At 39.6% G+C, this 57671-nt stretch carries 56 protein-coding genes and 1 tRNA gene (1 of these 57 cut by a window edge); 35 read left to right on the top strand and 22 right to left on the bottom strand.

Going from position 1 to position 57671, the window contains the following annotated elements:
* Nucleotides 1-1871 precede the first annotated feature (1871 nt).
* Nucleotides 1872-2306, top strand: coding sequence for a hypothetical protein (locus tag ACQY77_RS14270; protein WP_421941486.1), 435 nt, complete (start codon nucleotides 1872-1874; stop codon nucleotides 2304-2306).
* Nucleotides 2307-2344: 38 nt separating this feature from the next.
* Here the strand turns inward: ACQY77_RS14270 and ACQY77_RS14275 are convergent, their stop codons facing one another.
* The 3 genes from ACQY77_RS14275 to ACQY77_RS14285 all read right to left on the bottom strand — a co-directional run bounded on the left by ACQY77_RS14275 (nucleotide 2345) and on the right by ACQY77_RS14285 (nucleotide 4076).
* On the bottom strand, nucleotides 2345-2542 hold the full coding sequence (locus ACQY77_RS14275) for a hypothetical protein (protein WP_421941485.1): 198 nt from the start codon (nucleotides 2540-2542) through the stop codon (nucleotides 2345-2347).
* Nucleotides 2543-2916: 374 nt separating this feature from the next.
* A complete protein-coding gene (locus tag ACQY77_RS14280; protein WP_421941484.1) occupies nucleotides 2917-3366 on the bottom strand; it encodes an SRPBCC family protein in 450 nt (149 codons plus the stop codon).
* Nucleotides 3367-3521: 155 nt separating this feature from the next.
* Nucleotides 3522-4076: a dihydrofolate reductase family protein gene (locus tag ACQY77_RS14285; protein ID WP_421941483.1), complete on the bottom strand. Its 555-nt coding sequence runs from the start codon at nucleotides 4074-4076 to the stop codon at nucleotides 3522-3524.
* 159 nt (nucleotides 4077-4235) lie between these two features.
* Here ACQY77_RS14285 and ACQY77_RS14290 point away from each other — a divergent pair, with 159 nt between their 5' ends.
* Both ACQY77_RS14290 and ACQY77_RS14295 read left to right on the top strand, forming a co-directional pair.
* Nucleotides 4236-4430 (top strand): hypothetical protein, encoded by a 195-nt coding sequence (locus tag ACQY77_RS14290; RefSeq protein WP_421941482.1) that lies wholly within the window; start codon nucleotides 4236-4238, stop codon nucleotides 4428-4430.
* A 42-nt stretch (nucleotides 4431-4472) separates the two neighbouring features.
* Nucleotides 4473-4667 carry a hypothetical protein gene (locus tag ACQY77_RS14295; protein WP_421941481.1) on the top strand — a complete coding sequence of 65 codons (195 nt, stop codon included), beginning with the start codon at nucleotides 4473-4475 and terminating at the stop codon, nucleotides 4665-4667.
* Nucleotides 4668-4696: 29 nt separating this feature from the next.
* Here ACQY77_RS14295 and ACQY77_RS14300 read toward each other — a convergent pair whose 3' ends face one another.
* Nucleotides 4697-5887 (bottom strand): winged helix-turn-helix domain-containing protein, encoded by a 1191-nt coding sequence (locus ACQY77_RS14300; protein WP_421941480.1) that lies wholly within the window; start codon nucleotides 5885-5887, stop codon nucleotides 4697-4699.
* A gap of 314 nt (nucleotides 5888-6201) precedes the next feature.
* On the opposite strand from ACQY77_RS14300, the gene ACQY77_RS14305 reads away from it, so the two are divergent.
* Nucleotides 6202-6840 (top strand): DUF6266 family protein, encoded by a 639-nt coding sequence (locus ACQY77_RS14305; RefSeq protein WP_421941479.1) that lies wholly within the window; start codon nucleotides 6202-6204, stop codon nucleotides 6838-6840.
* Nucleotides 6841-7125: 285 nt separating this feature from the next.
* Here ACQY77_RS14305 and ACQY77_RS14310 read toward each other — a convergent pair.
* The 3 genes from ACQY77_RS14310 to ACQY77_RS14320 form a co-directional block, all read right to left on the bottom strand.
* Nucleotides 7126-7210 (bottom strand) — tRNA-Ser (locus ACQY77_RS14310).
* Between the two features lie 89 nt (nucleotides 7211-7299).
* Entirely contained in the window at nucleotides 7300-8730 is a 1431-nt protein-coding gene (gene pyk / locus ACQY77_RS14315) for a pyruvate kinase (RefSeq protein WP_421941478.1), read from the bottom strand.
* 150 nt (nucleotides 8731-8880) lie between these two features.
* Nucleotides 8881-9300: an IPExxxVDY family protein gene (locus ACQY77_RS14320; RefSeq protein WP_421941477.1), complete on the bottom strand. Its 420-nt coding sequence runs from the start codon at nucleotides 9298-9300 to the stop codon at nucleotides 8881-8883.
* Nucleotides 9301-9458: 158 nt separating this feature from the next.
* Here ACQY77_RS14320 and ACQY77_RS14325 point away from each other — a divergent pair, with 158 nt between their 5' ends.
* The 3 genes from ACQY77_RS14325 to rnc all read left to right on the top strand — a co-directional run bounded on the left by ACQY77_RS14325 (nucleotide 9459) and on the right by rnc (nucleotide 11792).
* A complete protein-coding gene (locus ACQY77_RS14325) occupies nucleotides 9459-9695 on the top strand; it encodes an acyl carrier protein (RefSeq protein WP_008508386.1) in 237 nt (78 codons plus the stop codon).
* Between the two features lie 22 nt (nucleotides 9696-9717).
* Nucleotides 9718-10971, top strand: a complete 1254-nt coding sequence (gene fabF, locus ACQY77_RS14330) for a beta-ketoacyl-ACP synthase II (RefSeq protein WP_421941476.1) — start codon at nucleotides 9718-9720, stop codon at nucleotides 10969-10971.
* A 92-nt stretch (nucleotides 10972-11063) separates the two neighbouring features.
* Nucleotides 11064-11792 carry a ribonuclease III gene (gene rnc, locus ACQY77_RS14335; protein ID WP_421941475.1) on the top strand — a complete coding sequence of 243 codons (729 nt, stop codon included), beginning with the start codon at nucleotides 11064-11066 and terminating at the stop codon, nucleotides 11790-11792.
* Between the two features lie 353 nt (nucleotides 11793-12145).
* Here the strand turns inward: rnc and ACQY77_RS14340 are convergent, their stop codons facing one another.
* A complete protein-coding gene (locus ACQY77_RS14340) occupies nucleotides 12146-12859 on the bottom strand; it encodes a hypothetical protein (protein ID WP_421941474.1) in 714 nt (237 codons plus the stop codon).
* A gap of 71 nt (nucleotides 12860-12930) precedes the next feature.
* Here ACQY77_RS14340 and ACQY77_RS14345 point away from each other — a divergent pair, with 71 nt between their 5' ends.
* From ACQY77_RS14345 to nadD, 5 genes are all read left to right on the top strand, one after another.
* Nucleotides 12931-13686, top strand: coding sequence for a lysophospholipid acyltransferase family protein (locus ACQY77_RS14345; RefSeq protein ID WP_421941473.1), 756 nt, complete (start codon nucleotides 12931-12933; stop codon nucleotides 13684-13686).
* Between the two features lie 44 nt (nucleotides 13687-13730).
* Entirely contained in the window at nucleotides 13731-14594 is an 864-nt protein-coding gene (locus tag ACQY77_RS14350) for a YicC/YloC family endoribonuclease (protein ID WP_421942379.1), read from the top strand.
* A gap of 8 nt (nucleotides 14595-14602) precedes the next feature.
* On the top strand, nucleotides 14603-15172 hold the full coding sequence (gmk, locus tag ACQY77_RS14355; RefSeq protein ID WP_421941472.1) for a guanylate kinase: 570 nt from the start codon (nucleotides 14603-14605) through the stop codon (nucleotides 15170-15172).
* A 76-nt stretch (nucleotides 15173-15248) separates the two neighbouring features.
* Complete coding sequence (locus tag ACQY77_RS14360; RefSeq protein ID WP_421941471.1) at nucleotides 15249-15617, top strand: four helix bundle protein; 369 nt, start codon at nucleotides 15249-15251, stop codon at nucleotides 15615-15617.
* 28 nt (nucleotides 15618-15645) lie between these two features.
* On the top strand, nucleotides 15646-16239 hold the full coding sequence (nadD, locus tag ACQY77_RS14365; protein ID WP_421941470.1) for a nicotinate (nicotinamide) nucleotide adenylyltransferase: 594 nt from the start codon (nucleotides 15646-15648) through the stop codon (nucleotides 16237-16239).
* Between the two features lie 38 nt (nucleotides 16240-16277).
* On the opposite strand, the gene ACQY77_RS14370 is transcribed toward nadD, so the two are convergent.
* Nucleotides 16278-16850, bottom strand: a complete 573-nt coding sequence (locus ACQY77_RS14370) for a GNAT family N-acetyltransferase (protein ID WP_421941469.1) — start codon at nucleotides 16848-16850, stop codon at nucleotides 16278-16280.
* A 3-nt stretch (nucleotides 16851-16853) separates the two neighbouring features.
* Complete coding sequence (locus ACQY77_RS14375) at nucleotides 16854-17555, bottom strand: SAM-dependent methyltransferase (RefSeq protein WP_421941468.1); 702 nt, start codon at nucleotides 17553-17555, stop codon at nucleotides 16854-16856.
* Nucleotides 17556-17837: 282 nt separating this feature from the next.
* Between ACQY77_RS14375 and ACQY77_RS14380 the strand changes: the two genes are divergently transcribed.
* Complete coding sequence (locus ACQY77_RS14380) at nucleotides 17838-19388, top strand: DUF6600 domain-containing protein (RefSeq protein ID WP_421941467.1); 1551 nt, start codon at nucleotides 17838-17840, stop codon at nucleotides 19386-19388.
* 36 nt (nucleotides 19389-19424) lie between these two features.
* On the opposite strand, the gene ACQY77_RS14385 is transcribed toward ACQY77_RS14380, so the two are convergent.
* Nucleotides 19425-20054: an HAD family hydrolase gene (locus ACQY77_RS14385; protein WP_421941466.1), complete on the bottom strand. Its 630-nt coding sequence runs from the start codon at nucleotides 20052-20054 to the stop codon at nucleotides 19425-19427.
* 151 nt (nucleotides 20055-20205) lie between these two features.
* Here ACQY77_RS14385 and ACQY77_RS14390 point away from each other — a divergent pair, with 151 nt between their 5' ends.
* The 4 genes from ACQY77_RS14390 (at nucleotide 20206) to ACQY77_RS14405 (ending at nucleotide 23834) form a co-directional block, all read left to right on the top strand.
* Nucleotides 20206-20433 carry a YtxH domain-containing protein gene (locus tag ACQY77_RS14390; RefSeq protein ID WP_421941465.1) on the top strand — a complete coding sequence of 76 codons (228 nt, stop codon included), beginning with the start codon at nucleotides 20206-20208 and terminating at the stop codon, nucleotides 20431-20433.
* A 61-nt stretch (nucleotides 20434-20494) separates the two neighbouring features.
* Entirely contained in the window at nucleotides 20495-21895 is a 1401-nt protein-coding gene (locus ACQY77_RS14395) for an MBL fold metallo-hydrolase RNA specificity domain-containing protein (RefSeq protein ID WP_421941464.1), read from the top strand.
* A gap of 181 nt (nucleotides 21896-22076) precedes the next feature.
* Nucleotides 22077-22763, top strand: a complete 687-nt coding sequence (locus ACQY77_RS14400; RefSeq protein WP_421941463.1) for a class I SAM-dependent methyltransferase — start codon at nucleotides 22077-22079, stop codon at nucleotides 22761-22763.
* 69 nt (nucleotides 22764-22832) lie between these two features.
* A complete protein-coding gene (locus ACQY77_RS14405) occupies nucleotides 22833-23834 on the top strand; it encodes an LLM class flavin-dependent oxidoreductase (protein WP_421941462.1) in 1002 nt (333 codons plus the stop codon).
* An 8-nt stretch (nucleotides 23835-23842) separates the two neighbouring features.
* Here ACQY77_RS14405 and ACQY77_RS14410 read toward each other — a convergent pair whose 3' ends face one another.
* The 5 genes from ACQY77_RS14410 to ACQY77_RS14430 form a co-directional block, all read right to left on the bottom strand.
* A complete protein-coding gene (locus tag ACQY77_RS14410; protein WP_421941461.1) occupies nucleotides 23843-24979 on the bottom strand; it encodes a M28 family metallopeptidase in 1137 nt (378 codons plus the stop codon).
* Nucleotides 24980-25139: 160 nt separating this feature from the next.
* Nucleotides 25140-26057, bottom strand: coding sequence for a DUF6607 family protein (locus ACQY77_RS14415; RefSeq protein ID WP_421941460.1), 918 nt, complete (start codon nucleotides 26055-26057; stop codon nucleotides 25140-25142).
* 24 nt (nucleotides 26058-26081) lie between these two features.
* The gene (locus tag ACQY77_RS14420; RefSeq protein WP_421941459.1) at nucleotides 26082-27284 is read right to left on the bottom strand and encodes a PepSY-associated TM helix domain-containing protein; all 1203 of its coding nucleotides are present in this window, start codon (nucleotides 27282-27284) and stop codon (nucleotides 26082-26084) included.
* A gap of 76 nt (nucleotides 27285-27360) precedes the next feature.
* A complete protein-coding gene (locus ACQY77_RS14425) occupies nucleotides 27361-28071 on the bottom strand; it encodes a DUF4198 domain-containing protein (protein WP_421941458.1) in 711 nt (236 codons plus the stop codon).
* Between the two features lie 69 nt (nucleotides 28072-28140).
* Entirely contained in the window at nucleotides 28141-30528 is a 2388-nt protein-coding gene (locus ACQY77_RS14430; RefSeq protein ID WP_421941457.1) for a TonB-dependent siderophore receptor, read from the bottom strand.
* A 181-nt stretch (nucleotides 30529-30709) separates the two neighbouring features.
* Between ACQY77_RS14430 and ACQY77_RS14435 the strand changes: the two genes are divergently transcribed.
* A complete protein-coding gene (locus tag ACQY77_RS14435; protein WP_421941456.1) occupies nucleotides 30710-31912 on the top strand; it encodes an NAD(P)/FAD-dependent oxidoreductase in 1203 nt (400 codons plus the stop codon).
* Here the strand turns inward: ACQY77_RS14435 and ACQY77_RS14440 are convergent, their stop codons facing one another.
* Complete coding sequence (locus ACQY77_RS14440; protein WP_421941455.1) at nucleotides 31913-32608, bottom strand: DUF4397 domain-containing protein; 696 nt, start codon at nucleotides 32606-32608, stop codon at nucleotides 31913-31915.
* Between the two features lie 686 nt (nucleotides 32609-33294).
* Between ACQY77_RS14440 and ACQY77_RS14445 the strand changes: the two genes are divergently transcribed.
* The 14 genes from ACQY77_RS14445 (at nucleotide 33295) to ACQY77_RS14510 (ending at nucleotide 45599) form a co-directional block, all read left to right on the top strand.
* Entirely contained in the window at nucleotides 33295-33996 is a 702-nt protein-coding gene (locus tag ACQY77_RS14445; protein ID WP_421941454.1) for a GNAT family N-acetyltransferase, read from the top strand.
* Between the two features lies 1 nt (nucleotide 33997).
* Entirely contained in the window at nucleotides 33998-35191 is a 1194-nt protein-coding gene (gene argG / locus ACQY77_RS14450; RefSeq protein ID WP_421941453.1) for an argininosuccinate synthase, read from the top strand.
* 131 nt (nucleotides 35192-35322) lie between these two features.
* The gene (argC, locus tag ACQY77_RS14455) at nucleotides 35323-36306 is read left to right on the top strand and encodes an N-acetyl-gamma-glutamyl-phosphate reductase (protein WP_421941452.1); all 984 of its coding nucleotides are present in this window, start codon (nucleotides 35323-35325) and stop codon (nucleotides 36304-36306) included.
* Between the two features lie 32 nt (nucleotides 36307-36338).
* Nucleotides 36339-36716: a four helix bundle protein gene (locus tag ACQY77_RS14460; RefSeq protein WP_421941451.1), complete on the top strand. Its 378-nt coding sequence runs from the start codon at nucleotides 36339-36341 to the stop codon at nucleotides 36714-36716.
* A 28-nt stretch (nucleotides 36717-36744) separates the two neighbouring features.
* Nucleotides 36745-37875: an aspartate aminotransferase family protein gene (locus tag ACQY77_RS14465; protein WP_421941450.1), complete on the top strand. Its 1131-nt coding sequence runs from the start codon at nucleotides 36745-36747 to the stop codon at nucleotides 37873-37875.
* A 145-nt stretch (nucleotides 37876-38020) separates the two neighbouring features.
* On the top strand, nucleotides 38021-38992 hold the full coding sequence (locus ACQY77_RS14470) for an acetylornithine carbamoyltransferase (protein ID WP_421941449.1): 972 nt from the start codon (nucleotides 38021-38023) through the stop codon (nucleotides 38990-38992).
* 94 nt (nucleotides 38993-39086) lie between these two features.
* Nucleotides 39087-39875, top strand: a complete 789-nt coding sequence (gene argB, locus ACQY77_RS14475; protein WP_421942378.1) for an acetylglutamate kinase — start codon at nucleotides 39087-39089, stop codon at nucleotides 39873-39875.
* A 211-nt stretch (nucleotides 39876-40086) separates the two neighbouring features.
* Nucleotides 40087-40899: a pyrroline-5-carboxylate reductase gene (gene proC / locus ACQY77_RS14480; RefSeq protein ID WP_421941448.1), complete on the top strand. Its 813-nt coding sequence runs from the start codon at nucleotides 40087-40089 to the stop codon at nucleotides 40897-40899.
* A 101-nt stretch (nucleotides 40900-41000) separates the two neighbouring features.
* Nucleotides 41001-42068 carry a M20 family metallo-hydrolase gene (locus ACQY77_RS14485; RefSeq protein ID WP_421941447.1) on the top strand — a complete coding sequence of 356 codons (1068 nt, stop codon included), beginning with the start codon at nucleotides 41001-41003 and terminating at the stop codon, nucleotides 42066-42068.
* A gap of 24 nt (nucleotides 42069-42092) precedes the next feature.
* A complete protein-coding gene (locus ACQY77_RS14490) occupies nucleotides 42093-42461 on the top strand; it encodes a four helix bundle protein (protein ID WP_421941446.1) in 369 nt (122 codons plus the stop codon).
* Between the two features lie 19 nt (nucleotides 42462-42480).
* Nucleotides 42481-43812 carry an argininosuccinate lyase gene (argH, locus tag ACQY77_RS14495; RefSeq protein ID WP_421941445.1) on the top strand — a complete coding sequence of 444 codons (1332 nt, stop codon included), beginning with the start codon at nucleotides 42481-42483 and terminating at the stop codon, nucleotides 43810-43812.
* Between the two features lie 21 nt (nucleotides 43813-43833).
* A complete protein-coding gene (locus ACQY77_RS14500) occupies nucleotides 43834-44022 on the top strand; it encodes a hypothetical protein (RefSeq protein ID WP_421941444.1) in 189 nt (62 codons plus the stop codon).
* Nucleotides 44023-44052: 30 nt separating this feature from the next.
* A complete protein-coding gene (locus tag ACQY77_RS14505) occupies nucleotides 44053-44313 on the top strand; it encodes a type II toxin-antitoxin system RelE/ParE family toxin (RefSeq protein WP_421941443.1) in 261 nt (86 codons plus the stop codon).
* Nucleotides 44314-44345: 32 nt separating this feature from the next.
* Entirely contained in the window at nucleotides 44346-45599 is a 1254-nt protein-coding gene (locus ACQY77_RS14510) for a pyridoxal phosphate-dependent aminotransferase (protein ID WP_421941442.1), read from the top strand.
* A 237-nt stretch (nucleotides 45600-45836) separates the two neighbouring features.
* Here ACQY77_RS14510 and ACQY77_RS14515 read toward each other — a convergent pair whose 3' ends face one another.
* Nucleotides 45837-47417, bottom strand: coding sequence for a peptide chain release factor 3 (locus ACQY77_RS14515; protein WP_421941441.1), 1581 nt, complete (start codon nucleotides 47415-47417; stop codon nucleotides 45837-45839).
* Between the two features lie 366 nt (nucleotides 47418-47783).
* On the opposite strand from ACQY77_RS14515, the gene ACQY77_RS14520 reads away from it, so the two are divergent.
* The 3 genes from ACQY77_RS14520 (at nucleotide 47784) to ACQY77_RS14530 (ending at nucleotide 51197) form a co-directional block, all read left to right on the top strand.
* On the top strand, nucleotides 47784-50054 hold the full coding sequence (locus tag ACQY77_RS14520; RefSeq protein ID WP_421941440.1) for a helix-turn-helix domain-containing protein: 2271 nt from the start codon (nucleotides 47784-47786) through the stop codon (nucleotides 50052-50054).
* A gap of 62 nt (nucleotides 50055-50116) precedes the next feature.
* Nucleotides 50117-50494 (top strand): GxxExxY protein, encoded by a 378-nt coding sequence (locus ACQY77_RS14525; protein WP_421941439.1) that lies wholly within the window; start codon nucleotides 50117-50119, stop codon nucleotides 50492-50494.
* Nucleotides 50495-50588: 94 nt separating this feature from the next.
* The gene (locus ACQY77_RS14530) at nucleotides 50589-51197 is read left to right on the top strand and encodes a SprT-like domain-containing protein (RefSeq protein WP_421941438.1); all 609 of its coding nucleotides are present in this window, start codon (nucleotides 50589-50591) and stop codon (nucleotides 51195-51197) included.
* A gap of 190 nt (nucleotides 51198-51387) precedes the next feature.
* Here the strand turns inward: ACQY77_RS14530 and ade are convergent, their stop codons facing one another.
* The 4 genes from ade to ACQY77_RS14550 form a co-directional block, all read right to left on the bottom strand.
* Nucleotides 51388-53025 (bottom strand): adenine deaminase, encoded by a 1638-nt coding sequence (gene ade / locus ACQY77_RS14535; protein ID WP_421941437.1) that lies wholly within the window; start codon nucleotides 53023-53025, stop codon nucleotides 51388-51390.
* 100 nt (nucleotides 53026-53125) lie between these two features.
* On the bottom strand, nucleotides 53126-55105 hold the full coding sequence (locus ACQY77_RS14540; RefSeq protein WP_421941436.1) for an alpha-ketoacid dehydrogenase subunit alpha/beta: 1980 nt from the start codon (nucleotides 55103-55105) through the stop codon (nucleotides 53126-53128).
* Nucleotides 55106-55132: 27 nt separating this feature from the next.
* Nucleotides 55133-56521 (bottom strand): LutB/LldF family L-lactate oxidation iron-sulfur protein, encoded by a 1389-nt coding sequence (locus ACQY77_RS14545; protein WP_421941435.1) that lies wholly within the window; start codon nucleotides 56519-56521, stop codon nucleotides 55133-55135.
* A gap of 90 nt (nucleotides 56522-56611) precedes the next feature.
* On the bottom strand, nucleotides 56612-57671 hold the 3' portion of the coding sequence (locus tag ACQY77_RS14550; RefSeq protein ID WP_421941434.1) for a M28 family peptidase. 575 nt of this gene lie beyond the right edge of the window; the window shows 1060 of its 1635 coding nt (coding positions 576-1635); its start codon lies off the right edge, out of view — the gene reads right to left on this strand; its stop codon occupies nucleotides 56612-56614.

The raw sequence follows: 57671 nt of genomic DNA on the forward strand, positions 1-57671 counted from the left end.
CGAACATGTATCTGCGTAGCTATCGTAATTTAGCTCCCCTCCTTTTTTCAAGGAGGGGGTGTGGAAGCCTGTGTGGTGGCGGGGGTGGTAAAACATTGTAGAATCCCATGAGCATTTGAACCATATAAGTCATGTAAGAACATATAAGCTAAACTTACTCAGTTCTTAACGCAATAGCTTTACCACCATGCCTTGCCACCCCGCTAGGCCACCGCACTGTTTCCCCGTTCTACTCGGATCGGCCTAATAAAGTTTTCGGCAGGCACTGCCCCAGCCATAGCACACACTTTAATAGAAAAGTTTTAAGCCGACGTTTTATTAATAGTTGTTTATTGTTTTTTAGTTGTATTAATGAGCTCGCGAAGGGCTCGGTTTGCTTCTTTTGACGCCAACCTGCGCAGCAAGCTTGAAGGCAGATGAAAACATAAACACTACTGAAAAAAGAAGATAAGCCCGTCCGGCCAGGACAAAGAGATTCATTTTCTTCCTCACCGCCGGAAAGGCTCTTTCTTTTGGCTTGGCCCAAAAGAAACAAAACCGAGCCTTAGCGAGCTCATGAATGCCATTGAAAACAATAAGCACTAATGAATAACATCAAGGCTTGCATCCTTTCTTGGCCAGGAGCATCCGAATGCCATTAGCGGTAATAAGATGCCTTGCCTCCACACAAACCTACCCACGCTGCTTATTCCCTTGGGCAGTAAGTAAACGTTTGAAACTACAAGCATTCTAATGTCCTATCCGGCGAAATGCTGCGAGGCCGGAAGCGTACTTGGGAAAAGGCAGTTAATTATTTAAGGTCGCTAGCGAAACGCATAACCTTGCAAATCCATCATTCTTGCATAAAGAAAGCTTATTACGATCGCTTTGGTCACCATGCTTTGCCACCCAGCTAGGCCTTCCCACTGTTTCCCCGTTCTACTCCGATCGGCCTAATAAAGTTTTCGGCAGGCACTGTCTAAGCCTACTTACTGACTTTAGAAGAAAAGTTTTAAGCCGATGTTTTTGTTTCTTTTGACACCAAAAGAAAGACGCCCGTCCGGCCAGGACAAAAAGATTCCTTTTCTTCTTCGCCTTATACCATAAATTGGTTGTTATAGCGCGGGTTTAACCACCCCCAGCCCCTCCTTGAAAAAAGGAGGGGAGCAGGATTCTGGGGGAAAAGTCAGATTTATATTAAATATTAGCCACAGAAAATGCTTCAAAAAGGTTGGGGCGGTCGTAACTCCCCTCCTTTTTTTAAGGAGGGGGTGTGGAAGCCCGTGTGGTGGCGGGGGTGGTAAACATTGTAGAATCCCATGAGCATTTGAACCATATAAGGCATTCAAGAACATATAAGTTCAAATACTTAGTTCTTAACGCAATAGCTTTACCACCCTGCTTTGCCGCCCAGCTAGGCCTCCGCATTGCTTCTCCGTTCTACTCGGATCGACCTAATAAAGTTTTCGGGTTGCACTGCCTTAGCCTTCCTAGTAACTTTAATAGAAAAACGGCGTAGCCCTCATGAATACCATCAAGGACAATGAACACTAATGAATAATTTTAAGCCGACACTTTATTAATAGTTGTTTAGTGTTTTTTAGTTGTATTAATGAGCTCGCGAAGGGCTCGGTTTGCTTCTTTTGACGCCAACCTGCGCAGCAAGCATAGGCCGATGAAAACATAAACACTACTGAAAAAAGAAAGACATCCGTCCGGCCAGGACAAAAAGATTCCTATCCATCCTCAAGGAGTGGGTTACTACTATACACTTACCTCGCTTAAATTAGTGAGATAAAAAGAGGTTCGTTAACCCGGTGATAAATAAATATATCCAGGAAAATACTCGATTTAGTTTGGCTGCATGTATTTTTGCAGTTTGTTAATTTAAAATGATGAGATTTATTATAGCCTGCTTTTTTATGTTACTGGCAACAGGAGTATATGCCCAGCATGATCCCAGTGAACAGATTGAATCTGATGAATGGAGTATTATCGGTAATATTAAAACCAAATACGTAAAAGGTACAGGAACCATTGTAACTTTTCCTGAAACAGTAAAAAAGTTTGATAATCGCCCATTCAGGCTGGAAGGATATATGATTCCCATTAAAGTTGGGCAGAAGCAGACGCGTTTTATGCTGGCCTCTCTACCCATTAACCAATGCTTCTATTGCGGGCAAAATGGTGTACCCATGATGGTAATGGTAGAAATGGCTGAGCCAATTACCTATAGCAAAGATCCGGTAGCGGTGAAAGGCATTCTCAAATTAAGCTCGGCACCTAATGCCGATCCAGTGGTATTAAAAATGGCTAAAAAAGGCTAGGTTGGAATTTTTTTGCTGGATTTCTGCTGTTTTTCCGCTCACACCGTGGGATAATATTTAGCAACAGAATAGATTTTACCACTTTTCATAAAGATGGTCCAAAGCTTACCAATAGCAGCGCTTATGGGTTCAATGTAGGCAATAATTTCTAATTTGCCAGAATGGGTGGTTAGTGCTGTTCCTTGTTTTAAATTTTCGAGATTTACAGAACTGAAATCGATATCGCTATAAGTCATAAATTGTACTGGGATCGGAATATTAACTGCATCCGGAGATGCGCTTTCAACAAGCTACAAAAGAAGTCAATTTGCACTTAAACTACACAGCCACATATGCCAAATGACTTTTCACTGATCAAAATTCCTTAAAATCTAATCTGGTTTTAATATTTGCTTCTGCCATTTAGAAATGATTAATAAAGAAGTTGTATCATTAACACCAATTGTCATCCTGAGCATGTCGAACGACCCTGATCAAGCACCATTAGTGCGTTTCGAAAACTTGTACCGATTTTGAATCAGAAGGCAGAACCTAACAAATTTAATTCGAAATTACATTTATGATACAACCCCTTCCTTTTATTGTTAAACGTTCATAACAGAATCAATTACTATCCTTCCGGTATTTCAGGCTCTACCAGTTTGATCAGTTTTTCCAATGATTCCTGCCAGCCCAGGTAACACATTTCAGCCGGTATAACCGCCGGGATGTTTTCCTGAAAAATCTCCAATTCAGTACCTACCGAAGTTTTTTTAAACCGGATGGTATTAACGATGGTTCCCGGCAGGTTGGGATCATCAAATTTGTCGGTGAATTTCAGTAATTCATTTGGTTTTACCTCAAGATACTCTCCCCCGAAATAGTTACTGTTTCCGGTGGTGAAATTTTGGAAAGACATTCTGAAAGTACCACCAACCTTTACATCCATTTGATGTACGGTGCCCAGAAAGCCGTAAGGAGGCATCCAGGAAGCAATCGCTACAGGCTCAATAAATGCACGGTATACTTTTTCAGGCGAGGCCTTAATTACGCGGTGTAATGAAACATTATTGTCTGACATAACATAGATTTTTAGTGTTCCTACTCATCTGGCTTTTCGGTTCCGCCTGTTTTTTATTGGTTACTACTCCATTTTTGCTTTAACAAATTTGGGCGTAAAAAAGCAATATAAGCGGGTGCAAAAGCGACTTTATTGGGGGTAACTTGCGATATCCCTTAAGACCTTTCATATTGTAAGGCCACGCAGCCATTGGATAATATCTTTGATGCAATGCGTTTTAGTCCCAGGTTTTCCGGCAAATTCATTTCGGTAAATAAACGCCGCCCCTGGCCAACAATCAGTGGATGAACAACCATGTGGAATTCGTCAATCAGGCCCCACTCGATCAGCTTGGAAGGTAGCGCTATTCCACCCGTAGAAATCGCCTTGCCAGGCTGTTGTTTGAGCTTCAGGATCTCTTCTTTCAGGTTTTGGTTAATGATTGTAGTATGTTCATCGTTAACCGTATGCAAAGTTTTGGAAACCAATACGCGTTTCAGATTCGAAAAAACTTTAGCAAAGGCATTTCCGGCTTCATTCATAGACTGGTTTTGAGCAACCTCCGGCCAGAAAGGCACCATCAGTTCATAGGTTTTTCGTCCGTAAATAACCAGGTCGACACCTTCCAGCAATTCACGAAAATAATCCTCAATGTGATCTCCGCCACTAAATTTAGTATGATCACAACAACCATCTAAACTCATGTTAATACCATAAATTAACTTCCTCATAGTATAAGGTTTATGCTTATAAAATTAGCAAGATTTTTGAAAACCGATCCACTAATTCTTCCTTTAAAAAACATTATAACCCAGTGCTAAAAGGCAAGTGTTGGATATTCCCCTTCCAAATCATTATTTTTATTTAAATCAATCTGGGAAGAAAAAAACATGGCCAGCTTAAATCTCATTTCGCGAAGACTCTTGCAGCTGTCTGAAATTTTAGATCGCAACGATGTAATCTTCATAGAAGACATAAGAAACGAGTTTAGAGCAGATCCAGAGCAGTTTATTGTTGGCGAGACACTGTCAATTACGAATGGAAGCCAGTTATCGGAAAAAACCTATACCGCAACTGGTTACTAAAATTAGGACCAAAGGGTTTGATTATGACATTAAATTTAGTTAATGGACGTTAGTAAGAAGCTCAATAAAATTGACCGATTCAAAAGATTTGGATTTCCACCCATCTTTATCAAGCCCGTTGATAAAGATGATTATATGTCGCGCTTTGAATCTGAGGAAAGAGAAGCTGGCCACATGCTCGACTTCATGTGTGACCGTCTTCTTGAGCGTCTGAAAGTAAAACAGAAATCATTATAGAATGTGTGCTAATTAAATAGTTTTTAGATTTAAAACCCCTTTTTTATACGCTTCAGGTATTCCGGTTGGTTGGTTCTTTCAAAAATGATGTCGTTACATTGATTAAAATGCGTAAAATCTTTTAAAGCCCGGATATATTTTTCTATGGCTTCGCTGTTTAATTCAACAGCCTCAAAGTGAATATTGTGTACAATCAGGCTTCGTTTTTTACGGTCTGCTTTAGTATCCATTCTGGCGATGAAGGTGTCTCCGAACAACACAGGGAGTGAAAAGTAACCATATTTACGAAGTGGAGCTGGTACAAAACACTCTAGTTGGTAATCAAAATCAAAGAAGTCCTTTAGTCGCTGCCTGAATACAGTTAAAATGTCAAATGGCGACAGGATAAACAGTTCGTTGGTTAAAGTGACAGCTGTTTGCTGATTCGCGAGCATATATTGAGGTTTAATTTTCAAACCTTCTATGCTTACATTTATCACCTCGCCCGCATCTATCATTTTAGTCAGTTCTGCTTTAACAAGGTTTCCCTTTACACGCCGGGCTCTCCATAACATTTCCTTTAATCCGGCAATCCCCAATGCACCCAGTGTCCTGTGAATAATATAGCGGGCAAATTCTTCCGGATTTGGCAGGCTGGTATCAATATCCGACGGCATGAGATTTATTGGCAGGTCGTATATTTTTTTGAAGGTTTTGGTCCTGTTGATCATCAGCTCGCCATTCAGGTAAAGTTTTTCCAGTGCTACCTTTGCGGGCCGCCAGTCCCACCAGCCGGTGCTGGCTTCCTGCCGGTCGTTTTCAAAATCAGTTACGCTCAATGGTCCCTCACGTTCTATCCGGTCAAGCACTTCTTTCATTGTTCTGCTGATCTGTAGACTTAAGGTTTTTTGATTTGACTCAAAACTTTGTTTCACCGGCAAGGTGTAGCGCAGATCGGCCATAGGCATATAGCCCGAGTCTGAAAAAAAATACTCGAATACAGCCAGGTCTTCACACAGATCTGTTAAATAAGCAGTTTGGTAATCAGGTATGCGGCTGGCCAAAACATGGTGGTGGGCGCGTTCTACTACCGAATTGGTGTCCAGTTGTAAAAATCCGAGGTGTTCAATCAACCGTTCAACAGCATCCACGCCAGTTCCAAAAGGTGCTTTTTGGGAGAGAGCCGCCGCCTGTAGAATTATTTTCCGTGCCTGGGATTTGCTGAGGGTTAAAGCTTGCATGATTGCTAAGTTAAGATATTAGGCGTTTAGAAGCGCGTTAATAAAATGAAAAAATGAGTCTGATTAGCAGGTGCTTTGCCTTGGGCAGAAGGGCAACCTGCTTAATTTATTCCCACTTGTGGTTTACTATTGAGGATAAAACAAGAGAGGATTAAAACGGATTTTCGAGGGGGTTTAGACGGACTTTGTTCGGACTTATGACAAACAGATCCGAATAAACTGCATCCGAACCCCCAACTAATTTTCCTTCAATACTCCATTTATCATATTCTTTTTTTATCTTAGGATAAGTCATCCCATAATCGTAAAAAATTATGGCAACATTTAAAAACGGAATCAATGGTGGTTTCACAGGAAAAGTTGGTAGCGTAGTAGGCTATGAGCTAAACGGGAAATGGGTAATGAGAAGTTTACCTCATCCCAGTCGGAAAAATAAAAAAGGAACGCTTCAGCAAAAGGCTTGCAGGTCTGCTTTTTCAAACATGCAACACTTTCTTAAACCCTTAATTCCCTTCATTAGGGTAGGGTACAACCTCGAATCTAAACTGCGGATGATGACTGCCCACAATGCAGCCAAATCGTACAATATGCTCCATGCTTTGGATGACAGGGGCGATATTGATTGTACCAGGGTTTGTTTAACATTTGGAAGCCTGATGGGAGCAGAAAACCCAGTAGTGGCTAAGGATGATGCAGGCCTTCATTTCAGTTGGGATAATAATGGAGGTACCAACGGGATCAGGGAAACAGATCAGGTAATGGTGATGGCTTACGATATAAAAAACCAGCAATCTTACTTTAAATTAAGTGGCGCGAGGAGAGTTGATGGCATGGAAACAATTGAAATCCCTGTTGTTGAAAAGGGTATAGAACTGCACACCTGGATTTCATTCATCTCGGATGATAGGCAGGAGATTGCAATGAGTACTTATACAGGGGTTGTTGTGGTTTAAGAAATAGAGCAGATCCAATTAAAATGGCAAGGATTTAACATTTGCAATTTGAAGGTTGAGATATCCAAATGGCCCGAGTAATACCTCCAGAGGGCTTTGAAACCCCGTTATTTGCAGAATGAAAAGCCATCGATCTATAGGTGAAATGTGGAAAGCCATTGGAGCTTACTAATGGTGCTTAAATCACCCCAGAGATATGTCTGGTCTTTAGGAGTTGCCCTTTTTTGTCACCGTATTGCCCTAAAATAGAAAAAGGAGCCTTTACAGACTCCTTTTCAAATTCAGCGGAGAGGGCGGGATTCGAACCCGCGGTACCTTGCAGTACACACGCTTTCCAAGCGTGCTCGATCGACCACTCTGACACCTCTCCGAGCGGGTTGCAAAAATATATTTTTTATTTGGTTAACAAAAATGCCCGGGCCATAACCCAGGCATTTTTATCAATTATTTTTGTTCGGATTACTCAACAACTGTGATTTTCAACATGTTGGTTTTTCCTTTAACTTCCATTGGGATAGCTGCTGTATTGATTACAATGTCGCCTGCCTTAACTAATTTCTTGCTTTTTAAGAAATCGTTTACCTCGATAATGGTGTTATCAGTGCTCTCAAACTTATCGTAATAGAAACCTCTAACGCCCCAAAGTAAGCTAACGGTATTCAATAATTCTCTGTTGCTGGTAAAGATAAATACCAATGCCTCAGGGCGGTGGCTCGAAATTTCGAAAGCCGTATAACCACTTAAAGTCATGGATACAATACCTACTGCATTAGTTTGTTTAGCAAGGAAACAAGCCGAATCGCAAATCGCATCACTCAAAAATGATGGTGATTTTGGTTTTAAGAATTTATCTGGATTGAAAGGATAATTATTCTCTTCAATATTTTGGATAATTTTCTGCATGGTTTCAATAACAATCAGCGGGAATTCACCTACCGAAGTTTCACCGCTAAGCATCACAGCATCAGCACCATCTAATACAGAGTTGGCTACGTCATTTACCTCAGCACGGGTTGGGCGAGGGGTAGTAATCATGCTTTCTAACATTTGGGTAGCGATAATTACTGGTTTTGAAGCCGCTCTACATTTTTGAACGATCATTTTTTGTAACAATGGAACTTCTTCCATCGGACACTCAACACCCAAGTCTCCACGGGCAACCATTACACCATCAGTAACTGCAATAATCTCATCGATATTGGCAATAGCCTCTGGTTTCTCAATTTTAGCAATCACGCGGGCAGTTTTACCACGTTCTGCAATAATTTTTTTAAGCTCGATGATATCTTCAGCTTTACGCACGAAAGATAAACCGATCCATTCTACGTCATTTTTTAAAACAAATTCTAAATTTTCACGGTCCTCAGCAGTTAATGAAGGGATTGAAACTTTAGTATTGGGAAGGTTAACACCTTTTCTTGAGGTTAAAATACCTCCGTGAACCACTTCGCAAACTACCTCATCTTTTAAGTTGGTAGATAAAACTTTCATCTGAAGCTTTCCATCATCTAAAAGAATGATTTCTCCGGCCTGAACATCCTGAGGGAAGTTTTGGTAGGTGATATAAATGCGCTCTTCGTTACCGATGCACTCGTTGGTGGTAATAATTGTTTTGCTTCCGTTAATCAGGTTGATGCCACCTTCTTTAACAAGTCCGATACGGATTTTAGGCCCTTGTAAATCGGCAAGGATCCCAACATTATAATCGTATTTTTTATTAAGATCGCGAATGGTATCTAAAACCGCCTGGTGATCTGCTTGTGAACCATGTGAAAAATTTAACCGGCAAACATCTAAACCTGCGTTAAACATACTGTATAATACATCAGGTTTTGCCGATGCTGGCCCAAGTGTGGCAACAATTTTGGTTCTGGAATGAAAAGGTTTCATTTAATAATTGATTTTTAGCAATGTAGTTTATTCGTCGCTAATTCACTATCTAAAGTAATTAAACTACATCAATTTTTATATATTTTGTTCTTCTGTTCGTTGTTTATAACCCTCAAATATAGTGTAATTAATACACCAAGTATATAATTTTTATATTACCAAATTTTCCCTGCTCTTCAATTTGGTAGGTTCTATCCTTGCAGCTACCTGTATATCAGGTAGTTTGTTTAGTCCGGCAATTAAATAATTAAGGTCTTCTTTGTCAATAAATTCTCTGATAATAATGAAAAAATCCACGTTAGACATTTCAGGAATCAGGAGGCCATCGCTACTTCTGTTGCTAATTAAATAATATTCTACCTCACCTTGCTCTACAAAAAAATAATATTTAGAGAAAGACCAGGCCGGTTCATCAATATTAAAAAATATTTCATGATCCTCTACTTTCTCAAACTCTGTATTTAATCTCGTATTAATTTTGTGGCACAATACATAGTCTTTTAAGGGCGCTGTGATCGCAATTAATATAAAATCAAGGTCTAAGGTTAATTTTAGGTAAGTTTTATTCAAGGCAAAATAAATTTTAAACAGAACGAAATTAAAAAACTAATTCTATATTCGTTGTGTTATTATGATGCCAAAAATACGTGTCGAAATAAAAACATTTGAAAATTGTAAGAATTTATTTTTCTTTGCACAGAATTATTTAACCATTAAATTATAAAATTATGTCTGATATTGCTTCAAGAGTAAAGGCTATTATCGTAGAAAAACTAGGTGTTGATGAAAGCGAAGTTACACCAGAGGCTTCATTCACCAACGATTTGGGTGCAGATTCTTTAGATACCGTAGAATTAATTATGGAATTTGAAAAAGAATTTAATGTAGCCATTCCTGATGATCAGGCTGAAACCATCGGTACAGTTGGTCAAGCAATCGCTTATTTGGAAAAAAACGTTAAATAGAAAGTACGCTTTTTCAGTATAAATGGAATTAAAAAGAGTAGTAGTAACAGGTTTGGGTGCGCTCACTCCTATAGGCAATAATGTTCCTGATTTTTGGGAAGGGTTGACTAACGGAGTGAGCGGCGCCGCTCCTATTAAAGGTTTTGACACTGAAAAGTTCAAGACCAAATTCGCTTGTGAGGTAAAAAACTTTAATCCAGAAGACTTTTTGGAGAAAAAAGAAGCCCGTAAGCTTGATCCGTTTGTACAATATGCTCTTGTAGCTACAGAGGAGGCGGTAAAGGATGGTGGATTTGATTTTACAAATCTGGATACCAACCGTATCGGCGTAATCTGGGGTGCAGGCATAGGTGGATTGAAAACTTTTTTAGATGAAATTTCCAATTTCGCTAAAGGAGATGGTACGCCAAGATACAATCCATTTTTTATTCCTAAAATGATTATTGATATCGCTCCCGGGCATATCTCGATCAAATACGGCTTACGTGGGCCAAATTTTGCAACTGTTTCGGCATGTGCTTCTTCAACCAATGCCATGATTGATGCATTCAACTATATCCGCTTGGGTATGGCTGATGTGATCATCAGTGGTGGTTCTGAAGCGATCATCAATGAAGCAGGTATGGGTGGTTTTAATGCCATGCATGCATTATCTACACGTAACGACGATCCAACCACAGCTTCACGTCCGTTTGATAAAGACCGTGATGGATTTGTTGCTGGTGAAGGCGCCGGAACAATTATTTTAGAAGAACTTGAACACGCTAAAGCAAGGGGAGCAAAAATTTATGCTGAACTTGTAGGCGGGGGGATGAGCGCAGATGCCAATCACATCACAGCTCCACACCCTGAGGGTTTAGGTGCTAAAATGGTTATGTCTAACGCTTTAAGAGATGCAGGTTTAACTACTGCCGATATCGATTATATCAATGTTCATGGTACCTCTACACCATTGGGTGATATTAGTGAAACCAAAGCCATTGCAGATTTATTCGGTGAGGATGCTTATAAACTGAACATCAGCTCAACAAAATCTATGACAGGCCACTTATTAGGGGCAGCTGGAGCAATTGAGGCAATTGCCGCAATTCTTTCTGTACAAAATGATATTGTTCCTCCAACAATCAATCACTTTACAGATGATCCTGCATTTGATCCAAAATTGAATTTTACGTTCAACAAAGCTCAAAAACGTACAGTTAGGGCAGCGTTAAGCAATACTTTCGGTTTCGGAGGGCACAACGCTTCGGTAATTTTCAAAAAATACGAAGATTAATTTCAGTGCTTGCTTTATAATTTTGTATGCTGACTAAAAATAGATAACTTAGTTAAATATGCTCATTAGCCGCTAATTGTGTTATTTATTTAATGCCGATATTTAGATTATATAAACTTTATATTTCTCCTGAAAAGGAGTTTGTAAAAAAGCTGAAAAACATTTTGGGCTTTGTTCCGGGCAATGTTGCGCTTTATAAAATGGCGTTCAGGCATCGCTCAGTAGCTAAAGTCTTAAAAAATGGTAGTCGCAGTAGCAATGAAAGACTCGAATTTTTAGGTGATGCGGTATTAGGCTCTGTTATTGCAGAGTTACTTTTTAAACACTATCCCTATAAGGAAGAGGGTTTTTTAACCGAAATGCGCTCTAAAATTGTAAACCGGGCAAACCTGAATCAACTGGCAAAGAAAATCGGTTTTGATAAAATGATTCAGTTTGATCAAAGATCGGTAAGCGTTCAAACCAAACATAATTCTATGTTGGGCGATGCTTTTGAGGCCATTGTAGGTGCCATCTATCTGGATAAGGGTTACAACTTTACCAAAGAGTTTTTACTGCGCAGAATTGTTAAGCCACACATTGATATTCATACCCTCGAACTTACCGAAACCAATTTCAAAAGTAAACTGATTGAATGGTGCCAGCGCCATGGTAAAGATGTGATGTTTGAATTGGTGCAGAACGATGAGGGAGAAAGTGCCAAGCTGTTTACCATCAGTGCAATTGTAGATGGCGAAAAACATGGAACAGGTCGCGATTACAACAAGAAAAACGCAGAGAAACTGGCAGCAGAGAAAGCTTGTGAAGCATTGAGCATCTAGAGTTTGTTGTTTAATTGCTCAACTGGTTAATTGTTGAGTTGTTTAGCTGTCGACTACAAAGCGCTTAGCTGGGTTATGCGCCCAGAACTCCCTACTCCAAGCTCCAAATCAAAACTCCCCGCTGATTGTTTAACTGTTTAATTGCTGAATGGTTTAGCTGTCGACTATCAAGGCGCTTAGCTGGGTTATGCGCCCAGAACTCCCCACTCTAAACTCCCTACTCCAAACTCCCCACTGATTGTTTAATCGGTTAATTGTTGAGTTGTTTAGCTGTCGACTACAAGGCGCTTAGCTGGGTTATGCGCCCAGAACTCCCTACTCCAAACTCCCTACTCTAAACTCAAAACTCCCCACTACTTCCCCTTTCCCAGTGTATCTGTAAATTTCTTCGAAGATTCTTTGATGTATTTAATGTAATCGTAGCTGCTCCAGTATTGTGCCTTATCGTACTCGGGTCTGCAGTTGAGCATGTAAGTCTCCAGGTCTTTGCCCCTTAAATCGGTATTGTTCTGGATAATTGTTCCGTTAAAATACTGATCAATCTGGCTTTGCTTGATTTCATTATCGGCATATCGGCCAAATCGCCTTGCATTTTTAGGATCTTTGCCCAAGAGGTTGTACAAGGCATTTAAAGGTTGGAAAAAGGCAGAAAGGAATTTGGTTTTACCGCCGTTGTAAACCCCTTTGTTTTTGAATTCCTGTTTAATTTCAGCCAGATCCTGCTGTTTGGTATTGCCTCTGATGGTCACTTCGTCGAGGGTGGTTGTTGCTCTGATGAGGTATATAATTAAATCCTGCTCGCCTTTTACTACCACCTGCTGGTCGATTAAATTTCTTTTGGCTATATAAAGCGTATCGCCAACTTTAGCTCTCAGCTGAAACATACCCATGTCATTACTGCCAACACCGATTTTGCTGCGCATATTGGTGATTTCTGCTAAGGCCACTCTAATGTTCGAACCTCGCTCAATCACTACGCCTTTAACAATAAAATCCTGACTCCAGGCCGCAGAACTCAAACAAATTAAGGCAATAAAAATGCAGGAAAATAGGTTGAGGGCTTTCATCAGTTGTAAGATATTTTTTGTAAAATTAACAATTGTTAACGGTGTATGTTGTTAAAAAAACGTTAATACAGATGAGAAAGTTTGTTGGGTTAATTTATTTGTTGTATTCGGCCATCATATTTTTCGTGTTGATGATACTGGTATGCCCTTTTATTATTTTAAGTACAGCCTTATTTAAGGAGAAGACTGGGAGGAGAACAGCCTTCTTTTTTCTTAAATTTTGGGCCTGGGGCTTTAGTTTATCCACTTTCTTATGGTTTAGCAGCAGGGGTAGAAAGGGTATTGATACCAGTAAAGCCTATATTTATGTAGGCAACCACCGCTCTTTTTTAGATGCCGTTGCCATCGTCATCTGTATTCCACAGGCTTTTAGACCCTTAGGCAAGATTGAGATGCTAAAAATTCCGGTTTTTGGCTGGATTTATAAACGCTTGGTGGTGATGATTGATAGAAGCAGCAGGGAAAGCAGAGACCAGTCGGTAGTAGCGCTAAGAAAAGATTTATCTGAAGGACAATCAATTTTAATATTCCCCGAGGGAACAATGAATAAAACCGATCAGCTCCTGGCGCCTTTTTTTGATGGCGCTTTCAGACTGGCCATAGAAACGCAAACTCCTATTATGCCTTTTGCCATTCTCAACAGCGGGGAGCATTTGCCCCGTAAAAATCCCTTGCTATTAAAACCTGGGGTCATTAAAACAGTATTTGGGCAGGCTATAGAAGTAAATGGTCTGGAGTCTGGAGATTTAGAAAGGTTAAAAAACCAGGCCTTCAATTCTATAACAGCTTTGCTCAAAGACAGTACTGCAGCGGTTGGGAACGACTAAAAACTGTTCGCTAATTTTTCTTACCTTTGCGCATGATTAAATCCATGACGGGATACGGCTTAGCAACAGCCGATTACGCAAATGCAAAGTATAGTGTCGAAATCAAATCGCTCAACAGTAAGTTTCTGGAGCTGAATTTAAAATTCCCTAAGGCTTTTTCTGAGAAGGAACTGATCATTAGAAATATCTGTAGCAAAGACATCGAAAGAGGTAAAGTAAGCTTAAACATCACTGTTGAAAGAAACGGGGGAGAGGTTACCGGAGCTACCATCAATACAGCCTTATTAAATCACTATTATAATCAGTTAATAGCTGTTAACGATTCATTAAATGCAAATAGCAGTAATCTTTTACAAACTGCATTAACCTTTCCTGATGTAATTAATTACAAAGAGGAAAGTGTTAGCGAAGATGAGTGGAACCATCTTTTTAAAGTATTTACCCAGGCCTTAAACAACTTCAATCAATTCAGAGAGGATGAAGGCAAGGTTTTAAAAGCAGATCTTGCCCTTCGCATCAACAATATCCTGGGTTATTTCAAATCAGTAGAAGCGCTTGAACCGAGAAGGATTGTAGCAATTCGCGAAAAATTTGCCCAATTTTTAGATGATGCAGTAGGGAAGGTAAATATTGATCAAAACCGTTTCGAGCAGGAATTGATCTATTACATTGATAAAATCGATATCACTGAAGAAAAAACCAGGCTTAAAAGTCACTGCGATTATTTCTTGCAGACTTTAGATAGTAAAGAAGCGAATGGAAAGAAAATGGGTTTTATTTCGCAGGAGATTGGCAGAGAAATCAATACAATGGGAGCTAAAGCAAATGATGCGCAGATGCAGCAGTTCGTTGTGGGAATGAAAGAAGAGTTAGAAAAAATTAAGGAACAATTACTAAACGTATTATAGCAGCTCAAATGAAGCAAGGCAAATTAATTATATTTTCAGCACCATCAGGAGCAGGTAAAACCACTATTGTGCAACACCTTTTAAAAAAGTTTCCTGAATTAAGCTTCTCTATTTCAGCTACTACCCGTGAAAGTAGAGGTACTGAAGAACATAAAAAGGATTATTACTTTATCTCCAAGGAAGAATTCTTACATCGTGTATCGCAACATGATTTTGTAGAGTTTGAAGAAGTTTATAACGGTACTTTTTATGGTACGCTACGTTCAGAAATTCAACGCATATGGGATGCAGACAAACATGTTATTTTTGATATTGATGTGGAAGGTGGTCTGCGCTTAAAGAGAAAGTATGAAGATGATGCTTTAGCTATTTTTGTCCAACCTCCTTCATTGGAAGTATTGAAAGAACGCTTATCTGGTCGTGGAACAGATAGTGCCGCTAAATTGCAGGAACGTTTTGCTAAGGCAGAAAAGGAACTTCAATACGCAGATAAATTCGATGTGGTATTGAAAAATTTCGAACTCGATATAGCCTGCGCCGAAGCCGAGAAGCTTGTGGCAGATTTTCTTGCCAGATAGCAGTTTTTAGTTAACAATTTACAGTTTAGCTAGCGTCCTAAACAGCAAACGGTTCCAACAGTAATGAACAATTCTAATGGGAGATTTTTTTGATTTATTAGCCTATAAGAAATCATTTCAATTGGCCATGGAAATATTTGAAATGAGTAAATTTTTTCCAAAAGAAGAAATGTATTCGCTTACTGATCAAATAAGAAGGTCGTCTCGATCTACTAATATTTGCTTAATTGAAGCCTATAGAAAACGCAGATATAAAGCACATTTTATCAGTAAACTCTCTGATAGTGATATGGAGAATAGTGAAACTAAGGGTTGGTTGAAGTTTGCATTAGCATGTAATTATATAACGGTAGATCAATATGCTAAGCTTACAGATCAATGTGACGAAGTTGGGAAATTACTCAATCACATGATGAATAATCCTGAAAAATATGGTTCTTTGTAATTTTCGATCGCTAGTTAGAAACTGCTAAATGATAACTGAAAACCGTAAACTGAAAACAGGCCTCTTCTTTGGTTCATATAACCCTATACACACCGGACATTTAATTATGGCCAATTACCTGGCCAATTATACAGCGCTTGAGGAAGTTTGGCTGGTGGTTTCGCCACATAATCCACTAAAGGATAAAAAAGGCTTAACGAATATGTACGACCGCCTTGAAATGGCTAGGCTGGCTACCGAAAATACCGAACATATCCGCGTAAGCGACATTGAATTCACACTACCTCAACCGTCTTACACCATTGATACCCTCGCGCATCTGCATGAGAAATACCCAGACAGGGAGTTTATTTTAATTATGGGCGCTGATAACCTGGTGTCATTAAAAAAATGGAAGAACTATGAGGTGTTACTCAAAAACTACCAGATTTATGTTTACCCGCGGCCGGGGGCAGATGTAAGTGACTGGGAAAACCATCCTGCTATAACTTTTACTCAAACCCCTTTAATGGAAATATCTTCAACCTTTATCCGCAAAGCGATAAAGGAAAAAAAGAATGTTCAGTTTTTCCTGCCAGATAAAGTGATTGAATTTATCGATGGCAAGGGCATGTATCGGTAGCCGGTATCATTTCTTTTTGAAGGGACGTTGGTATATCTTTAAAGATTTTGCAAGGATTGTCTCTCCTGCCACTCTTCCCTCAACATGGAATAAAGTACCAGGTCAAGAAAGTTATTGTTAACTACTTCAGCTTGTCTCATAATCCCCTCTTTAATAAAATTTAATTTCTCAGGGATAGCCTGGCTGCTCAGGTTTTGTGTTGCAGCCTTAATTTCAATCCGGTTTAAAGCCATCGCACCAAAGCCATAATCAATAAGTTTTTTGCATGAATTGAGCATAATACCTTTACCAACCGCAGTTTTAGCTAGCCAATAACCGATTGCAGCACTGCGATTGGCCGTTTGAATGTGATGTAAGCCAATTCTGCCTGCAAGCTTGTTTTGATAAATAATAACAAAGCTAATCTCCTTATCTTCTTCCTGGAGCTTTTTACAAGTTTGAATGTAAGCCGAAACATCTGCTACTACATTCATAAACCCAACCCAAGGTAAAAACTGCGCCAGGTGGGCTCTATTGGCATCAATACAGGTAAATAAATCCTCGGCATGATGCTCGTTAATTAATTCCAGCCGGATATCCGTACTTACCTGAAGTATCAAAGGCTTGTCCATGATTTAAGAAAGCAGGAAAATCGTTGGCTTTTTATGTAAATCTATCTCTTCTTTGCGCCATTGTGCAATGCTTTGTGTTTTGATAAACTCGTCTGTCGCCGTGATATTGCAGGCTATACAAAGCTGGGTATTGGGCTTACAGCTTTTTAAAATTTCTTCTAAAAGCTGATTGTTTCTAAAAGGTGTTTCAATAAACAACTGTGTTTGTTTATAGCGGGTGGCCGATACCTCTAAATCTTTAATGCGCTTGCTGCGTTGTTCCTTGTCGATAGGAAGGTATCCCCAAAAGGTAAAACTCTGGCCGTTGAAGCCTGATGCCATTAAAGCCAGTAAAATAGAACTTGGGCCCACTAGCGGAACTACTTTTATACCTCTCTTATGAGCCTCGGCAACAATCTCTGCCCCCGGATCAGCAACTCCGGGACATCCGGCCTCACTCATTAAACCTACATCTTTTCCATGGCTAAGTTCATTAAAGAAAGGCGCAAGGTTGTTGCGGTTATGTTTACCATAATCATGAACAATCAGATCTTTTTGAGGTGTTTTTAACCCTGCTTCTTTTAAAAATTTCCTGGCAGTTTTGCTGTTTTCAACAATATAAGTGTCAATTTGGTTAATGGTATCTACCAAATAAGGAGTAAAAGTTTTATGTGCTGCTTCTTCAGCTAAAGGAACAGGAATAAGATATAAGGTGCCGTTTTGCATGGGGTAAAAATACTGACAATTAATAGAATTTAAGTTTTAAAGTTTAAGGTTGTGGCAGTATAATCTCTTTTCTATGGCAAGGTGTAGCAAATTTTATTTTTATATGACTGCTTTTCTGCACAATTATATCAGCCGCAAAACGTTAAATAAGAGTTAAATATGCCCTGGGAGGCAATATTTTAAGGAAAACCAAAAAAACTATGCAAGCATATTAAACCTTAAATGGTTTTGGTTCTCTAATTGATACACACACAATGTTAGGTTAATATAAAAAACACACAAATGAAAACACTGAAAAAATCGGCACTTGTGCTGGGGCTTTTTGCGCTCCTTGCCGGAACCACAACCTTGGTCAGGGCGCAAGACTACCCTGACAGCTATCAGGATGATGAATATTACAATGATGGCAATGTCTCTCTTCAAACTTTTTACGATGAACTTTCGCCTTATGGAACCTGGATTCAGGATCCTCAGTACGGATATGTTTGGCGGCCAGATGTAAATCAGGCAGATTTTCGCCCTTATTATACAAATGGAAGATGGGTAATGACTGAATACGGAAATACCTGGGTTTCGAACTACGACTGGGGCTGGGCTCCTTTCCACTACGGGCGTTGGGTATATAATAGTTACAGACAATGGATTTGGTTGCCAGATACTAATTGGGGTCCGGCATGGGTAGATTGGAGAAGCGGAGATGGTTATTATGGCTGGGCACCTATGGCACCTAGTATCAGCATCAACATCAGTTTTGGCAGAAGGTATGTAGTTCCTGATTATTGCTGGAATTTTATCCCTCAGGCGAACATTTATGTAAATACTTTCCCGAGATATGATTATGGAAGGAATAATGTTTACATCCGCAATACCACCATCATCAATAATACTTATGTATATAACAGAAGAACTTATTATGGAGGTCCGAGGGCAGAAGATATCAGACGCGCAACTAATCGTGATGTAAGGGTGTACCGATTCTCGCAAAGTAACAGACCAGGCGCAAGCAGGGTTGGTGGTCGTGAGGTATCTATTTACAGACCAAGAGCAGAGCGTAATGTAGATAATCGCAGTGCAGCACCTAAAAAGTTTGATCGTGGAAATGCAGGCTTTACCAGAAACGGAAGAGAAAGCATGGCCAATCGTGATAACAGAGGCAACAATGGAAACGATAACAGGTTTGGAACACGTCCTGATCGTACCGTAGGGCAACCGAACAGAGGCAATGAGCCTAATAGTAATCGTGGTAATAACCAATCAGCTAACCGAGACGATAGATTTAACAGAGATGCGAATGGCAGACCACAATCTTCAGGTCAGAATAACAGTTCGGATTGGAGAAACAGACAAGGAAGTAATACTGAACGCGGTCAGCAACAACGTGAACAGCAGGCGCAACGTTTTGAACGTTCACAGCAAGATCGGGTGAGCCAGGAGCAGCAGCGTAATCAGCGTGATGCGCAAATGCAACAACGCCAGCAACAGGTAGAACAGCAGCGGTCTGCACAGGCTGAGCAGCAAAGAGCCCAACGTAATGAGCAGATGCAACAACAACGTAATGCACAGGCACAGGAGCAACGTCAGCAAATGGAACAGCAGAGAGCTCAGCGTAATAACGAGCAAATGCAGCAGCAACGTGCGCAACAAGATCAGCAACGTCAGCAAGCGCAACAACAGCGAGAAGCGCAGGCACAGCAGCAAAGGGCACAACAGCAACAACAAATGCAACAACGCCAGGAGCAAAGAAGGATGGAAGCCCCTCAACAACAAAACAGAGGTGGTGCTGAAAGAGGAAATTCTGAAGGAGGAAGATCTTCAAGAGGCGGAAGAGGATAATTAAGGAAGTCCCGATGAAAATCGGGACTTTTTTATTTACTGGCCTGCTGCTTTTAACAGTTGTTTTAAATCTTTGGCCCTAAAGGTTGATTCTGCATTTGGGTATCTGTTTTCAGGATCCAGGAGAAAGGTAGAAAGGCCTAATTCAAGGCCAAATTTAATTTCTGATTCTGCATCATCACCTATTACGAGAATATCATCCGGGTTAAACCCATGTTTTGTTATAAGGGCTTTAAAAGCGTCTCTTTTGCTTTCGTTGGATGTGCTTGCATCTACAACATACACTGCTTCAAAATCATCGGCTATGCCCAGCATTTTTACTTTGGTGGTTTGCTTCTTTAAAAATCCAGCGGTAACGATAAACTTTCTTCCTTTTAGCTTTTTAATATAATGATAATCTTCTCCGGGTGAAAGCGGTTCAGTTACTTCACCGTTTTTAAGATACGCAATTGCATGATCTATAGCGCTTTGCTTAAAGCCATACTTGCTGGCTACTTTTTGGAACGGAATCCTCAGCATATCTGCTTTTGCCAAAAGGTATTGCTCTGGCGTAATTCCTAAATCTTCTGTTTCTAAAAGTGAATATAAACCGCTCATTAACTGTTTCTCGTTGGGTTTCGTAAAATAAATGGTATTATCTAAATCGATAAAAAAGACGTTTTTCATGTATTTTGGCTTGAATGTTGTAAAAAATAAAACAGCTGTGGCAAATTTATGTTATTAATGTTGACAAACTAAAGTTGTTGTATCATCAATCAGGTATTGCTCAGATAAAATAATCAAGTGTTAATTGAATTACCATTTAAAATCATTTATTATGAAAAAGGAAACAAAAATTATAGTAGGCGTACTGGCAGGAGCTGCACTTGGAGCAACCATTGCATTGGCATTATCTTCAGATTCTTCCAGTGAGATTAAAGGAAAAGTTTCAGATTGGTTGGCTGGAATTTTAGATGCGTCTAAAGAAAAACTTGCAGGTATTGCAGACAAGGCCTCAGGTGTGGCAGATAAGGTTAAAGATAAAATAGCAGAAATAAATGCATAAAGAATTGGAAGTGCCGGAAATATCCGGCATTTTTATTCTCTATATTTCTAACCGCCATTAAATGAAGATTGCTTTTCATGGTGCCGCCCGTACAGTTACGGGAAGCAAGCACCTCATTACCCTAAAAAATAATACTCAAATATTACTAGATTGTGGCCTCTTTCAGGGAATGGGGGCTGTTACAGAAAAACTAAATGATTATTTTGGTTTTGATCCCCACAAAGTAACCTATCTGGTATTGTCTCATGCCCATATTGATCATTGTGGATTGTTACCCAAATTAGTAGCCGATGGTTTTAGTGGAAAGATATTCTGCACGGCCGCTACCATGGATCTCGCCCGTATTTTAATGATGGATTCTGCAAAAATTCAAATGCAGGATGCAGAGTTTGCTAACCGCCACCTCCGTGATGGAGAACAACCTGAAGAACCTTTGTATACAGACGATGATGTTGTGAAGGCTGTAAGCCAAATGAAAATTGTAGCATACGAGGAGGATTTTGAAATTGAACCTGGTATTCGCCTCAAATTTACCGATGCGGGTCATATTTTAGGCAGTGCAGCAGTACATTTAACCATTACAGAAGAAGGAAAACAGATTAAGGTTACCTTTTCCGGTGATGTTGGCCGCTATGGGGATTTGCTCTTGAAAAGCCCACAGCAATTTGCTCAGGCAGATTATATCATTATGGAATCAACCTATGGAGATTCCCTTCACAAAGATCTGGATCCTATTGAAGATATGCTTCTGGAGATCATTCAAAATACCTGCAAAATAAAAAAGGGTAAAGTGATTATCCCGGCATTTAGTGTTGGCAGAACCCAGGAGTTGCTATATGCCTTAAATGGATTGGAACTTAAAGGTAAACTTCCTGATGTAGCTTATTATGTAGATAGCCCCCTATCATCAAAGGCTACTGAGATTTTAAAAAGTCACCCAGAGGTTTATAATAATGGTGTGAAAGAAACATTAAAAATAGATCATGATGTTTTTGCATTCAAAGGGCTTCGGTTTATCGAAAGTTTAGAAGAATCAAAGGCACTCAATAATGATCCTCGACCTTGTGTCATCATCTCCGCATCGGGAATGGCAGAAGCAGGGCGGGTAAAACATCACATTCGTAATAACATCAGCAACTCCAAAAACACCATTTTGATGGTGGGCTATTGTGAGCCTTCTTCTTTGGGCGGTCGACTGATTGCAGGGCAAAAGGTAGTTGATATCTTTAGAGAAGATTATGAGGTAAAGGCAGAGGTTCGCTCGATTAAATCGATGAGCGCACATGGCGATTATGAAGATTTGCTACAGTTTTTATCTTGTCAGGATCCGGCCAAAGTGAAACAACTCTTTTTGGTTCATGGGGAGTACGATGTACAGCAAAATTTTGCCACCCGGTTAAAAGATCATGGATTTAAGCATGTGGCTATTCCGGAATATCATCAGGAGTTTGAGGTTTTGTAGGGGTGTAGGGAGAAAGTAGAAAGTAGAAAGTATCAAGACTGCCGCCCTGCTGTCTAAATACTAACGACTAGGTACCAACTACTTGAAAAAGTATCAACACTGACCATGTTAGGCACAATGTCTAAATACTAAGTACTCCGTACTAACTACTTTTCTGCTACCTGTTCCTTATCTTTGCTGCATGGACGTTTTTGGTAAGGCTTTGACCGATGTATACAGAACAGGCGAAGCAGATACGCTTTGGTTGCACAATTCTTATGGAGAACCAGAAGAAATGCCTGTAGAATTTTTCTTTAGGGATGATGAAGATATGCCCGTCCTGGAATTACAGGCACTGCACATGTGCACCGGTAAAGTGCTGGATATTGGAGCAGGGGTTGGAAGTCATGCTTTATTATTACAAGCCTTTAATATTGACGTTACTGCCATTGATATTTCGGAGGCTGCAGTAAGCATCATGAAGGACCGGGGTGTGAAAAAAGCTTTTGTTCAGGATATATTTAGTTATCAGGAAAAGTTTGACACCATTTTGTTGTTGATGAATGGGATTGGTTTAACCGGAACTTTACCAGGTTTCAAAGACTTTTTAGTTAATATTAAAAACCTTTTAAACCCTGGCGGTCAACTTATATTTGATACTTCAGATATCGCTTATCTATATGAAGATACCCCCAAGCCCCTTAATCAATATTATGGAGAGGTTTCTTACCAATATGAATATAAGGGAGAGAAAGGTAATTGGTTTAACTGGATTTATGTGGATGAAAAAACCATAAAAACGCTAGCCAAAGAAACAGGCTGGGAGAGTGAAATCATTTTTGATGATGGTGAAGATCAGTATTTAGTCAAATTAACTTTAGCGCAATAATATCAAAGTCATAAAGGCAATAATCAGTATTAATTAAATCTCAAGGCTCATAAATTTGTTCAACAAGATATGAGTAAAAAGATTAAATTAAGTGTACTGGATCAATCGCCTGTGCGTAAAGGCGTAAATGCCCGCAGGGCAATTGAAGAAACAACTTTACTCGCTCAGGAAACAGAGCGATTAGGCTACCATCGTTTTTGGGTTTCAGAACATCATAATGCTACAAGTTTAGCGGGCTCTACACCCGAAGTTTTGATTGCCCATCTCGCTAATCACACGCAAACGCTGCGCATTGGTTCTGGCGGCATTATGTTGCCTAATCACAGCGCATTAAAGGTTGCCGAAAGTTTTCGCCTGCTGGAAGTGCTGCATCCCGGACGTATCGACCTGGGCATGGGCAGGGCACCGGGAACAGACCGCATTACCGCTTCGATGCTTAATCCATCCAACAACTGGAGTGAACAGGATTTTGCAGAACAATTGGTTCAATTACAACACTATCTTCACGATACTTCTGATGGAGGTATTCAGGCCAAAATAAAGGCCATTCCCATTGCCGAAACTGTTCCTGCGCAATGGCTGTTGAGCAGCAGCGGTCAAAGTGCCATGTTTGCCGCTCATTTTGGGATGGGCTTTTCTTTTGCGCACTTTATCAACCCACATGGCGGTCCTCAGGCTGTTCAATATTACCGGGACCATTTTAAACCTTCGGTTGATCTGGAAGCGCCCCAGGAGAATGTTGCCCTGTTTGTTTTCTGTTCTGAAGACGAAGAAAAGGTGATGCAACAGGAGGCACTGATGAGTTATCGGTTTTTGCAGCTGGAAAAGGGTGGAGGCCTAACTTCAACAGGTTATGAAGATATTAAGGATATCAGCTATAATTTTGCTGAACAGGAACGGATTAAAGCCAATAAACCGCGGATGATTTACGGAACGCCAGATATTGTAAAATCACGGCTAACGCAATTGGCCGCAGACTATGATGTAGATGAGTTAATGGCTGTAACCATTACAGAACATTTTGAAGATAGGATCAAATCTTATCAGTTGTTGGCAGATTTATTCTTGTAGGGAAAATATTATTCCATTTGAGTTTTACAGAAACCAACAATTAATTTAAACAGGTCGTTATATTCTGTTAACGGAAGAGCTTCTGGCTGGTCAAAAATGTCATGGTAAGCGGAAGGGCCTCCCTGTGTATAGATAAAAAAAGCCGGAACACCTTTTTCGGTAAAAAAATAATGATCGCTATTGGCCGCTTTGCCCCTTGAATTAATCTTGCTGATGTAGTGATGCGCATTATTGATTTCGTTAAGCTGATTAAAAGCTTTGGGATATACACTTGCATTTACAACGGTCATTCCGGCATCACCTGTTCCAACCAGGTCGAGGTTGAGTAAAAATTTGATGTTTGAAAGTGGCATCAGAGGGTTTTCGGTAAAATAGTGCGATCCGATAAGCCCTGCTTCCTCGGCCGCAAAGCAAATAAATCCGACGGAATAGGGTGGAGGATTTATTGCATAATATTTAGCCAGGCTTAAGAGCGTAGCCACGCCTGCGGCATTGTCATTGGCTCCGGGAAAATAAGTTTTGCTACCCATTCCTCCCAGGTGATCATAGTGCGCAGTAATGATTAACAATGAATCGGGATGTTGGGTTCCTTTAATAAATCCACTTATGTTTGCTGCCTCGAAATTACTGATGAATTGATTCTCAATATTTACTTTGATTTCGCCGGGAAGCGCGGTAAGCGATTTTTTATTTAGTTGGATAGTTAGGCCTGGACGGCTTTCGGTTGCAACAGACCAGGTGAGCTTATCTTTTAGGTTAACTTTAAGGCCCCCATTGCCCTCATAATTTAAGCTGTCGATTTGCCTGAGTATAAATTTACCTTTTAATCCCCTGCTTTCATTGTTAACAATAAAATCCTGACCAGGGATTAATTTTTTGCTGTTGATTTCTACACTCATTTCACCTGGAAAGGTGTTAACGGGGAAGTTGAAAGTTTGGAAGTAGCCATTACCCATAGGCTGTATGCCTATTTTTTGATATTCGGATGCGATAAATTCAGCCGCTTTTTTCATCCCATCCCTGGTGTACCCTCTTCCCCAAAGTGCTGTTGAAGTTAACTTATTGATGGTTTTACGTACATAGACCGAATCTTGCGCAAGACAATATGCAGGCAGCATGAGGAGTATTAAAATGAGTTTTTTCATGATAAAGAAATCTAATATAGTGTTTTGTTTTTTTAGGCTTCATTGTGAAAGCTTAATAGCCACGAAGCTGAGTTAACCGGTCCCTGAGCCACGGACTAGGGATAAAAAAAATGGTCAGCTGCTTTCGCAACTAACCATCCTCCTATTAACAAACTACTATTTATTTTACCAGGTAAGGCTGAAGACTTGCTTTAACCTTTTCCTTGTTTTGTGCGGTTGTCCATTTTTCTTTAACCGATTGGTCTCCTAAGGCGAAAAGTACCTCATAAAGTAACTTACCATTGGTTTTGGTCTGAACTTTTAGGTTGTTATTGCCTGCAATCACGTCTGCCCATACCGAACGAACATCTGCCCAATATTTGGCCTGGCTGGCCCACCATTTTTGCGCAAAAGCAAATTTTTCAGGTGCAATTTTGGTGAACTCTTCATAGCCTTTTTCAATAGCTAAAAGTTTATCACCCTGAGGGGTACGGATAACTTTTTTGTTGTCTTGTTCAAACATCCAGCCCTCTTTAGTAAGGGTAATTCTGCTGCCACGATTTAATACATTGTAATCATTTCGGGTAGTTGATTCTCTTCTTGGTAGAGGCGAATCCGTTTCACTTTGCCAGGCATCATGACCACCAACATGGCTCCATGTGCCGTAACCCTGATAACGTGGACTATCATCAACCTGATATACTTTTTGTGTCCATTTGCCCTTTACATCTGCTGCGGTCAGGTTGGCTTTCTTCCAGGCATTATCCTGAGTGTAAAGCATTAAATCTGTATCCTCGTAAGTCCAGTCCTGGCGCCAGTGTTTGATCACTGTGCTATCATCTATTGCCAGCATGTGTTGAATAACGATTCGCTTTGGCTCATCAACAATGATTTCTGCCCATTCATTTCCATGACTTCTGTAGGGTTTACTGAATTTATAGGCCGTATCTGGGGCAGTAATTTCTGCATAGTTGAAATTAACTTTATAAAAACCGGCCAAAGACTTAATGGCCTTTCTATCTTGCTCCAATTTTGTTTGAGCATTAACGCTAAGGCTTGCCAGGCCTGTTAGCATCAAGATTAAGTTTAAAATTTTCATTTTATAGTGATTATAGGTTTGGATTTAATTATCCGCTGTTACGGGATTTTTCTTTTTTTTCTTTTTGCCCCACCAGATGATGAACCCGGTAATGGGTAAGCTTGCTGCAATAAAGCTGGCAAAAAACGCCAGAATCTTTCCGGGCAGACCTAAAACTGCGCCTACATGGATATCATAGTTCATACCGATAACGACCTCTCCTGCATTTTTTTCTGATTGATTTTTCCGATGAAGTAACTTCCCGGTATATTGGTCAAATTGAATCATATCATAGTTCCAGTAGGTTTCGTCTCCTCGGTAACCTGTGGCATAAATTGTTGCAGCCCCACCCTCTGCCGGCGACATTCCTATCCGGTCTGCATCTTTGAACTGTTGTTTAGCCGCTGCAAAGGCAACATCAAAGGGGATGGCTGAAATGGTTTTAGTGGAGTCTGATTTAACATCAACCTGGGCAGGAGGGGTTGTACTTCTGGCAGCCACTACATAAACTGTGGCTTGAAACCACTGGAATGCCCATACCAATCCGGTTAGGGCTAACATCAGGCAAATAATCATCACATAAAAACCTAACACGTTATGCAGATCGTAATTAACCCTTTTAAATTTGGCTTTCCATTTCACTTTGAAGCTTTTATCAAAGTTTGATTTCTTTAGATTTTTAGGCCACCACATCACCATACCCGAAATCAGGAGGAAAACGAAAATGAATGTAGCCCAGCCAATAATCTGCTGCCCAATAGGATGGTTAATCAGGAAACTCCAATGGAGCATTTTAACAATGGAAAAGAACTCATATTTATGATCGGCCACTAACGTAACTTTTCCTGTGTATGGATTTATGAGTACTAAATCATAATAATCTATAGAATCAAAATACCAAAATGCCTTTGGATCTCCAGCTTTATAGGTTCCAAATTCCCAGGCGCGGTCTGGTGCTTTGTAAGTAGTAATGAAACTAATTTTTTTCTTTCCCCCTAATGCTTTTTCAGCGGTCGATTTTAAAGTACTTAATGCAACAGTTTGTGGCTTTGCCGGAACTTCAACAAAAACTTCTTTTCTGTGGATAAATTCAGTGATTTCTTTTTGGAAGGCAAAGATGCAGCCTGTTATTCCCAAATGGAAAACGATCAGACCTGAAGCAATGCCCAGCCATAAATGTAACCAATCGCTTATCCTCCTTACGCGCGATTTTTTACTCTTTTTTTGGTTTTGTTTTGTTAGCGCCATTAAGCTGTATTTAATAAAAATAACCAATTGATCTTTTAATCAGTCAATTGGTTAGGTATGCGTATACTGAAATTTACTACTTCACTTGTGTAGTATAGGTAACCAGGTGCCAAACTTTTTCATAGTCTTTACCATTTAGCTTTCCTGCCGTTTTATCTTCTGTAAAGGCTTCAAAGAAATAATTTCCTTTTTCAGCTGGCTTGAAAGTGAACTTGCCTGTAGCATCAGTTTCGGTTTGCTCTGCTTTTCTGGCCGGATTTACTATCGTTAACTTCTGTTTAGCAAAAGGCGCATTGTTATAGATAAGCTGGTGGTTTGAAGTTTCGCCAACTTTAAACACGTTTTTTTCAGGTCTTATGGTCAATGCCGCAGTTGCAGGATAGGCGCTATTGGTTTTTGCATTACCAACAACCACATCAGCAAATGCGTAATATTCAATTTTAGCTTTTTCGTAAATGTCGCTTACCTCATGTACAATTGAAAGTTTATAAGTCCCATCCTCATCAGGGGTAAAACTTGTTTTAAAGAAATGTACATCTGGAGCAGTGGTTAACACTTTAGTAGAACCGTTTGGAGCGGTTAAAACGAGGCTGAATTGTTTTAAGTTGCTAAACCATTTGGCTGCCGAATCCGGCTCATTGGCTTCATATTCTCCGAAGAAGATTTTTACTTCCTGGGCCTGTCCTTTTTTTCCGGTTGATGCAGTTTCGATCCACAAGGCATGTGCAAAAGCACTTGAAATACTGAACACCACAAGCATTGCTAGTAATGAGATTTTCGTTTTCATTATTTTTTAGGTTTAAGGTTAAAAAAATCAACAGCTTTGATCTGATCCAAAGCTGTTGATGGAAAAATATTAAAATTTGTATGTTACACTTAATCTGTAATTCCTTGGTGCTTCTGCCTGATAGTAATAAGCATTTAGCCAGGAGTAGTAAGAACCGCTATACAAATACTTGTCTAAAATGTTAAACACGTTTCCGGTTACCCTGAACTTTGCATGTTCATAAAATAAACCACCATCAAGTTTAAAATAGTTTGGAAGCTTTTGTAAGCCTGCACTCCAGGTATCTGTAGCTCTTCCTGCCAGATGCGTAAAACCAGCAGAAATACCAGACCCTTTAAGTGCTCCCTCCGGTAAAGTATAAGTTAACCAGGCGTTTGAGGTATGTTTAGCAAATCCAGGAACCACATCACCTACATTAATTCCGGTTACACCATTGGTTACCGCTGTTACTTTAGCATCTGTATAGGCATAGTTTGCAATAAGTCGCAAACCAGATGCAATTTCACCTCTCAAATCAAATTCAATGCCCTGAGCTCTTTTTTCTCCTAAAACAACACTAAAGTTTTCGCTGGCTGTATTGTTGGGGTCAGCAGTTAACTCATTTTGTTTAACAATTCTGTATGCCGAAAGGGTTGTATTCCATTTTCCTCCAAACCAGTCTTTCTTAATGCCGATTTCGTTATTGGTGCCTGTAATGGGCTCAACATTCCCACCGTTGCGAATTAATCCGCTTTGTGGAGTGAAGGCCTGGTCATGAACGGCATAAACGGATGTGTTTTTATCAATAGATACACTCAAACCGATGCGTGGAACAAATTTCTTTGCTTTATCCGGATCAGCTCCCCAGGCAGACTGACTTACATAAGTGTACCGACCCGCAAGGGTTAAGCGAGCCACATTATTAAAAAAGCCTAATTCTTCCTGTGCGTAAGCACTCAGGTATTTTTGATCCATTAAACCTCCGGCAGCGATGGCGCGTTGTTCTAATGGGGTATTGCGATCGAAATTTGGAAAACCATTTGTTGGGAAACCGAAATTAGGATTGTTTAAATCGAATGGTGAGGTTGGTAAATCTAAATCATGAGATTGACCCCAATCTGCCATATAGTTTTTCTTGCCACCATCAAATCCGGCTAAAATCCGGTGATTAATTCCACCTGTTTTAACTGAACCGTTAATGAATAATTGTGCCAGTTTCATGCTGCTTTCTGCATCCCAGATGCCAACATTTCTAATTACAGTACCATTGGCATTTACGGCAGATGGCCATGAGCTATTACCGGTTTGCAAATATTTAAAATAAGCGGCTTGTGCAGTTAATTTCCAGTTTGCACCAATGTTTTGCTGAAGGTTTAAGAATAAGCTGTGATCGTTTATTCTGGTTGGACCTAAATCAGGCTGTGTCATTGTAGCTTCTCTTGGATAGGTAGCATAACCGCTGGGAGAGAAGATGTAATACGAACCCACTTCTGTCATCCGGGCATTTTGAAGTGTATATTCGGCAGTAATTTTAGTACTTGGTGTAACCTGATAGCTCAAAACTGGTGCTAAGCTATAGCGATTATTCTCTTCATAAGGTCTGAAAGAACCTTTAGTTTGTGCCGCTGCGTTCAAGCGCAATAAAAGTTTGCCATCAGCAGTTAGTTTTCTATCCAAATCGATAGTGGTTCTATATAAATCGTAACTTCCCAAAGTAAAGGAAACCTCTCCTTTGTTAATTCCGGTAGGTTTTTTAGTAACTACATTGTACATTCCGCTCGGATCTCCGTTGCCCAACATAAAGCCAGCCGGACCTTTTACAAACTCAACATGATCTACAAAGCTCACGTCTTCAGTAAGTGGCCCCCAGTAAGATGCAACTACATTAAAGCCATTGCGCATGGCCTGTATCTGCGAACCACGCATGGTGATATTGGTATACAAATCACCCCAGTGTTCTAAACGAACAGCACCACTCACATTTCTGATTAATCCATCGCTCATGCTGATGATTTGCTGATCTTTGATCACCTGATCGCTTACGGTTTGAATGTTTTGAGGCGCTTCTAAGAGCGGTTCATTTAAACGTAACGAAGCAGATGGAAGGCTTACTTTGTATTTGTTCTTAATCGCTGCTACTGTAACTTCCTGAAGTGCCTGATTATTTTCCTGTAATACGAAGTCGATAATTTTTGTTTCTCCCGCCGCTATCGTTATTGTCTTTTCTGAAGAATTGATTCCTACTGCGGAAGCTTTAAGTGTGTAAGTACCCGCCTTAACACGATTGATTGAGTATTCACCCTGCTCATTCGTTGTATTTCCCTGGTTTTTACCTTTTAATCCAACCGAAATAAAAGGCGCCGGGTTTCCGTCAGAAGTGGTTACTTTTCCTTTTATAGTTGCAAATTGCTGTGCGTATGAGAAAAGGACGCAAAAAGAGAGGAGAATCGTTAAACTAAAGGGTTTGATTTTAAGCATTCTATATTTTATTTGGATTAATTCTAAACAGTCGCAAAATAACGGAGCAAATTCTAATAATCCAAATTATTTTTAATTAATCTAAATAGTAATACATCCTGGTGGTAATTTTGTTGAACTTATACCGGATAATAAAACTAAAACGGTTAATCTCTGTTAGATTGAAACAAAGGAATTAAAGATGAACATTCGCTCTAATAAGCCATACTGGCTGGTAAAAAATGGTCTTTTAAATGCTTATCCTTCTTTACACCAGGATCTGGAAACAGAAGTGCTGATTGTGGGTAGCGGTATAACGGGGTCATTAATGGCACATGCCTGTTTGCAGCATGGTTATAAAACCGTTTTGATAGATAAACGCGAAGTTGTAAACGGAAGTTCTTCTGCAACTACTTCTATGTTACAATATGAAATTGATGTGCCCTTATATCAGCTGATTAAACAAATTGGCGAAGTGGGTGCTGTTGCAGCCTACAAGGGTTGCAGAGATGCGATTTATAAATTAGAAGATATTGTAAAGGAAATTAATTCTAATGCCGGCTTTGAGCGAAAGCAATCTGTTTATTTTGCCTCTGATAAAAAAGATTTAAAATGGTTAAAACAGGAATGCGAACTTAGAAATCAATATGGTTTCAAAGTTACCTGGCTTGAACCTGAAGAACTCCAGTCAACTTATGGTCTTGATGCCTATGGCGCCATACTTTCTGATGATGGTGCCAGTGTTGATGCTTTTAAACTCGCTCACGATTTGCTCCATTTCAATGCAGACAAAGGATTGCAGGTATTTGATAAAAATGAGCTGATTAAAGTGAAGTATCAGGAAAACCATGTCATTGCAACACTTGATACCGGTGCAAAAATTAAAGCGCAAAAAATAATTTACTGCACAGGATATGAAACTCAGTCCATGCTGCCCAAAAAGGTTGTGAACTTAAAAAGTACTTATGCAATGGTTAGCGAAAGAAATGATGTACTACCTGCGCGATTGGAAAATACTTTGTTCTGGAACACGGATGCTCCTTATGCTTATATCAGAACCACAGCAGATAAAAGGTTACTGATAGGAGGGGCGGATGAAAATTTTAAAAATGCGGTAAAGCGAGACCTGCTTTTAGATAAAAAGACAGCTAAACTTCTTAAAACGGTAAAGAAACTGTTTCCCGATATTAACTATTTAGCAGATTTTAGCTGGTGCGGTACTTTTGGAGAGACAAAAGATGGATTGCCTTATATTGGTAGCCATCCCAAGTTTCCCAATAGTTATTTTGTATTGGGATTTGGGGGTAACGGCATTACCTTCTCAGTACTAGGCATGGACCTGGTTATGGGCATGATGGAAGGCAATCCAAATTTATTGTCTCACTATTTCAGATTTGACCGGTAGTTATTTGATTAAAACCGCCTGAAGGTTTACCGGGCGTTGACTATCATCTGCAGGCGTAACTAAACCACCATAAATAATATCGTAATGGTAACCTGCAATGAAAGTGAAGCCTGTTAATGATGCCTTTACAGTGCCAGAAGCAGTTTCTTTTGCATCTAATACGTATGAGCCTGCGTCTACCTGTGTGAATGCGGTAGCAGTTTTATAAGCTTTATTCGTAAAGAGTGCGGTAGTTGTGCCGTTTTTAATCAGGTCCATTGCCGGAGCATCGGGAGAGAGATTAATAAACCTGATATAGGCTTTGTCTGTTGCAGATATACTTAAATCATCGGTAAGGGCTAATCCGTCTAATGAACCGCTTTTATTGATTAAATAAAAAGACTGATATACATTAGGAGATAGGGTAACGCTTTTTGTAAACAGGCTTTCTGATGAACTGGCGGTGGTAAATTTCAAACTGTAGGATCCCGCTTCACGTGCTGTATAAGCTACCGATCCGGCATAAGGTAAAGCCGCCGAATTAATTACACTTCCATTTAAATATACATTGTAGGTAGCCAGGGTTGGAGAAGCATTAACAGTTCTTAAATAAGAAATAGTGGTGCTTACCTCGTCCTTTTTGCAGGCACTAATGGCAATAAAGCAGGTTAAAATTAAAGCCAGGAATTTAAAACTTTTTAGTGTAGATTTTTTCATAATTAGGGATTTGAAGGTTAAAATGTATCTAATCTGGAAACCTAAATAGCTGATGGTTTCGGATGCAAATATTAGTTTTATATAGCAATTGATAATGTTAAATGTTGTTAATAGATGTTAAAAATGGCTTTAGCCTGATGAAAAATGAGATGAATCTGAAGTATGTCAATGGTGATTATCCAGGAGGTAGTTTTAATTAATATTAAGTTAAAACGACTATATTATTTTTGTGTACGCTAATTTATAAACAGATGAAGAGGATTTCGAACGGGGATTGAGTTGCACCGCAATTGCGGTCAGCAGGGCTTACCGTAGTTAATTTTGGAAAGGTGCTGCAGTTGTAGTGTATTTTTTATGTCTTTTATTCACATAAAAGTTGTAAAAAAGTTAAAAAATATTGTGTAACTCAATTATTATTTAAACCTTTGCACCTCAATAGAGTTAAAGCCGTTTTAATACGCTAGAAATGATTAAAAATTTTTTACATAAACATTCTGTTTCAGCAACATCACCTGTTGTTGAGAAAAGTGCGTTTATTAATCGTTACGAAGCCGTATTTCACTACCCCATGAGCCGGCAAAATTTTACTCCACGCATTTAGTACCCTATACTAAGCGATACGAGGAATTGATCCTCTCTAAAAACCCAATTAACAAGAATACTTTTATTTTTTCGTTAGAAATTTAATGAATATTAACGAATTTATTGTACAGGTTGCACTCCCTGAACATCGTGTATTTGCTGAACAGATTGTAACCGAGATGGCAGAATCTGCAAAAGCGCGCGGCACTGGCATCGCAAAGCGTTCGCCAGAATATGTAGCCAATAAGATGCAAGAAGGCAAAGCTGTAATTGCGTTCCATGTAGACGGTACCTGGGCAGGATTCTGCTATATCGAAACCTGGAGCCATGGCCAGTTTGTGGCCAATTCGGGCCTCATTGTGTCGCCAGAATTCCGTAAGGCTGGTCTTGCACACGCCATCAAAGAAAAGATTTTCGAACTCTCGAGAACATTATATCCTAAAGCCAAAATTTTTGGTTTAACCACTGGTTTGGCTGTAATGAAAATTAATTCGGATTTAGGTTACGAACCCGTAACCTATTCAGAATTAACGCAGGATGAAGAGTTTTGGAAAGGTTGCCAAAGCTGTGTAAACTTCGAAATTTTGAAGATGAAGGAGCGTAAGAACTGTATGTGTACAGCTATGCTTTACGATCCGGCCACTCAAAAACATGAGGCTGCAAAGAAATTTGCTGAAGAACTGCAAAAGAAACCCAAATTATATGAGCGTTTTATGCGCATTAAGCAACGCTTAGTAGTGAAGCCTAAACCAAAATCTGGATTAAAGGCCCTTTTATTTTTATTTACATTCTTATTTAATAAATAGCATGAAGAAAAAAGTTGTTTTAGCTTTTAGCGGAGGTTTAGATACCTCATTTTGTTGTATTTACCTGGCTCAGGACCGCGGTCTTGAAGTTCACTCGGTAATTGTAAATACTGGTGGCTTTTCTGACGAAGAATTAAAGGAAATCGAGAAAAGAGCTTACGCTTTAGGTGTTGTTTCTCATGCTGTTGTTGATGAAACTGAAGATTACTACGAAGATTGTATTAAGTATTTAATTTTTGGTAATGTGCTTAAGAATGCAACTTATCCTCTATCGGTAAGTGCAGAACGTGTAAGCCAGGCTACCGCCATTGCCAACTACGTGAAGAAAATCGGTGCTGATTACGTAGCTCATGGAAGTACCGGAGCAGGTAACGATCAGGTTCGTTTCGATATGATCTTTAATATCCTTATTCCGGAGGTAGAAATCATTACCCCAATCAGAGATTTGAAATTATCGCGCGAAGCGGAAATAGAATATTTAAAGGAGCATGGTGTTGAGTACAGTGCGGAAAAAGCACAATACTCAATTAACAAAGGTTTGTGGGGTACATCTGTAGGCGGTAAAGAAACTTTAACTTCTCATGATACTTTACCTGAAAGCGCCTGGCCAACTCAGGTTACTGAAACGGCTTCGCGTAAAATCGAATTAACATTCGAAAAAGGAGAGTTGGTGGCGATTGATGGTGAAAAATTAGCACCAGTAAGGGCGATCCAAAAATTACAAGCCATTGCGCAACCTTTTGGTATTGGTAGAGATATCCACGTTGGTGATACCATTATCGGTATTAAAGGCCGTGTAGGTTTTGAAGCTGCCGGACCAATTATCATCATTAAAGCGCACCATACTTTAGAGAAACACACTTTAACAAAATGGCAGTTGAGCTGGAAAGAACAATTATCTTCTTTCTATGGCAACTGGCTACATGAAGGTCAATTCCACGATCCAATTATGCGGAATATCGAGGCATTTTTAAGCGATACACAAAAAGTAGTAAGCGGTAAAGTGTTTGTAGAATTGTTGCCTTATCGTTTCCAGATTATCGGAATTGAATCTAACCACGATTTAATGAGCAATAAATTTGGCAGCTACGGCGAAATGAACAACGCCTGGTCTGGTGAAGACGTTAAAGGTTTCTCTAAAATCTTCGGTAACCAGGTAATGATTTGGCATAAAGTTAACGGAGAAGAAGCTTAAAAAGTCCGAAAGATAGGAAATCCGAAAGCCAATCTCTCTAACAATGTCATCCTGAGCTTGTCGAAGGACAATTAATAAAATATGATAGAGATCCTTTCAAAAGAAAATTGTTTAAGCCATTACATAAAAAAATGAATAAGATTAAAGCAGGAATTATTGGAGGTGCAGGTTATACCGGAGGCGAAATGTTACGTATTTTGGTTAATCACCCTAATGTTGAAATCGCTTTTGTAAACAGTACAAGTAATGCTGGAAATTTAATTTCTGATGTACACACTGATTTAATTGGTGATACCGATTTAAGATTTACAAGTGATATTCCTCAAGATATTGATGTGTTATTTTTATGTGTTGGACACGGTGATGCCAAGAAGTTTCTGGTTGCTAATCCAATTAATGATAATATCAAAATCATTGATTTATCTCAAGATTTTAGGTTAAATCGTAATTCCTCAATCAAGGATCGTCAATTCGTTTACGGGCTTCCTGAATTAAACAGAGATAACATAAAATCAGCTAATAATATTGCCAATCCTGGTTGTTTCGCAACCTGTATTCAACTTGGATTACTGCCTTTAGCAGCAAAGGGACTGATTAATAATGAAGTTCATATTAATGCCACCACCGGCTCAACCGGTGCTGGGCAAAGCTTGTCTACTACTTCGCATTTTAGCTGGAGAAATAATAATCTTTCGGTATACAAGGCTTTTGAACACCAACATTTGAATGAAATTGGCGAGAGCTTGGTGCAGTTACAACCTGAATTATCTGCGCCTTTGAGTTTTATCCCTCAGCGTGGTGCTTTTACCAGAGGGATTCTGGCAGCAATGTACTTAGATAGCGATTTAACGCTGGAAGAGGCTCAGGATATTTACGAACAGTATTACAATGCGCATCCCTTTACGCATGTAAGCCGGAAAAACATCGATTTAAAACAGGTGGTTAACACCAATAAAGCCTTAATTCATATTGAAAAGCACGATGGTAAGTTATTTATCATCAGTATTATCGATAACCTTTTAAAAGGAGCCAGCGGACAAGCTGTTCAAAATATGAACCTGATGTTTGGCCTTGATGAAACGGCGGGATTGAGGTTGAAGGCAGCTCATTTTTAAGTGATAAGTAGTAAGTTTTAAGTAATAAGTGTATGCAAAATTTTAAAGAATTAAAAGTGTGGGAAAAAGCACACCAAGCTACACTTAGTATTTACAAGGCCAGTGCTACCTTTCCAAAAGAAGAGACCTATAGCTTAACTAACCAATTGCGGCGTGCTGCGGCATCGATACCAGCTAATATTGCTGAAGGCTGTGGTAAAAATACTCAAGCAGATTTAGCCAATTTTTTAAATATGTCTTTAGGTTCTGCGAATGAGACGGAGTATTTTTTGATTTTATCCAAAGACCTATCGTACCTAACTGAAGATCAGTTTTTAAATTTATCAAGTAGTATTAATGAAGTTAAAGCAATGCTAATTAGTTTAATTAGCAAGGTACGTACTAAACCGGCACCCAGACTTATAACTTAAAACGTACAACTTAAAACTAATTAATAACATGCAACTATTCGACGTTTACCCCCTTAACGATATAGAAATAACAAAAGCATCAGGCAGTAATGTTTGGGATGCTAATGATCAAAAATATTTAGATTTATATGGTGGTCATGCCGTAATTTCTATTGGTCACACCCATCCGCATTATGTAAATCGACTTACTGAGCAATTAAGTAAAGTTGGTTTTTACTCTAATTCGGTAAAAATTCCTTTGCAGGTTCAGCTGGCAGAAAAGCTGGGAGAAGTTTCTGGCAAAAAGGATTATCAATTGTTTCTTTGTAACTCAGGCGCCGAGGCGAATGAGAATGCTTTGAAACTCGCTTCTTTTTACAATGGCAGAAAGAAAGTGGTGGCATTTACAGGTGCTTTCCACGGGCGTACTTCTTTGGCTGTTGCAGTAACCGATAACCCGAAAATTGTAGCACCGGTTAACCAAACCGAAAATGTTATTTTCTTGCCTCATAACAATGAAGTGGCTCTAGAAGAAACATTCAAAGCACAGGGAAATGAGATTGCTGCGGTCATAATTGAAGGCATTCAAGGAGTTGGTGGAATTAAAGAAGCTTCAAAAAGTTTCTTGCAAAAAATCCGTTCGCTTTGTGATGAGTACAATGCGGTTTATATTGCTGATAGCGTTCAGTGTGGTTATGGCCGTACCGGAATGTTTTACTCGCACGATTATGCTGGCGTAGAAGCCGATGTATACACCATGGCAAAAGGAATGGGTAACGGATTTCCTGTAGCGGGAATTTCGATTGCACCTAAATTTAAGCCTTGGCATGGCGAACTTGGTACTACATTTGGTGGTAACCATTTGGCTTGTGCTGCAGCTTTAGCGGTATTGGAAATCATGGATCAGGATAACCTGATGAAAAATGCCGAAGAGGTTGGAAACTACCTGATCGAAGCGTTAAAGCAATTTGAACAGGTTATAGAGGTGCGCGGGCGCGGCTTGATGATCGGTATTGAACTGCCGGCAGCGTTAGCGCATGTTAAAAAGGAATTGCTGTTTACACACCACATTTTTACTGGTGAAGCAAAACCAAATGTAATCCGTTTATTGCCAGCATTAAATTTAACTAAGGCGCATGCAGATGAGTTTTTAGGTGCTTTCGAGAAATTAGTGAAGTAATAAATTTTTCGATACAAAATAATGAACTTAAGGCAAAGCTAATTGGCTTGCTGAAATGTTTAAGAAATAATTGACAGGGATTTCAGGCTGTTTTTGCATTTGCAGGAAACTTCAGCCTTAGAATTTAGTCTTTAACCATTAAAAAATGAAACTTTTCACTTCCGTACATGATGTACCAAGCATCAAACAATTTGTAACAGATGCCTTAGCACTGAAGGCAAATCCTTATGCACACCAGGATTTAGGGAAAAATAAAACCCTCGGATTGGTATTTATGAACCCGAGTTTGCGTACCCGTTTAAGTACTCAAAAAGCAGCTCTAAACTTAGGGATGAACGTGATGGTGATGAATTTGGATAAAGAAGGTTGGGCATTAGAAACGCAAGATGGCGTGGTAATGAATGGAACTACGGTAGAGCATATCCGTGAGGCTGCAGCTGTTATGGGGCAATATTGCGATATCTTAGGCTTGCGCTCATTCCCGAAACTAAACAATCGTGAGGAAGACTACAGTGAAGATTTCTTCAACAAGTTTGTGAAGTACTGCGCGGTTCCGGTAGTGAGTTTAGAAAGTGCAACCCGTCATCCATTACAAAGTTTTGCTGATATTATTACCATTCACGAAACCTGGACTAAGAAGCCAGATGGTACAAAGCCAAAAGTTGTTTTGGCCTGGGCACCGCACGTTAAGGCATTGCCACAAGCTGTTCCGAATTCTTTTGCCGAGTGGATGTGTAAAGCACAAACTGAAGGAATGATCGATTTCGTAATTGCACAGCCAGAAGGATATGAGCTTTCGGAAGACTTTACCCCTGGAGCAAAAATCGAATATAACCTGGAAGAAGCATTGGCTGGTGCAGATTATGTATACGTGAAAAACTGGAGCAGTTATAAAGAGTACGGTAAAGTTTTAACTTATCCTGATGGATGGATGATGAACAACGATAAATTGAAATTTACAAATGATGCGAAGGTGATGCACTGCTTGCCTGTTCGTCGCGATTTGGAGCTTTCATCAGAAATTTTAGACGGACCAAACTCATTGGTTATTCATGAAGCTGGAAACCGCTTATGGGCTGCTCAGGCAGTAATAAAAGCGATGCTGGAAGAACTTTAATGTTATTCAAATTAAATATGTTTGGGTTATGAGTTGCGCCGGATGATTTAAGACAGCGACTTACAACTTATACCCCATAACTTACAACTCTATGATGGAAAAACTGACCATTGTTAAAATTGGCGGAAATGTAATTGATAATTCGGAGAACCTTCACCGGTTTTTGGAAGATTTTACAGCTTTACCCGGAAATAAAATTCTGGTTCATGGTGGTGGAAAAATTGCTACTGAATTAAGTGAGTCGTTAGGCATAGAAGCCAAAATGGTTGAAGGCCGGCGGATTACCGATATTGAAACACTGCGCATTGTAACCATGGTTTATGCAGGCCTGATTAATAAAAATATGGTTGCTCAATTGCAAGCCAAGGGCAGTAATGCCATTGGTTTAACTGGCGCAGATGGAAATGTGATTAAAGCCAGCAAACGGACTGGGACAGCTATAGATTATGGCTTTGTGGGCGATTTGAATGAAGATTCTGTTTCTACCACAACTTTAGATGCATTACTTAAGGCAGGCTTATTACCTGTATTGTGTGCCATTACACATGATGGCGATTCACAGCTGCTCAATACGAATGCGGATACCATTGCCTCCTCAGTTGCAGTAGCCATGTCTGGCCTATATGACACCCAATTGGTGTATTGTTTTGAGAAAAAAGGTGTGCTGAGAGATGTGAACAGTGACGACTCTGTAGTAAGGGAAATTAAAGCAGAAGCGTTTGAAGGATTAAAAGCTGATGGTACTGTGGCAGGAGGAATGATTCCGAAATTACACAATGCTTTTGAAGCCATTAAAAAGGGTGTTGCAGCAGTTTATATTGGCAAGGCCGATGAATTAAACGAACTGGCAACCGGTACTTTTGGTACTAAAATGCTGAAATAGGTTTAGGGTACAAGGAAGATCATTATGCCGTCTTTGCTTCATAAACCTGATAGAAGCGGAAAGCTTTTATTTGTCAGGGAATAACGGGGAATAAAACTTGAAGCGGATAGCAGGGCTACAGGAACTTAGTAGTACAGGCATTGCTTTTCATGTGTAGATAAAACAGAATGAAATTTTAGCAATTAACAACGAGTATAACCAAATTAGAATCATGACAAAAAAAATAGCCATTATAGGAAGTGGAAACATAGGCCTGTCTTTAGCAAAGGGATTGGTTAAAGCTGATTTTGCTCAGGCAGGAGATATTACCCTTACCCGTAGAAATATTGATCATTTACAATCATTTGCAGCTGCTGGTTTTAAGGTGAGTAACCAAAATAAACAAGCTGTTATGGATGCCGAAGTCGTTATTCTGGCCGTTTTACCTCAACAGTTAAACACTGTGTTAGATGAAATTAAACCTGTAATTGATCCGGCTAAACATTTGGTGATCTCTGTAATTTCTGGAGTGAGCTGTGCAGCAGTTCGTGAAAAATTAGGGGATACTGTGGAAGTTATCCGGGTTATGCCGAATACAGCTATTGCCATAGGCCAATCTATGACTTGTATGGCAAGCGACAATGCTTCTGCTCAAAACATTGCAGATGTAACCCGTATGTTTGAAACTGTAGGCTCGGTTGTTAAAATTAACGAAGATTTAATGACCTCGGCAACAGCTTTATGCGCCTGTGGTATTGCTTTCTTTTTAAGAGCCATCAGGGCAGCCTCTCAGGGAGGGGTTGAAATTGGTTTCCATGCAGATGAGGCTTTGAAAATGGCTGTTCAAACGGCAAAAGGGGCTGCAGATTTGCTTTTATTACACGGAACCCACCCAGAATCAGAAATAGATAAGGTAACTTCGCCGAAAGGTTGTACCATTGCCGGTTTAAATGAAATGGAACACAATGGTTTTAGCTCTTCGCTGATTAAAGGAATTAAGCTTTCCGCATTAAAAGCAGGAAATCTGTATACCAAGGAAGGATAAAAAGTCTGAAATCATAGGACAATGAAAGCAAAAGGTAGAAAAGTTGAAGATGGATTTGCTTTATACAGCCGGCTGATACTTGTTACCAACTACTTGATACTATGTTACTACAAAATATACAAAAAGAAAGCCTAGATTTATTGAGGCAACTCATCAGAATTCAATCTTTCAGTAAGGAAGAAGATAGAACGGCTAATTTAATAGCACAGTTTCTGGAAGAAAGGGGAGTGAAAACGCATCGGAAGATGAACAATGTTTGGGCCTACAATAAACATTTCGATGCAAGTAAGCCTACATTGCTTTTGAATTCGCACCACGATACCGTTAAACCAAACTCAGGCTATACCCGCGATCCTTATGATGCTGCAATTGAAGGCGATAAGTTATTCGGATTGGGCAGTAATGATGCCGGTGGTTGTTTGGTGTCTTTAATCGGAACCTTCCTTTATTTTTATGAGGCAGATCACTTAAAATATAATATCTGTTTAGCCGCAACAGCTGAAGAAGAAATATCGGGAAATAATGGACTGGAACTGGTTCTGCCAGATTTGGGCGAGCTGGAATTCGGAATTGTAGGCGAACCAACCGAAATGAATTTAGCCATTGCAGAACGGGGATTGTTGGTGTTAGATTGTGTATCTCATGGAAAAGCAGGTCATGCAGCGAGAGAAGAGGGCGAAAATGCAATCTACAAGGCTTTAAAAGACATTGAGTGGTTTAGAAATTATCAGTTTCCAAAGGTTTCAGAGGTTTTCGGGCCTTTGAAAATGACTGTAACCATCATTAATGCAGGCTCTCAGCACAACGTCGTTCCAGCCAATTGTACCTTTACGGTAGATGTCAGGGTAACCGATGCCTATACTAATGAAGAGGTTTTGGAAATTATCCGCGCCAACGTAGATTGTGATGTTACGCCAAGATCGATCCGTTTGAAACCTTCATCTATAGATAAAAATCATCCGGTGGTACTGGCTGGTGTAGCTTTGGGCAGAAGTACTTACGGCTCACCAACTACATCAGATCAGGCTTTATTAAATATTCCATCTGTTAAGGTTGGCCCAGGCTTTTCAGGTCGTTCGCATATGGCCGACGAGTTTTTATATGTGAGAGAAGTAGCAGAAGGTGTTGAGGGGTATGTGAATATGTTGAAACCGGTGGTGGGATTTTAGATTGTAGATTGACGAATTACGAATATGAATAGCGAGATTTTAAAACAACGAACCAAAGCTTATTCAGTTTCGATTGGTCAACTCATCATCAATCTTCCATATAACATAATTAATAAGAACTATTCAAATCAATTGGTGAGATGTTCTAGTTCTGTTGGAGCAAATTATAGAGCTGCATGTCGAGCGAAATCTACTGCTGATTTTATTAATAAATTAAAAATTGTAGAAGAAGAACTCGATGAGAGCATGTTTTTTTTGGAGCTGCTTGCAGAATTTAATCCTGAAAAAAAAGATTTAATATTGCGAAATTGGAAAGAGGGAAATGAATTACTTTCTATTGTTGTCGCATCAATAATAACTTTGCGACGGAACGATCAAAATCGTAAATCGTAAATCAAAAATCGTAAATCAAATGAAAATTTGGCAAAAAAATATCGATGTAAATCAGTTTGTAGAAAACTTTACGGTAGGTAAAGATCGTGAACTGGACTTACAAATGGCAAAATTTGATGTATTGGGCTCTCTGGCGCATACACAAATGTTAGAAACCATTAATCTGCTTACTGCTGAAGAACTGAAAGTGGTTCAGCAAGAGTTGAAAAATATTTATGCGGAGATAGAAGCCGGTAATTTTACCATTGAAAATAGCGTGGAAGATGTTCACTCTCAGGTAGAATGGCTTTTAACACAGCGAATCGGTGAAGCAGGTAAGAAAATCCACAGCGGGCGTTCACGTAATGATCAGGTATTGGTAGACTTAAAGTTGTTTTTCAGGTCTTGCATTGAAGACATGGTAATGCAAACCACAACTTTATTTAATCAGCTTATCGAGCTAAGCAATACCCATAAGGATAAGTTAATGCCTGGTTATACGCATTTACAAATTGCCATGCCATCTTCATTCGGATTATGGTTCGGTGCTTATGCGGAAAGCCTTGCAGACGATATGGAACTCATGCTGGCCGCATGGAAAATAACCAATAAGAATCCACTGGGTTCTGCAGCAGGCTACGGATCATCCTTCCCGCTAAACAGAACGTTAACCACCCAACTGCTCGGTTTCGAAAGCCTGAATTACAACGTAGTTTATGCACAAATGGGTAGGGGTAAGACAGAGCGAATTTTAGCCCAGGCCATGTCTGCAGTTGCAGCAACGCTGGCTAAAATGGCAATGGATGTATGCTTATTCATTAATCAGAATTTTGGTTTTATCAGCTTCCCTGCTGAATTAACAACCGGTTCGAGTATTATGCCGCATAAAAAGAATCCCGATGTTTTTGAATTAATCCGTTCACGTTGCAATAAAATACAGGCGCTGCCAAACGAAATTGCCATGATGATTACGAATTTACCTTCAGGTTATCACCGTGACTTGCAGTTGCTGAAAGAAAACCTTTTTCCAGCGATTACCTCTTTAAATGAATGCCTGGAAATTGCCACTTTTATGTTTCAGAACATTACCATTAAGGATGATATTTTAAAGGATAAAAAATACGACTACCTTTTCAGTGTAGAAGTAGTTAATGATCTGGCCTTGCAGGGGGTTCCTTTCAGAGAAGCATACAAAATTGTAGGTGAGCAGATTGAAACCGGTACTTTTGCACCATCAAGCGAAATACACCATACGCATGAAGGAAGTATTGGCAACCTTTGCAACGACGAGATTCAGGCCGGAATGCAAGAAGTGCTAAGCCAGTTTGGTTTCGAAAAAGTGAATAAAGCGATAGAAGATTTAGTTAAGTAAAATTTTGCTAATTTTGTAATTATGACAACTTTAACAATAGAAATCGAAGATAAGGATGCTGGATTCGTAAAAGAATTGCTTAGCAAAATTGGTGCTAAAGTTAAAGCTGATCCAACAAGTCAGATTACTTCAGAAATTGCCCAAGCATTAAAGGAAATCAAAGAAATGCAGCAGGGTAAGCGCAAGCCTTTAAGCTTGAAGGATATTTAATGAATAATAGCATTATTTATTCTGCTGTGTTTGTTCGAAGATCTTTATGAACTTGAGCAAAACCTTCTGGACAATCCTCTACAAGGAAACGATTTAGGTGCAGGTCTTTATAAAATTAGACTTGCAGTTAAAAGTAAAGGGAAAGGTAAGAGCGGTGGTTTCAGAATAATAACCTATCTAGTTTCAAATGATCCTGAAGGGACAGTTATTAATATGCTGACCATTTATGACAAATCTGAAGAGAGCAACATTAATATTAAGGAACTTCAAAAAATAATTAAAGCATTATAAATTTGCTGATTTTCAGCATTCAAAATACAACTATGAAAGTTTCAGTACTTGCCAACTCATTAATTGGCTCAGAGATTATAAAAATCGGTAATGAAGTGAATGAAATGAAACGCAAGGGGGCAACCATTGCGAATTTGACCATTGGCGATTTTGATTCGAATATTTATCCAATTCCAACAGCTTTAAAGGCTGGTATTGTAGAGGCATATAATCAAAATCAAACCAATTATCCGCCAGCAGATGGTATTTTGCCTTTGCGCGATACCGTTGTTCAGGTATTGAAAGAACGTTATAACCTGGAATATAAAAACAACGAAATTTTAGTTGCAGGAGGTTCCCGTCCATTGATTTATGCTACTTATCTGGCATTAATTGATCCGGGTGATACCGTAGTTTTTCCTGCACCGTCATGGAATAACAATCATTACAGTCACTTAACATCGGCTAATGTGATTGCAGTTGATACCGATGCAGAACATAATTTTATGCCTACTGCGGCGCAGTTGAAGCCACATTTAAAAGGTGCAACTTTACTGGCCCTGTGTTCGCCATTGAACCCAACCGGTACCATGTTTACAGCTGAATCTTTAGCAGAAATCTGTGATGCGGTTTTAGAAGAAAATAAATCGCGTGGGGCAGATGAAAAGCCGTTGTACATGATGTACGATCAGATTTATTCGTTGCTTACGTTCGGTGTAGAACATGTAAATCCGGTTAGCTTACGTCCGGAAATGCGCGATTATACTGTATTCGTTGATGGAAGTTCTAAATGTTTAGCAGCAACAGGAGTGAGAGTGGGCTGGGGTTTTGGTCCTGCAGCAATTATCGATAAAATGAAAGCCCTTGTTGGCCATATGGGAGCCTGGTCGCCTAAGGCAGAACAGGTAGCAATGTCTAAATATTTTGCAGATAACGCCGAATTAGATAGTTTCTTAACCAGCTTCAAAGCGAAAATTCAAGATAGCTTATCAGCCCTTTATGAAGGTTTTCAGTCGCTTAAAGCTGAAGGTTTCGCAGTTGATGCAGTGGAGCCTATGGGTGCTATTTATTTAACGATTAAAATCGATTATATTGGCAAAACCACTCCTGAAGGACAAGTTTTAAAGGATAGCGCAGATGTAAACTTCTACCTGATTAAAGAAGCTGGAGTAGCTTTGGTTCCGTTCTCCGCTTTTGGTAATGAAGACAGTATGCCTTGGTTCAGGGCTTCTGTAGGCGCCTGTACTTTACAGGATATTATAGATATGATGCCAAGAATAAAAGTGGCACTCGAGAAATTGAAATAGAATTTTTTAAAAAACCTCTTCATTTGAAGAGGTTTTTTTCGTTTATAGTTTTGCTTGCGCAATCAGACGCCTAAATCCGAAGCAGGCTGGCACACACTTATTGCAACTGTTAATAAAGGAATAAGTAAATGCTACAGCCTAAAAGTGAATAGCAAAGCGTAATGGTAAACATAGGAAGGATCTCTCTGGTTTCTAATTTTCATTCAAAACTCAATCAATCTCTCATTCAATCACTAATTATTTAAACTCACTGGTTTTAAAGAACTCAATATCAGGATAATCCTGTTTGGTAAGGTTGATCATATAATCGTTATCCGCTAAATAAACTGGATTTCCTTCTTTATCTGTCCCGATATGGGCTTGTTTGCGTTTTACAAATTCGTCCAGCTTTTTACGATCAGTAGAATTTACCCAGCTCGAGCGACTGTAACTCAAAGTCCTGAAGCGGCATTTCGCGCCATATTCATGCTCCAAACGGAAATTAATTACTTCAAACTGAAGTTCCCCCACAGCTCCAATCACTTTTCTGTTTCCGGGTTGCATAACAAAGAGTTGCGCTACACCCTCATCGGTTAATTGCTCAATGCCTTTTTCCAATTGCTTGGTGCGCATCGGATCCATGTTTTCTACTTCCTTAAAAATAGAAGGAGAGAAGCTCGGAATGCCTTTAAACTGCAGTTTTTCACCTTCAGTTAAAGTATCACCAATTTTAAAGTTTCCACTATCATACAAACCCACAACATCACCTGGCCATGCTTCTTCCACAATGCTTTTCTCGTTGGCCATGAAATCCATGGGGTTGCTAAATTTCAGTTTTTTATCCTGACGGGTGTGGTAATAGAATTTATTACGCTCAAATTTGCCCGAGCAAATCCGCAGGAAAGCAATTCGGTCACGGTGTTTCGGATCGAGGTTAGCATGGATTTTAAATACAAAACCGGTAAAGTTTTTTTCTTCCACCAATACGTCGCGTTCTTCTGCCTCACGATGTTTCGGACTAGGTGCAATGTCGATAAAAGTATCAAGTAATTCCTTGATTCCGAAGTTGTTAATTGCACTTCCAAAAAATACAGGTGCAACCAAACCTTCTTTATATAAACTTAAGTCAAGATCTCCATAAACACCATTTACCAGTTCTGCATCATCTTTCAATGTTTGAACTTCGGTATCTTTAAGGTAATCGAGCAAAGCACTGTCATCCAGGTTATTTACTGCAACAACCGATTCAGTAACCTTACTTTTATCAGAGTTGAATAGATTTAAGTGTTTGTTATAAATGCTGTAAACACCTTTAAAAGTGTGTCCCTGACCTATTGGCCAGGATAGGGGACAAAGGCTGATGGATAGTTTTTCTTCTATCTCATCCAAAAGATCGAAAGCATCTTTACCTTCACGGTCCATTTTATTAACAAAAATAATTACCGGAGTATTTCGCATCCTGCAAACAGACATTAATTTTTCTGTTTGTTCCTCAACCCCCTTTACACAATCCACCACCAAAACTACGCTATCCACAGCAGATAAGGTTCTGTAGGTATCTTCAGCAAAATCTTTGTGACCAGGCGTATCCAAAATGTTAATGCGCTTACCACTGTATTCAAATCCCATAACAGAAGTGGCTACCGAGATTCCCCTTTGGCGTTCAATCTCCATAAAATCTGAAGTATTACTTTGGTTGGCTTTATTTCTTTTTACCGCACCAGCAGTATTAATCGCACCACCAAAAAGCAGGAATTTTTCTGTTAAAGTAGTTTTTCCCGCATCGGGGTGACTAATAATGGCAAAGGTTTTACGTTTTTCTATTTCAGGGTTAAGCATAATAAAATTAGGATATAAAGGATGATGAAACCTGGTTAAAGGAATTTAACAGCGATAAGATATTGGTATTGTTGTTTCATCAGGCCGCAAAGATAAGAAAAAGCATGGTTATTTGTTGCATTGTATTCAGTATCAAGTATTGAGCTTTAAGGCGTTTAACAGTAAATATTGTCTCTTCCTGATACGCACTTTACCTGGTGTACTGTTTTGTCAAATTCAGATTAGGTCCGCTCCTGATATATTAACAACTTAACCAATGACTAATGAACTTTATTACAATATTCTCTTAAATCATACCTATTTTTGTGCTAAAATGTTTAGCTTTAACTATCCCTTCAGAATAAGCAAACCTAAATTTTATTGTAGATGCCAATTTTAGAAGAAACTTCTATGCCCGCTGAGATCGCGGCAAAATTTGTTAATTATACCTCCAAGCATGTTTTTTTGACAGGTAAAGCTGGTACGGGTAAAACCACATTTTTACGTAAACTGATTAAGCTCACGCATAAGAAGACATTGATTTGTGCGCCAACCGGCATAGCGGCTATCAATGCTTCAGGGACAACCATACACTCACTTTTTCAGCTTCCTTTTGGTGCATTTTTTCCTGATGCTGCGGCAACCTTAATCAATGAAAATATCACTTTCAACTTCAATACGCCTAAAACACTGGTAAAACATCTAAACATGCAGGGTAATAAACGTCGCATGTTACAGGAGCTGGAGTTGCTGGTAATTGATGAGGTTAGTATGCTTCGTGCAGATATGCTGGATGCCATTGATTTTGCTTTAAGATATGTTCGCAGGAATAGAAATGTGCCTTTTGGAGGGGTTCAGCTACTTTTTATTGGTGATTTACACCAGCTCCCACCTGTAGTAAAGAATGATGAATGGCGGATTATGGCCAGATTTTACAAAAGTATCTTCTTTTTCGATGCCCTGGCCCTGCAAAATAACGCACCGGTTTATATAGAACTGGATAAAATCTATCGGCAGGATGATGCCGTTTTTATTGATTTGCTGAATAACCTTCGAAATAATAAAATCACGGCAGAAGATACCGCGTTGTTGCAGCAGCATTTTAAAAGGGATTTTAAACCTGCTGCGGATGAAAATTATATCACGCTTACAACGCACAACAATAAAGCCGATGGAATTAACCGCGAGCGGCTTACCCAGCTACAAACCAAATCCTATTTTTTTGAAGCTAAGGTTCAGGGTGAATTTAATGAATACGCCTATCCAAATGATAAAAACCTGGAACTGAAAGTTGGTGCTCAGGTGATGTTCATTAAGAACGATATGACGGCTGAAAAAAGATATTACAATGGTAAAATCGGTATAATCCACTATATTGAGAAAGACCTGATCGAGGTTGAATTGCCAGAAGATAAATTGGTGATTCAGATTTCTCCCTACACCTGGGAAAATGTAAAGTACAAGCTGGATGAGGCCACTAATGAGATTCAGGAAAATGTGGCCGGCTCTTTCACCCAATATCCGATTAAACTGGCCTGGGCCATTACAGTACATAAAAGTCAGGGACTAACCTTTGATAAAGCCATTATTGACGTTGGCGATGCTTTTGCTGCGGGGCAGGCTTATGTAGCCTTGTCGCGTTTGCGCTCTTTGAAAGGTTTGGTGTTAACATCACAACTTCGGGACAGCGGATTGCAGCAGGATCAGAATGTGCATTATTTTTCGCAAAGCAAGCAACCATCGGAGGTTTTAACCGCCCAGATTAGTATAGAAAGTATTGAATTTATAAAGGGATATCTGTTTGCGGCTTTCGATTTAAATATTGTGCGTTATTACCTTAAGGAACATACTCAAACTTTCGATAAAAGTGAGGGTAAATCGGCCAAACAACGTCATGAAGAATGGACAATGAATCTTTATGCCGATTTCCAGAAAATTACGGCAACGGCAGATACTTTTATCAATCAGCTTAAAAATCTTTTCACTCAGCAGCATGATCATGCTTTAGACAATGTGCTCATTAGGGTAGAGGCGGCACTAAAGTATTTTAATCCGCTGATTAAAGAAATTTCAGACCGGTTTTTGGAGCAGATCGAAGCGATAAAAGAGGAAAAGCAGATCAAAACCTATCTTACCGAATTACTCGAATTAGAGATTTTGGTTTATGAGCAATTGAAGAAAATCCACAAGGGAAAAGCATTGCTTAAAGCATTAATAGAAGGAAAAGAGTTTAATAAGGCGGATACAGATGCATTGCTGAATGAGGCTGAGCGGAGCAAACAACTTCAAAAAGCAATTCAGTTGAAAGGAACCACTTTAAAAGTTAAATCACCAACTGAGAAAAAGAAAAAAGAACCAAAGGCTGACACCAAACTCATCACTTTCGATTTATATAATCAGGGAAAGGATCTGGCTGAAATAGCCAAAGAGCGAGGGCTATCAGTTGGTACAATAGAAACACATCTGGCTTACTACGTTTCTACTCAACAGTTAGACGTAGCCAAGCTGGTTAAAGCCAATAAGATCAAAAACATCAGTAACGCAGTAGAAAGCCAGAAAACAAAGTCGATGGCCACTATTAGAGATTTTTTAGGTAAAGATTATTCTTTTGGTGAGATTAAGCTGGTATTGGCCTCTATGTTTCCAAGTGAAGAGTAGGGAAGAATCCATAAAATGTTAACCACAGAGAGAACAGAGAATTTCACTGAGTACACAAAGTTATGCAGGAGGATTTATTAACGAAATCTATTATTCGGCTTGCCATTGATGTTCATTCAGCACTTGGGCCAGGGCTTTTGGAAAATGTTTATCAAGAGTGTTTGTACTACAAAATAAAGAAAGCCGGCTTCCTTGTTGAAAAAGAAAAAGTAATGCCTGTTGTTTTTGAAGATGTAAGATTAGATTGTGGCTATCGGATTGATTTATTAATTGAAAATAGGCTAGTTTTAGAATTGAAAAGTGTTGAGTGTTTAACAGATATTCATCTTGCACAAACATTAACTTATTTAAAACTTGGTAGTTATAGATACGGTCTGCTTATCAATTTTAATGTTTTTAGATTAAAAGATGGCATTAAGCGTATTGTGAACGGATATTAATTCTGGCTGATTCTTACCCTTTTATCTCTGTTTTCTCTGTGTAAAACTTTGTGCCCTCGGTGGTTAAATCTCAAAAATCTTTATCTTAGCATTTGTGAAGAAAGCAGATGTTTTAGCGCAGTACATGCCTGCAGCAGCAGCGCCGCTAATTGCGAAGTGGATAGATTACTTTCAGTGTGAATTTAAGATTTCAAAAACAAGGTCTACTAAACTGGGCGATTACCGTCATCCTTATGGTGACAAAGGCCATAGAATCTCCGTAAACTACAATTTAAACCATTACGCTTTTTTGGTGACTACCGTTCATGAGTTTGCGCATTTGTTAACCTGGAACGATTTTAAAAATAAAGTGAAGCCACATGGGACGGAGTGGAAAAAGAATTTCCAGCGGATGATGGTTCCATTTTTTGATTTGAACATTTTTCCTAACGATATCCATAAGGCGATTGATAATTACATGTCAAACCCGGCTGCTTCAAGTTGCTCGGATTTACATTTATCACGCGCTTTAAAAAAATACGATACCGACAATACAGAAACCTTGCATCTGGAACAATTGCCAATCCATACAACCTTTAAAATTAAAGACGGCAGGCGATTTACAAAAGGCGAGCGGATGAGAAAACGCTATCGCTGTGTGTGTTTAGATGATAAGCGAATCTATCTGTTTAATCCTTTGGCGGAGGTGTTTCTGGCTGAGTAGTGTATGGGAGTACTAACAATGGAGTATAAAGTAGCAAGTATCAAGTAGCAAGTATAAAGTACAAGGTGCCGGGTAGTAAGAATTAAGTATATCATAGTGAGATTTTGTACGTGGCTTTTGGAAAGACTTTTTTCTGCTAGATTGCCTTTGCTATCTTTCTAACCTCCGATTCAATTTCCCTTTTTTTAGTTTAAATCAACTTAAATTCATCTCCATCAAATAAACCCTTGTCGCTTAACTTCAAATGTGGGATAACCAGTAATGCCATAAACGAAAGTGTCATGAAGGGAGCGACCAGCGTTGAGCCTAATTCCTTTGCAAAGTTATCTATAGACGTATAGCGCTCAGCTATTTCATATCCATTTTGCGTGCTCATTAAGCCTGCAACCGGAAGGGGTAAAACTTCTTCCTTACCATTTCCTAAAGCTACTACACCACCTGTTTCTTTGATCACCAGGTTTACTGCATCGCAGATACTCTGATCATCTGCTCCAACAGCAATAATGTTATGGCTATCATGTGCTACACTAGAGGCGATGGCGCCTTTTTCTAGTCCGAAGTTTTTAACAAAAGAAACCGCCACAGGGGCATCGTGATAGCGGTTAACCACTACTATTTTTAAAATATCCCGATCTACATCACTTACTGCATTTCCCGTAATAACTTTTGGAAGGAATGAAAGTTTCCTGGTGATGAGTTGGCCATCTAATGCCTCTATAAGCGGTATTTCTTGTTGGCCAGAATATGGGTAAGCGAAGTCAGTTTCTTTTTTTAAACTACATTCGAAATGATTTACAGACTCCTCAGCTTCGATATGAGTAATCCAGTCGCCAACCATCCTGCCATTGTGCGCAACTAAAATCCCGTCTATGTAAGTTTGTTTTACCTTAAAGTCCTTTAAATCTTCAATCACTATAAAATCTGCAGCATCGTCAATATGGAGTTGACCAACATCTAGTTTGTAATGGTGAACAGGGTTAATACAGGCTGCCCGAAGCACATGGAAAACATCAATGCCTTTGGCTACAGCTCTTGCGCAAAGGGCATTAATATGATTTTCTACTAAACTATCAGGATGTTTATCATCACTGCAAAACATGATCATCTTTGGCCAATCGTGTAATAAATCAATTAAAGCATCGAAATTTTTCGCCGCACTGCCTTCTCTGATCAGGATTTTCATGCCCCTTTGCAATTTATCCAGGGCTTCTTCAGCAGTAAAGCATTCATGATCTGTAGAAATTCCGGCATGGATATATTGTTGCAAAGCATCACCACGCAAACCAGGCGCATGCCCGTCAACAGGTTTACCTAGTCGATGTGCAGTAGCAATCTTTTGTAAAACTTCATCGTCTTTATAGATTACTCCCGGGAAATTCATCATTTCACTAAGGTATTTGATCTCCGGGCGCTTTAAAAGACTTTCTACATCATCATGGTTCAATTCGGCACCTGCAGTTTCGAATACTGTAGCCGGTACACAACTTGGAGCACCAAAATTAAATTTAAAGGGAACGCTATTCCCATTTTCGATCATGAATTCTACGCCTTCAATGCCGCAAACATTGGCAATTTCATGTGGGTCGCTAATGGTGGCTACTGTTCCATGAACAACTGCTAGTCTTGCAAATTCACTTGGGATTAACATGCTGCTTTCTATGTGCACATGACTGTCAATAAAGCCGGGAAGAATAAAATGCATATTTTCCTTTGCATCGTCATGTTTATGGATAGACTTGATCTTACCGCCTTCGATTTCGATTTCGCCAAAGAAAATATTGCGTTTGGTGATATCGACTATGTTTCCTTCGACTTTAAATGTGCTCATTTGTAGTTTTTTAGGTTATCCGTCACCCCGAATTTATTTCAGGTCTTTTACCGGGAGATGCTGAAATACTCAGCATGATGTGTTTTGAGTTAAACAGGTACTAGTATCTTAATAATTTTTCTATTGTTTCAGCCAATCTGGCTTTAGCCAGAAAATCATCTTCCAGGATTTTACTCATGGGGATGGCAGTATCCAGGCTGGCACATCGCGTAACAGGCGCATCAAGGTACTGAAAGCAATGTTCTCCAATCCAGGCTGCTATTTCGGCCCCAAATCCATTGGTTAGTGTATCTTCATGAAGGATCAAAACTTTTCCTGTGGCTTTTACAGCTGATTCAACTGTGGTTTTATCCCAGGGTTGTAGGGTTCTCAGATCAATAAGCGTTGCATCGATGTTTGTGTTTTCTTTCAGATATTCCAATGCCCAATGAACCCCCAGTCCGTATGTAATAATCGACAGCTGGCTGCCAGATTTAAGTGTAACTGCTTTGCCTATTTCGGTAGTATAATAACCATCTGGAACTGCTCCGGTTAAGCTCCGATAAAGGTACTTATGTTCAAAATAGATTACCGGATTCGGATCTTCGATGGCTGCCAGCAGTAATCCTTTAGCATCACAGGGAAATGCCGGGTAAACAATTTTTAAACCAGGTGTTTTGGTAAACCACGCTTCATTACTTTGCGAATGAAAAGGACCTGCACCCGTGCCAGCGCCTGTTGGCATTCTGACTACAACATCTGCCTTTTCTCCCCATCTATAATGAGTCTTGGCCAGGTTATTCACAATTTGATTAAAACCTACGCTTACAAAATCGGCAAACTGCATCTCTACAACTGCTTTGTAACCGTTTATGGATAGGCCTAAACCTGCACCCACAATAGCCGATTCACAAATAGGAGTGTTTCTTACCCTTCCTTTGCCATATTTAGTAGTAAAGCCATCCGTAATTTTAAATGCACCACCATAATCTGCAATATCCTGTCCCATCAATACCAGATTAGGATATTTCTGTATAGCTAAATCTAATCCCTCAGCAATGGCATCTAAATATCGTTTTTCAGTTGATGATGATGATTCGGGTTCGACTTGCTGTTGCTCAAATGGAAAGTACATGTCTTTTAATTCCAAATCAGCGTTTGCAGTGGGTTCTTCTTCATTAAAGGCCTGTTCCACATCTATTTCAATGTTTTTTTTGAACTGTGCCTTTAGCTCCTCTATCAGGTTAGGGTTTAAAATGCCTTCCGTCAGTAAGTACGTTTCGAAATTGCTGATCGGATCTTTCTTTTCCCATTGATCAAACAGTTCCTGAGGTACATATTTAGTTCCTGAAGCCTCTTCATGTCCCCTCATTCTAAAGGTCAAACATTCCAATAAAACCGGCCGGGGGTCTTTTCTAATTTCAGCAGCGATGAGACTAATGGTATCATAAACTTCCAGGATGTTATTCCCATCTATTTGAATGCCTTCCATTCCATATCCAATGGCTTTGTCAACCAGGTTTTTGCATCTGTATTGTTCTTGTGTAGGCGTAGATAAGCCATAACCATTATTTTCTATCAGGAAGATAACCGGAAGATTCCAAACGGCTGCAACGTTCATAGCCTCGTGAAAATCTCCTTCGCTGGTTGCTCCTTCACCTGTAAAAACCAGCGTTGCTTTTGGTCGGCTGGCCAATACATCTGCCAGTGCTATCCCATCGGCCAGGGCCAATTGAGGACCCAAGTGGGATATCATCCCTATGATTTTATAGTCTTGAGTGCCAAAATGGAAGGATCGGTCGCGCCCTTTGGTGAAACCGGTTAGCTTGCCTTGCCATTGGGCCATTAATTTTCTTAAGGGAATATCGCGTGTAGTGAATACCCCCAGATTGCGGTGCATGGGCAAAATATATTCATCGCTTTGCATGGCCAAAGTGCTGCCAACGGCAATGGCTTCTTGACCTATGCCTGAAAACCATTTCCCAATTCTTCCCTGGCGAAGAAGTATGAGCATTTTATCTTCAACCATTCGTGGATAAAGAAGTCTTTTATACAAATCCAATAGGAAATGATCGTCTTTATCTCTTCGGTTGAAATGCATATGGGAGTGATTTATCAGGTGAATGGCTTAAGATTCTTTACTTTTTTTCAATTCTTCCCACTGCCTGGCGAATGATTTATCTGCTACCTGCGGCATTTCACGGTATTTGCCCCAACTTTTCTTGAAGAATGTTTTAAGCATGAAATTTTTAAATTTACCGCCGAAAAAATCCATCCATTTACGTTTTTGCATCATTTTGTTAAACATGCTCCAGCCCATTTCCTCTTTTTTGCCATTTTCATGGCCGCTAGCCGCATCTCTACGGTTTAACAACAGCATTTTATGGATATCGATTTTAACAGGGCATACCTCCGAGCATTTTCCACACAAACTAGAAGCATAACTCAGGTGTTTAAACTCTTCCATTCCTTTCAGGTGTGGCGTAATCACCGAGCCTATAGGACCACTGTAGGTGGTATTGTAAGTATGACCACCAATATTTTTGTAAACCGGGCAGGCATTTAAGCAAGCGCCACAGCGGATACAGTACAAGCCCTGGCGCTGATCTTTTTGAGCTAAAAGATTTGTTCTGCCGTTATCCAGCAAGATTACATACATTTCTTCTGGCCCATCAGTTTCTCCCGGCTGCCTTGGCCCGCTTAAGATCGAATTGTAAACCGTAAGATTTTGTCCGGTGCCGTGAGCAGCCAAAAGCGGCCAGAAAAGATCCAGATCGGCCATAGAAGGAATAACTTTCTCAATCCCAACGATGGCAATGTGTATTTTTGGAAAAGTGGTGCTCAAACGTGCATTTCCTTCATTTTCTGTTAAGGCGATGCTTCCTGTATCTGCAATTAAAAAGTTTCCGCCACTAATGCCAATATCGGCAGTCAGGTATTTTTCTCTAAGCAACTCTCTTGCTTTTTGTACCAGTTGTGGAGGTGTTGCATCTAATGGCGTCCCAAATTTATCATGAAAAAGCTGGGCGATATCTGTGGCACTGAGGTGCATGGCTGGGGTAACGATGTGATAAGGAGGTTGCCCTAAGAGCTGAACAATGTACTCGCCTAAATCACTTTCTAAAGACTCGATCTGGTTGCTTTCCAGAAATTCATTCAAATGGATTTCCTCTGTCGTCATCGATTTTGACTTGATGACCGATTTTCCATTGTTTTTCTTAATGATGTTCAGGATTTCTCTCTGCGCTTCGGCTGCATCATTTGCCCAGATTACTTTACCCCCTCTGCGTTGGAAGTTAGATTCAAATTCTGGCAAAAACTTATCGAGATTTTCCATCACACGCCATTTAATCACATGTGCTTTCTTTTTCGATGCTTCCAGGTTTTCGAATTTGGATAATCCACGTTCTACCGCAACATTATACTTACCTATATTATAATTGATAGTTTTACGGTGTGATAAATCGAACGCTTTCTCATCACTCTTCTCTAAAAATTCCTCAGCAGTTTTGATCATATTTCAAAGATAGGAAATTCTTGTGCCAGCAAAAGTTAATGTGCATAAAAAAGCCTCAACGATTTGTTGAGGCTCAATGTTTTGACTTAATTATTTTGGGTTACCCTTGCCATCCATATCAACAGCCGGACGTTTTGCTCTATTGGCTAATTCCCAGGCGGTGTAATAGGTGAGTTGTGCTCTTTTGGCCAATAGCGGGAAGTTGATTTTACTTACTTCATCGCCAGGTCTGTGATAATCTTGTTGTAACATCCCATCATAATAGAAAATAATTGGAATACCCAACTTCGCAAAGTTATAGTGATCTGAACGGTAATAAATACGCTCAGGATCTTTTGGGTCATCGTATTTATAATCTAATTTCATTTTGGTATATGTAGCATTTACCTGCTCGCTTAGCTTACCTAAATCACTGCTCAACATGTTAGAACCTACAGAATAAATGTAATTCGCAGAATCTGGTTTGCCCAAATATTCTTCACCGGTACGGCCAATCATATCGGTATTTAAGTTAGCGATGGTGTTTTCTACAGGGAAAACCGGATGCAAAGAGTACCATTCAGAACCCCAAAGTCCTTTTTCTTCGCCAACAACAGTCATGAATAAAATACTGCGTTTAGGCCCTTTACCTGCTTTTTTAGCATCAACAAAAGCTTTGGCCATTAACAGAACACCTGTAGTTCCTGATCCATCATCATCTGCGCCATTGTTAATCTTATCTGGTCCCTCTACCTCTGGTGTAATACCGATGTGGTCATAATGACCTGTAAGTACAACAATCTCTTTCTTTAAAACCGGATCAGAACCTTCTAAGAATCCTAGAACATTTTCGCAACGAAGTGCTGTTTCCTTCTTCATTGCACTGGCTGAAAGGGCAACATTTAGGGTTTGCGATGCTGGTTTAGAAGTTTCAGCAATTTTCTTTTGAACAGCTTCTACCGAAGTACCTGCTGTTTTCAAAATCTCGTTGGCTGTAGCGGTTGATATAGCGATCGTAGTGAAAGGGTTTTGCTTTTTCATGCGATCGATATTGTCCTGCGTTTTCATTACGTTAGAACCTTTGCTATAGGCTGTTTTTTGTTCTTCGGTAATGTTATCTAAGCTTGGGTCAATAAAAATTACTGCTTTAGCTTTAGCCTGAGCTAAATAG

It is taken from the genome of Pedobacter sp. (genome assembly GCF_965279535.1).
Lineage (GTDB): Bacteria > Bacteroidota > Bacteroidia > Sphingobacteriales > Sphingobacteriaceae > Pedobacter.

What these genes read in the sequence shown, in the direction of transcription:
- ACQY77_RS14540 (WP_421941436.1), bottom strand. Translation starts at nt 55,105, where the DNA reads ATGCATTTCAACCGAAGAGATAAAGACGATCATTTCCTATTGGATTTG.
- ACQY77_RS14520 (WP_421941440.1), top strand. Translation starts at nt 47,784, where the DNA reads ATGCCAATTTTAGAAGAAACTTCTATGCCCGCTGAGATCGCGGCAAAA.
- ACQY77_RS14430 (WP_421941457.1), bottom strand. Translation starts at nt 30,528, where the DNA reads ATGCTTAAAATCAAACCCTTTAGTTTAACGATTCTCCTCTCTTTTTGC.
- ACQY77_RS14405 (WP_421941462.1), top strand. Translation starts at nt 22,833, where the DNA reads ATGAGTAAAAAGATTAAATTAAGTGTACTGGATCAATCGCCTGTGCGT.
- ACQY77_RS14425 (WP_421941458.1), bottom strand. Translation starts at nt 28,071, where the DNA reads ATGAAAACGAAAATCTCATTACTAGCAATGCTTGTGGTGTTCAGTATT.
- ACQY77_RS14380 (WP_421941467.1), top strand. Translation starts at nt 17,838, where the DNA reads ATGAAAACACTGAAAAAATCGGCACTTGTGCTGGGGCTTTTTGCGCTC.
- ACQY77_RS14305 (WP_421941479.1), top strand. Translation starts at nt 6,202, where the DNA reads ATGGCAACATTTAAAAACGGAATCAATGGTGGTTTCACAGGAAAAGTT.
- ACQY77_RS14325 (WP_008508386.1), top strand. Translation starts at nt 9,459, where the DNA reads ATGTCTGATATTGCTTCAAGAGTAAAGGCTATTATCGTAGAAAAACTA.
- proC (WP_421941448.1), top strand. Translation starts at nt 40,087, where the DNA reads ATGACAAAAAAAATAGCCATTATAGGAAGTGGAAACATAGGCCTGTCT.
- ACQY77_RS14340 (WP_421941474.1), bottom strand. Translation starts at nt 12,859, where the DNA reads ATGAAAGCCCTCAACCTATTTTCCTGCATTTTTATTGCCTTAATTTGT.
- ACQY77_RS14345 (WP_421941473.1), top strand. Translation starts at nt 12,931, where the DNA reads ATGAGAAAGTTTGTTGGGTTAATTTATTTGTTGTATTCGGCCATCATA.
- ACQY77_RS14420 (WP_421941459.1), bottom strand. Translation starts at nt 27,284, where the DNA reads ATGGCGCTAACAAAACAAAACCAAAAAAAGAGTAAAAAATCGCGCGTA.
- pyk (WP_421941478.1), bottom strand. Translation starts at nt 8,730, where the DNA reads ATGAAACCTTTTCATTCCAGAACCAAAATTGTTGCCACACTTGGGCCA.
- nadD (WP_421941470.1), top strand. Translation starts at nt 15,646, where the DNA reads ATGATAACTGAAAACCGTAAACTGAAAACAGGCCTCTTCTTTGGTTCA.
- ACQY77_RS14280 (WP_421941484.1), bottom strand. Translation starts at nt 3,366, where the DNA reads ATGTCAGACAATAATGTTTCATTACACCGCGTAATTAAGGCCTCGCCT.
- ACQY77_RS14300 (WP_421941480.1), bottom strand. Translation starts at nt 5,887, where the DNA reads ATGCAAGCTTTAACCCTCAGCAAATCCCAGGCACGGAAAATAATTCTA.
- ACQY77_RS14270 (WP_421941486.1), top strand. Translation starts at nt 1,872, where the DNA reads ATGATGAGATTTATTATAGCCTGCTTTTTTATGTTACTGGCAACAGGA.
- ACQY77_RS14545 (WP_421941435.1), bottom strand. Translation starts at nt 56,521, where the DNA reads ATGATCAAAACTGCTGAGGAATTTTTAGAGAAGAGTGATGAGAAAGCG.
- ACQY77_RS14295 (WP_421941481.1), top strand. Translation starts at nt 4,473, where the DNA reads ATGGACGTTAGTAAGAAGCTCAATAAAATTGACCGATTCAAAAGATTT.
- argC (WP_421941452.1), top strand. Translation starts at nt 35,323, where the DNA reads ATGAATAAGATTAAAGCAGGAATTATTGGAGGTGCAGGTTATACCGGA.
- ACQY77_RS14360 (WP_421941471.1), top strand. Translation starts at nt 15,249, where the DNA reads ATGGGAGATTTTTTTGATTTATTAGCCTATAAGAAATCATTTCAATTG.
- ACQY77_RS14370 (WP_421941469.1), bottom strand. Translation starts at nt 16,850, where the DNA reads ATGGACAAGCCTTTGATACTTCAGGTAAGTACGGATATCCGGCTGGAA.
- ACQY77_RS14460 (WP_421941451.1), top strand. Translation starts at nt 36,339, where the DNA reads ATGCAAAATTTTAAAGAATTAAAAGTGTGGGAAAAAGCACACCAAGCT.
- ACQY77_RS14285 (WP_421941483.1), bottom strand. Translation starts at nt 4,076, where the DNA reads ATGAGGAAGTTAATTTATGGTATTAACATGAGTTTAGATGGTTGTTGT.
- ACQY77_RS14510 (WP_421941442.1), top strand. Translation starts at nt 44,346, where the DNA reads ATGAAAGTTTCAGTACTTGCCAACTCATTAATTGGCTCAGAGATTATA.
- gmk (WP_421941472.1), top strand. Translation starts at nt 14,603, where the DNA reads ATGAAGCAAGGCAAATTAATTATATTTTCAGCACCATCAGGAGCAGGT.
- ACQY77_RS14390 (WP_421941465.1), top strand. Translation starts at nt 20,206, where the DNA reads ATGAAAAAGGAAACAAAAATTATAGTAGGCGTACTGGCAGGAGCTGCA.
- ACQY77_RS14275 (WP_421941485.1), bottom strand. Translation starts at nt 2,542, where the DNA reads ATGACTTATAGCGATATCGATTTCAGTTCTGTAAATCTCGAAAATTTA.
- ACQY77_RS14485 (WP_421941447.1), top strand. Translation starts at nt 41,001, where the DNA reads ATGTTACTACAAAATATACAAAAAGAAAGCCTAGATTTATTGAGGCAA.
- ACQY77_RS14440 (WP_421941455.1), bottom strand. Translation starts at nt 32,608, where the DNA reads ATGAAAAAATCTACACTAAAAAGTTTTAAATTCCTGGCTTTAATTTTA.
- ade (WP_421941437.1), bottom strand. Translation starts at nt 53,025, where the DNA reads ATGAGCACATTTAAAGTCGAAGGAAACATAGTCGATATCACCAAACGC.
- ACQY77_RS14465 (WP_421941450.1), top strand. Translation starts at nt 36,745, where the DNA reads ATGCAACTATTCGACGTTTACCCCCTTAACGATATAGAAATAACAAAA.
- ACQY77_RS14410 (WP_421941461.1), bottom strand. Translation starts at nt 24,979, where the DNA reads ATGAAAAAACTCATTTTAATACTCCTCATGCTGCCTGCATATTGTCTT.
- argH (WP_421941445.1), top strand. Translation starts at nt 42,481, where the DNA reads ATGAAAATTTGGCAAAAAAATATCGATGTAAATCAGTTTGTAGAAAAC.
- ACQY77_RS14385 (WP_421941466.1), bottom strand. Translation starts at nt 20,054, where the DNA reads ATGAAAAACGTCTTTTTTATCGATTTAGATAATACCATTTATTTTACG.
- ACQY77_RS14400 (WP_421941463.1), top strand. Translation starts at nt 22,077, where the DNA reads ATGGACGTTTTTGGTAAGGCTTTGACCGATGTATACAGAACAGGCGAA.
- ACQY77_RS14375 (WP_421941468.1), bottom strand. Translation starts at nt 17,555, where the DNA reads ATGCAAAACGGCACCTTATATCTTATTCCTGTTCCTTTAGCTGAAGAA.
- ACQY77_RS14350 (WP_421942379.1), top strand. Translation starts at nt 13,731, where the DNA reads ATGACGGGATACGGCTTAGCAACAGCCGATTACGCAAATGCAAAGTAT.
- ACQY77_RS14415 (WP_421941460.1), bottom strand. Translation starts at nt 26,057, where the DNA reads ATGAAAATTTTAAACTTAATCTTGATGCTAACAGGCCTGGCAAGCCTT.
- ACQY77_RS14490 (WP_421941446.1), top strand. Translation starts at nt 42,093, where the DNA reads ATGAATAGCGAGATTTTAAAACAACGAACCAAAGCTTATTCAGTTTCG.
- ACQY77_RS14435 (WP_421941456.1), top strand. Translation starts at nt 30,710, where the DNA reads ATGAACATTCGCTCTAATAAGCCATACTGGCTGGTAAAAAATGGTCTT.
- ACQY77_RS14445 (WP_421941454.1), top strand. Translation starts at nt 33,295, where the DNA reads ATGAATATTAACGAATTTATTGTACAGGTTGCACTCCCTGAACATCGT.
- ACQY77_RS14500 (WP_421941444.1), top strand. Translation starts at nt 43,834, where the DNA reads ATGACAACTTTAACAATAGAAATCGAAGATAAGGATGCTGGATTCGTA.
- fabF (WP_421941476.1), top strand. Translation starts at nt 9,718, where the DNA reads ATGGAATTAAAAAGAGTAGTAGTAACAGGTTTGGGTGCGCTCACTCCT.
- rnc (WP_421941475.1), top strand. Translation starts at nt 11,064, where the DNA reads ATGCCGATATTTAGATTATATAAACTTTATATTTCTCCTGAAAAGGAG.
- argB (WP_421942378.1), top strand. Translation starts at nt 39,087, where the DNA reads ATGGAAAAACTGACCATTGTTAAAATTGGCGGAAATGTAATTGATAAT.
- ACQY77_RS14395 (WP_421941464.1), top strand. Translation starts at nt 20,495, where the DNA reads ATGAAGATTGCTTTTCATGGTGCCGCCCGTACAGTTACGGGAAGCAAG.
- ACQY77_RS14290 (WP_421941482.1), top strand. Translation starts at nt 4,236, where the DNA reads ATGGCCAGCTTAAATCTCATTTCGCGAAGACTCTTGCAGCTGTCTGAA.
- ACQY77_RS14515 (WP_421941441.1), bottom strand. Translation starts at nt 47,417, where the DNA reads ATGCTTAACCCTGAAATAGAAAAACGTAAAACCTTTGCCATTATTAGT.
- argG (WP_421941453.1), top strand. Translation starts at nt 33,998, where the DNA reads ATGAAGAAAAAAGTTGTTTTAGCTTTTAGCGGAGGTTTAGATACCTCA.
- ACQY77_RS14470 (WP_421941449.1), top strand. Translation starts at nt 38,021, where the DNA reads ATGAAACTTTTCACTTCCGTACATGATGTACCAAGCATCAAACAATTT.
- ACQY77_RS14525 (WP_421941439.1), top strand. Translation starts at nt 50,117, where the DNA reads ATGCAGGAGGATTTATTAACGAAATCTATTATTCGGCTTGCCATTGAT.